This is a genomic window from Streptomyces sp. NPDC028289 (genome assembly GCF_055565975.1).
The window spans coordinates 296608-350991 of the sequence record NZ_JBVHTI010000008.1; the positions used below are offsets into that span (position 1 = coordinate 296608).

Sequence of the window (54384 nt, forward strand, 5' to 3'; positions counted from 1 at the left end):
TCAGCTTCCCGGGGGTTGGTCCGTCGGGGGGGGGGGGTGGGGGCGCGGGCGGCCCGTTCCCCCGCGCGGCCGCCCCCCCCCCCCCCCCGCGGCGGGGGGGGGGGGGGGGGCCACCCCCGCGACCAGCCACGATGGCGCCGCCCCCGGCCGACGGCCTGCCGGGGCACTACGGCGCTTCCCGCCCCCGGAACGCCTCCGCGTCCCAGGTGCCGTCCAGCCGGGCCGACAGCCAATTCGGCGCCGCCGCACGGAAGTCGGCGGGTGCGAGGGCTCCGGCGCCGGCGGGCAGCGCGCCCAGCAGGGGTGCCCCGGCCACCTCCGGCAGGTCCGCGACGTTGCACCGCGAGGCCAGATCGGGGGAGCTTGGCCAGCTGCCGATCACCACACCCAGCAACTCCAGCTCACTCCGACGTAGTTCACGGGCCGTCAGCTCCGTGGTGTTCAACGTGCCCAGCCCGGCCGACGCCACCACCAGCACCGGCGCGTTCAGCAGCCGGGCCGCGTCCGCCAGGGTGCCGCCCGCCGCGTCGAACCGGACGAGCAGGCCGCCCGCGCCCTCGACCAGCACCAGTTCGTGCTCGGTGGCCAGCTTGGCGGCGGCCTCGGCCACGTCCTGCGGCCGCACGGGGGGCATCCCCGCCCTGCGGGCCGCCGTGCCCGGCGCCAACGGCTCGGGGAACCTGGCCACTTCGGCCGCCGTCACGGCACCCGCGAGGCGCGCTACCTCGTCGGCGTCCCCGCGCTCGTCGGGTCGTACCCCCGTCTGCGCGGCCTTCAGGACCGCCACCGAGCGGCCGGCCGCGAGCGCGGCGGCGGCGACCGCGGCCGTGGTGACCGTCTTGCCGACCTCCGTGCCCGTCCCCGTGATCACCAGGATCGGCATGCTCATCCCTCCCGCGCGGCGGCGCACACCGCGCGCGCGATCCGTGCCACGTCCGCGTCGCCCGTGACGTACGGCGGCATCGTGTACACGAGGTCGCGGAACGGCCGCAGCCAGACGCCCTCGCGCACGGCGGCGGCCGTGGCGGCCTTCATGTCGACGTCGTGGTCGAGTTGGACGACCCCGACGGCTCCGAGGACCCGGACGTCCCGGACCCCGGGGAGCTCCCGGGCCGGTGCCAGGCCCTCCCGCAGCCCGGCCTCGATCCGCTTGACCTCCGCGAGCCAGTCCTGGGCGAGCAGCAGCCCCAGCGAGGCGCAGGCGACCGAGGCCGCGAGCGGGTTGCCCATGAACGTCGGCCCGTGCGCCAGCACCGGCACCTCGCCCCGCGAGATCCCCTCGGCCACCGCGGGCGTGCACAGCGTCGCCGCCATCGTCAGGTAACCGCCGGTCAGTGCCTTGCCGACGCACATCACGTCCGGGGTGACGGCCGCGTGGTCGGCGGCGAACAGCGCGCCGGTGCGCCCGAAGCCGGTCGCGATCTCGTCGAACACCAGCAGCACGTCGTGCGCGTCGCACGCCTCGCGCAGCACCCGCAGGTAGGCGGGGGAGTGGAACCGCATCCCGCCGGCGCCCTGCACCACCGGCTCCACGATCACCGCGGCCAGCTCGTGCGCGTGCCGCTCGATCGCGGACCGCAGGTGCTCGGCGTACGACTCGTCGTACTCCGCCGGCGGCGCGTCGGCGAACACCTGGCGGGGCAGCACCCCGGACCAGAGCTCGTGCATGCCGCCCTCGGGGTCGCAGACGGACATGGGCTGCCAGGTGTCGCCGTGGTAGCCGCCGCGCCAGGTCAGCAGGCGCTGCTTCGCGGGGCGGCCGAGGGAGCGCCAGTACTGCAGGCACATCTTCACCGCGACCTCGACCGACACCGACCCCGAGTCGGCGAGGAAGACGTGCTCCAGGCCGGCGGGCGAAATGTCGACCAGGAGCTTGGCCAGGCGGACGGCGGGCTCGTGGGTGAGCCCGCCGAACATCACATGGCTCATCCGGCCGAGCTGGTCGCGCGCCGCCTCGTTGAGCACCGGGTGGTTGTAGCCGTGGATCGCCGACCACCACGACGACATGCCGTCGACCAGCTCGCCCGAGCCGTCCGCGAGCCGCAGCCGGACCCCGCTCGCCGACTCCACGACGAGCGGTTCGGCCCGGCCGGGCATCGGACCGTACGGGTGCCAGACGTGCCGGCGGTCGAGCTCCAGCAGCTCGGGGACGCTCAGGCCGGGGTCAGGCATTGGGCGCGAGATCCGTTCCGGCCCCTCGGCGGCGGACGGCGACCAGGTCGGTGCGCGGTTCGTTGGCGGCGGGGACGGTCACAGCCTCGGCCGCATCCTCGTGGGAGCCGCAAACCGAGCCGCAACCGCCCTCCGGGTGGGACCCGCACCCGGCACCCTCGGCACCCTCGGCCCCGTGCGATCCGCAGCCACCGCCCCGGACCTCGGCCCGGTGCTGCGGCAGCGTCACCTCGTCCGAGCCCTCCACCACGAACCCGGCGTCCGCGATCATCTCCAGGTCGGCCTGGCCGGCCTGGCCCTCGGTGGTCAGGTAGTCGCCGAGGAAGATCGAGTTGGCCAGGTGCAGCGCCAGCGGCTGCATGGTGCGCAGATGGACCTCGCGGCCGCCCGCGATGCGCACCTCCACGTCGGGGCAGACGAACCGCACCATCGCCAGGATGCGCAGGCAGCGCTGCGGGGTGAGGTTCCACTCCTTGGCCAGCGGGGTGCCCTCGACCGGGATCAGGAAGTTGACCGGCACCGAGTCCGGGTCCAGCTCGCGCAGCGAGAAGACGACGTCGACCAGGTCCTTGTCACTCTCGCCCATACCGGCGATCAGACCGGAACAGGCCGACAGACCCGCCGCGTGCGCCTTGTTGACCGTGTCCACCCGGTCGGCGTACGTGTGCGTGGTCGTGATGTCCCCGTACGTCCCCTCGGACGTGTTGAGGTTGTGGTTGTAGGCGTCCGCGCCCGCCTCGCGCAGCCGCTCCGCCTGGCCGTCGGAGAGCAGACCGAGACAGGCGCACACCTCGACGCCCTCGTTCTGCTCCTTGATGGCCTTGATGGTGCCCGCGACCCGGTCGACGTCCCGGTCGGTCGGACCGCGCCCGCTCGCCACCAGACAGACCCGCTTGGCACCCCCGGCCAGACCCGCGGCGGCCGCCTTGGACGCCTCGTCGGGTTTCAGCCAGCTGTACTTCAGGATCCCGGTGGAGGAGCCCAGCCGCTGCGAGCAGTAGGAGCAGTCCTCCGGGCACAGGCCCGACTTGAGGTTGACCAGGTAGTTGAGTTTCACGCGCCGGCCGAACCAGTGGCGGCGCACCTTGCCGGCCGCGGCCACCACATCGAGCACGTCGTCGTCGGAGGTCGCCAGTACGGCGAGCGCTTCCTCGCGGGTCGGCAGCTCGCGCCGAAGCCCCTTGTCCACCAGCGTGTTCAGCAGGTCCATGAGAGCCGATCCTGTACTACGAGGCTGCTCCGGGCCAAGGAGAGTTTGCACAACCCTGTCAGTTCGACGTGTGGGTATTGCCACACAGTGGGCGCCTGATGATCCCGCTAGGGTCTGTCCACTGCCTACAAATTCACCGGAGGGGCCATGGCGTTCGGCTGGATCGACGAACAGGCGGAACAGCGCCGCCGCGCCGGACTCGTACGGACCCTGCGCCCCCGCCCCGCCGACTCGCCGCTGCTGGACCTCGCGAGCAACGACTACCTGGGCCTCGCCCACCACCCGGAGGTCGCCGAGGGCGCGGCCGCGGCGGCGCGGACCTGGGGCGGTGGCTCGACCGGCTCCCGGCTGGTGACCGGCACGACGGAGCTCCACACCGAACTGGAGCAGGAGCTGGCCGGATTCTGCGGGTTCGAGGCCGCCCTGGTCTTCTCCTCCGGCTATGCCGCGAACCTCGCCGCCGTCACCACGCTCGGCCCGCACGGCTCCCTGATCGTCTCCGACGCCCTCAACCACGCCTCCCTGATCGACGGCTGCCGGCTGGCCCGGGGCGCCACCCAGGTCGTCGGGCACGCCGACCCGGACGGCGTGCGCAAGGCCCTCGGGACGCACGAGGGCCCCGCCGTGGTCGTCTCCGACACGGTGTTCTCCGTGGACGGGGACGCGGCACCGCTGGCCGCACTGGCCGAGGCGTGCCGGGAGCACGGTGCCGGGCTGCTCGTCGACGACGCCCACGGGCTCGGGGTTCTCGGGGACGGCGGCCGGGGCGCGCCGGACGCGGCCGGGCTCTCCGGAGCCGAGGACGTGGTGGTCACGGCGACCCTGTCGAAGTCGCTGGGCAGTCAGGGCGGGGTCGTGCTGGGCCCGGCCCGGGTGATCGACCACCTCGTCAACGCGGCCCGGACCTTCATCTTCGACACCGGCCTGGCCCCCGCCGCGGCGGGGGCGGCCCTGGCGGCCCTGCGGCTGCTGCGCCGCGAGCCCGGACGTGCGGCCCGGGCCCGCGAGGTGGCCGCGGAACTGCACGCACGGTTGACCGCCGCGGGTCTGGAAGCGGTACGTCCGGACGCCGCGGTGGTCTCCGTGCGGGCCCCGTCCCCGGAGCAGGCCGTGCAGTGGGCGGCCGACTGCCGGACGGCAGGCCTGGCCGTGGGCTGTTTCCGTCCGCCGTCGGTGCCGGACGGCATCTCACGGCTCAGGCTGACCGCCCGTGCGGACCTCTCCGGGGCCGAGATCGAACGCGCTGTACATGTGATCGGCAAGACACGACCATGAGTCGGCGTGACACGGCCGGGCCTGGCTCGCGAGCGGATACGGAGTCGGGGATGGATGGGGTACGAGTCTGATCCGTTTCGTTCGTGTCTGATCAGACTCTTCTGGGGCTGATCAGCCGGCGAACGCCGAAGTGAAACCCGCCCAGCTCTCGGGGGAGAAGAGCAGCGCGGGTCCGGCCGGAACCTTGGAGTCGCGCACGGCGAGCAGTCCGGCCGAGGGGCCGGAGCGCGGCCGTGCCGTCTCCACGCAGTTGTTCGCTCCGGTGCTGTAGCTGCTGCGCAGCCACCGCAGTCCGTGCAGATCAGCACTTGAAGGTACGTTCCGAGGCAGTGCAGTCATGGTGCCTCCTTACGCGCCGTCAGCTATTGCGGCGATGTAATCCAACGAGTCCTCGGGGGAAAGGGCGTGGATCCGGAGCGTGTCGAAGGCCTCCGTGTAGGCCTGGAGGTCTTCTTTCCGCTCCAGGTAGAGGCTACTCGTCAACTGGTCGATAACAACCACGTCCAGATCAGAAGTGCTCGGAAATGAGAAGATTACGAAAGGTCCGGTGATGCCGATATGCGCCCCGGCCGCGAACGGCAGCACCTGGAGCCGTACCTGGGGCAACCGGGCTGCCTCCACCAGCCGGGTCAACTGCCGCGTCATCACGCCCGGGCCACCCACCTCGCGCCGTAGCACCGCTTCGTCCAGCACCGCGTTCAGCTCCAGCGGCGGATCGTTGTGCAGCACGTCCTGCCTGGCCAGACGCACCTCCACCAGGGTGTCCAGGGCCTCGTCGTCGGGCCCGTCCATGGCCGCCCGGGTCACCGCACGCGCGTACTCGGGGGTCTGCAGCAACCCCGGCACGACCAGGGTCTCCAGCGTGCGCATCGCGCCTGCCTGTGACTCCAGGCTGATGAAATCGCGGTAGGCGGGCGGCAGGACCCCCCGATAGGCGTGCCACCAGTGGTGCCGTCCCGCCGTGTCCTCCGACCCCGCCAACACCAGCAGCAACTTGCGCAGTTGCCCCTCGACCACGCCGTAGGCGTCCAGGAGTAACCGCACATCGGCCGGTTTCACACCGCTGGCGCCGGTCTCGATCCGGCTCACTTTCGACTGATGCCAGCCCACCAGACGGGCGGCCTCACCGCTCGTGAGGCCGGCGCCGGTGCGCAGAGTGCGCAGTTCGGCGCCCAGTTTGCGGCGGCGCACCGCGGGACCGTTCTGCATGGGCTACTCCTTACTCCTTCCGAGCCGCCCAAATACGGTCTGAGGTCGCAGAGTTCACCGCTTCGAGCGACAGATATATGCATATCTTGGTGGATCGCTCCCCGTGACCGGCCCGGTAATGGCAGTCTGGCGAAGAAGCACCAGTCCGGGACCGTACTCGAACCATCCGCTCCGTGTCGGACTCCGGTCCCGAGGAAAGGGACGACGTCGCCATGGCAGACCACCTGGAAGCATCCGTCACTCTGCCGAGCGATCCCGCCTCGGTCTACGCCGCCCGCTCCTATGTGCTGGACACGCTCGCGGAGTGGGGGCTGCCGCCGGAGACGGAGACCGCGGACACCGTCCGCCTCATCGTCTCCGAACTCGCCACCAACGCCGTGCAGCACACCTTCGGGCAGTCACCCACCTTCACGGTGGACCTCGTGCTCGACCGGGACGAGCAGCTGCGCATCGGCGTCACGGACAGTCATCCGCGCTTCCCCAAGAGACTCCCCGCCGCGGTCCAGCAGGACAACGGGCGGGGCATGGTCATCATCCGCTGGCTGACCGCCGAGTGCGGCGGCAAGCTCCGGGTACGCCCCACCGGGGAGGGCGGCAAGACCGTCTCCATCGAACTGCCCTGGACGGTCCCGGCCGGCACCGTCACCGCGGCCGGCCAGCAGGAGCCGTAGCCCTGAGCTCCTGCCGGCCCGCTCACGGTGGGGTCAGCTGACCCGGCCGTACCAGACGCTGCGCGTCCAGATCTTCTGGAGCTTCACCACGTCCCCGGTCTTCGGGGCGTGCCAGATCTTTCCCTTCCCGGCGTAGATGCCGACGTGGTACACGCTGGAACCCGAGTGGAAGAAGACCAGGTCCCCGGCCTTGCGGTTGCCGGCCGAGATGTGACGGGTCTTGTTGTACTGCTGGGCCGCCGTTCGCGGCAGGGTCTTGCCCGCCTTCTTGAACGAGTACAGCGTCAGCCCGGAGCAGTCGAACCTGTTCGGTCCGGTGGCACCCCACCTGTAGGGCGCGCCCTTCTTCGAGGCGGCGACCTGAAGTGCCTTCGTCGCCATCGTGGCGGCCGAGGCATCGGAAGCGACACCCGGGATCACGATCGAGCCGCCCACGGCGGCGATGGTCAGTGCCGAGGCCGTACCGGCCCGGGCCATCAGCGACGGAACACGATTGAGCGCAGTCATGCGCAACCCTTCGTCAGCCGCCTGTGAAGGATGACCTGTCGGATTCGGGCTGGCGAAGTTGCCCGGCCGTGTTGCCACGGCTTCACCCCAAGGGCTGCTCGGCCCGGTCATGGCGCGACCTTGCCGGCGACCCGTCGTGCTTGGGTCCTCCACTCCTGCCGATGCACTTCTGTCGACGGGTCAATCCGGGCGGCGGCAGGACTCGGCGTCCGCCCGGACCGCCCCGCCGCTGTGGCGGGGGCTTGTCGTCAGACAGGGATCTTCACTCACGCGTGTCCGAAAATCCCAACGGAATCGGGGATTTGTGGGGTTACTCACCACCCACCCGTTCGGGTGGACAGCCCTGTGTTCGATTCTCCGTCAACTGCCCTGCGTAGCCCCGGACCTGCGCGGAAGCCGCTCGCGGGCACCCACGCACAGGCAACTTGAGCGGTCCTCGCGGTCAGGTAAAACCACGCCACACTCCGCCGGACGGCGGTAACCCCTTTGGATCGTTTCGACTCCGGCCCACTCGCCGTGTCGACGCGTGGGGCCGGAGTCCGGCGGGTGTCACCGTACGCAGTCGGGCGGGAGTACGACGCGAGCGGTCCGGCGCTCGCCGTCGAGCACCCGCAACGCCCGTGCCAGCGTGTCCCCGTGAAGCTCCGCCTCGCCCCGCTGATGCATCAGGGCCAGCGCGTCACGCAGCTCGGACGCCGCGCGCACCAGCGCCTGCGCGGCGCGCAGCCCGCGGTAGGTGTCCTCGTTCTGCGCCGGATTGATCCGGCCCAGCAAATCCACCACGTCCAGGTAACGGTCGATCAGCTCGCCCTCGGCGCGGGTCAGCGCGGGCAGCGGAGGAAGCTCCGGCGGCAGCATCGGCGGCTCACCCCGCGTCCGGCAGGCCGAGCGAGGGACGGCGGGTGGGCATCACCCGGTCCACCAGCCCGTACGCCAGCGCTTGCGGTGCGTCCAGGACCAGGTCCCGCTCCAGATCCCGGTGCACCTGTTCCGCCGTGCGCCCGGTGTGCCGGACGAGCATCCGTTCGAGCATCGCCCGGACCCGGTCCAACTCCTCCGCCTGGATGGCCAGATCACTCGGCTGGCCCTGTACCGGTTCCGGCAGCGACGGCTGCTGGAGGACGATGCGCGCGCCGGGCAGCACGGACCGCTTGCCCGGCGTGCCGGCCGCCAGCAGTACGGCGGCCGACGCCCCGGCCTGCCCGAGGCAGACCGTCTCCACCTCGCAGGTCACGTACTGGACCGTGTCGTAGATCGCGGCCATCGCGCTGTAGGACCCGCCCGGGGAGTTGATGTACAGCGAGATGTCCCGCTCCGGAGCCGCGTACTCCAGGTACATGAGCTGCGCCATCACGTCGTTGGCCGAGACCTCGTCGACGGGCGTGCCGAGGAAGACGATCCGCTCCTCCAGCAGCTTCGAGTACGGATCCATGGTGCGATGCCCCGCGGTCGTGCGTTCCGTGAACTCGGGCAGGACATAGCGGGCGGACGGTCGGGTCATGGCGTACCCCTCCTCGTGACTGAGGCGGCCCGGAGCCGGGCTCTCTGTTGAAAATGTACAGGACGTACAGATCATCGAGTGAGGATTCCGCTGTGGCCGAACAAGATGTGATGTCCGGGGTGCCCCGTAAGCTGGGTTCATGGCCTACGAGATTCCGGTGACCCAAGCCAGGGCTGAGCTCGCCGAACTGATCAACAGGGTGGTGTACGGCGGTGAGCGCGTCGTCGTGACGCGCCACGGCAAGCCGCTGGTCGCCCTCGTCTCCGCCACCGACCTCGAACGCCTCGAAGAGCTTCCGGAACCCGCCGAGGAGCACGTGGACCACGTGGTCAGCTCCGTCTCCCCGGTCCGCGAGACCGCCGCCGTACGCCCGGAGCGGGGCCGCTTCGGCATCGCGGCGGAGCACAGGGGGGCCGCGGGCGCCTGAACGAGCGACGCCCCCGAAGGGGCGTTGGGGGAGGAACGGCGCGACCAGCCACGACGGGGCTGCGAACGAACGAGTGCGCATCGTGGCACTTTCAGCCGGGCGCCCGGCACGTGTGAGGACGCGTGTCGCGGAGCTGATCCAGCGGCCCCCGGGTCGCCGCCACGACCGTCGGGCCTCACCGGAGCGTTCGGGTGAGGGCCGTTCGGGTGTCGCGGGACGGCGGTCGGCTTTCGACGCGGTGAGATGCGCCCCCGCGCGCCCGCCGTGAGGCTCATGTGCCGGTCATGAAGTGATCAAGGTCCGGTTAACGTCGCCGAAACTCCGGCGAACTAGCCTGCCGATCCACGCCACCTGGGGTTTTCCTAGCCGGATTGGGTCCGTGAGCCCAATCCGTCGCGGTGGCCGCGGCAACCGGACCCCGCACGGTCCGGAGCGAGGACTGTGAGGTGGGACGTGCAACTGACCCCGCACGAGCAAGAGAGGCTGCTGATCCACGTGGCGGCCGACGTGGCCGAGAAGCGCCGGGCCCGCGGGCTCCGGCTGAACCACCCCGAGGCGGTCGCCCTCATCACGTCGCACATCCTCGAAGGCGCGCGGGACGGCCGTACCGTCGCCGAACTCATGGCCTCCGGGCGCAAGCTGCTCACCAGGGACGACGTCATGGAGGGCATCCCCGAGATGATCCACGACGTCCAGGTCGAGGCGACCTTCCCGGACGGCACCAAGCTCGTCACCGTCCACGACCCGATCGTCTGAGGAGGCAGGCTGCCGATGATTCCCGGAGAGGTGCTGTTCGCCGACGGTCCTGTCGTATTCAATGCGGGCCGTGAGGTCACCCGGATGACCGTCCTCAACGCCGCCGACCGGCCCGTCCAGGTCGGCTCCCACTACCACTTCGCCGAGGCCAATCCCGGTCTGGAGTTCGACCGGGACGCGGCGCGCGGCAAGCGGCTCAACGTCGCCGCCGGCACCGCCGTCCGCTTCGAGCCCGGCATCCCCGTCGACGTCGAACTCGTCCCGCTCACCGGCGCCCGGGTGGTCCCCGGGCTTCGCGGCGAGACCGGAGGTGCCCTCGATGCCTGAGATCTCCCGCGCCGCCTACGCCGACCTGTTCGGGCCGACCACCGGCGACCGGATCCGGCTCGCCGACACCGACCTGCTCGTCGAGATCGAGGAGGACCGCTCCGGCGGCCCCGGACTCGCCGGGGACGAGGCGGTCTTCGGCGGCGGCAAGGTCATCCGCGAGTCCATGGGCCAGTCGCGTGCTACGCGCGCAGACGGCACCCCCGACACGATCATCACCGGTGCCGTGATCATCGACCACTGGGGCATCGTCAAGGCCGACATCGGCATCCGCGACGGCCGGATCACCGGCATCGGCAAGGCCGGCAACCCCGACACCATGGACGGCGTCCACCCCGACCTGGTGATCGGCCCCGAGACCGAGGTCATCGCCGGGAACGGCCGCATCCTCACCGCGGGCGGCGTGGACGCCCACGTCCACTTCATCTGCCCGCAGATCGCCGACGAGGCGCTGGCGGCGGGCATCACGACGCTGGTGGGCGGTGGCACCGGCCCCGCCGAGGGCTCGAAGGCGACCACCGTCACCCCCGGGCCGTGGCACCTCGCCCGGATGCTGGAGGCGATGGAGCAGTACCCGCTCAACATCGGCTTCCTCGGCAAGGGCAACACCGTCTCGCACGAGGCGATGCTCTCCCAGATCCGGGGCGGGGCACTGGGACTGAAGCTGCACGAGGACTGGGGGTCGACCCCGGCCGTCATCGACGCGGCCCTGACCGTCGCCGACCGGACGGGCATCCAGGTGGCCATCCACACGGACACGCTCAACGAAGCGGGATTCGTGGCGGACACGCTCGCCGCGATCGGCGGCCGCGGGATCCACGCCTACCACACCGAGGGCGCGGGCGGCGGGCACGCCCCCGACATCATGACCGTCGTCTCCGAACCGCACGTGCTGCCCAGCTCGACCAACCCGACCCGCCCGTACACGGTGAACACCGCCGAGGAACACCTCGACATGCTGATGGTGTGCCACCACCTCAACCCGGCGGTGCCGGAGGACCTGGCCTTCGCCGAGTCGCGGATCCGGCCGTCGACGATCGGCGCGGAGGACATACTCCACGACCTCGGCGCGATCTCGATCATCTCGTCCGACGCGCAGGCCATGGGACGCGTGGGCGAGGTGATCCTGCGGACCTGGCAGACCGCGCACGTGATGAAGCGACGGCGGGGCGCGCTGCCGGGTGACGGACGGGCCGACAACCACCGGGTACGGCGGTACGTCGCCAAGTACACGATCAACCCGGCCCTCGCCCAGGGGCTGGCCCGCGAGATCGGCTCGGTCGAGAGCGGGAAGCTCGCCGACCTCGTGCTCTGGGAGCCCGCGTTCTTCGGGGTCAAGCCACAGCTCGTCCTCAAGGGCGGGCAGATCGCCTACGCGCAGATGGGCGACGCCAACGCGTCGATCCCGACGCCCCAGCCGATCCTGCCGCGCCCGATGTACGGGGCGATCGGACGGGCGCCGGCCGCCAACTCCTTCAACTTCGTCGCCCCGTTGGCGATCGAGGACGGCTTGCCGGAGCGGCTGCAGCTCGGGAAGCGGTTCGTCGCCATCGAGTCGACCCGTGGCGTGACCAAGGCGGACATGCGGGAGAACGACGCGCGTCCGCGGGTCCGGGTCGATCCCGACAGCTTCGCCGTGCACATCGACGGGGAGCTGGTCGAGGCGACACCGGCCGCCGAACTGCCCATGGCTCAGCGTTACTTCCTCTTCTGAGAGCTGGTGGGTGTGGTGTCACGGGCGGCGTTGCTGGTACTGGCCGACGGCCGCTTTCCCGCCGGAGGGCATGCGCACTCCGGCGGAGCGGAGGCGGCCGTCAAGGCCGGGCGGATCACCGGGGCCGCGAGCCTGGAGGAGTACTGCCGGGGGCGGCTGCACACGGCCGGGCTGGTGGCCGGGGCGTTCGCCGCGGCCGCGGTACTAGGCCTGGACGTAGGGGAGTTGGACGCGGCGGCCGACGCGCGGACGCCGTCGGCCGCGCTGCGGGGAGCAGCGCGCAGGCTCGGGCGGCAGCTGCTGCGGGCCGCGCGGGTGGCCTGGCCGGCTGCTGAACTCGACGCCCTGGCACGGGAGTTCCCTAAGGGGGCTCATCAGCCGGTGGTGCTGGGGGTGGTGGCCAGGGCGGCGGGGCTTTCGGCGGAGGACGCGGCGTACTGCGCGGTGTACGAGTGCGTGAGTGGGCCGGTCACGGCGGTGGTGCGGTTGCTGAGTCTGGATCCGTTCGAGGCGACGGGGGTGCTGGCGCGGTTGGCGGGGGAGATGGAGCTGGTGGTCGACCGGGGGGTGGAGGCGGCCCGGAGGGTGGTCGCGGGGGCGGGGGTCGAGGGGTTGCCTGCGGCTTCGGCGCCGTTGATGGAGATCGGGGCGGAGTGGCATGCGGGGTGGGCGGTGCGGTTGTTCGCGTCGTAGGGGGGTGCCGCCCCCGCCGCCCCTACCCGTCCCGTCCTTCCAGGGGGTGGGCCCCCTTCGACCGCCCGGTTTCGGGGGCTGCCGCCCCCGGACCCCCGCTTCGGCCTGAACGGCCTCGTCCTCAAACGCCGGACGGGCTGGTGGGGGTGCGGACCGGCTCTCGTCCTCAAGCCGGACGGGTTGAGAGGGGGTGTCGGGCGGCCTTCGTCGGACGCTCGGACGGGTTGAGGGGGGTGTCGGGCGCCCTTCGTCGGACGCTCGGACGGGCTGAGAGGGAGTGCCGGCCGGTCGTCGTCCTCAGGCGCCGGAGGGCTGGGAGTTGTCGAACAGGCCGATCGGAAGGCCAAGTGATTCTAAGGAGCCGTACATGCATCTCGACCACGACCACCACCACGGCCCGGCTGCCCTCAGCGCCGACGCCCATCGGCCCGACGGGGCGCGGCGGGCGCTTCGGATCGGACTCGGGGGGCCGGTGGGGTCCGGGAAGACCGCTACCGTTGCCGCTCTGTGCCGGGCGCTGCGGGACGAGTTGTCCCTGGCCGTCGTCACCAATGACATCTACACCCGGGAGGACGCCGAGTTCCTGCTCCGGGAGGCCGTGTTGCCGCCGGAGCGGATCGCCGCCGTCGAGACGGGGGCGTGTCCGCACACCGCGATCCGGGACGACATCTCGGCCAATCTCGAAGCCGTGGAGGACCTGGAGGACGCGGTCGGGCCGCTGGATCTCATCCTCGTCGAGTCGGGTGGGGACAATCTCACCGCCACCTTCTCCAAGGGGCTCGTGGACGCGCAGATCTTCGTGATCGACGTGGCGGGAGGGGACGACATCCCGCGGAAGGGCGGGCCGGGGGTGACCACGGCCGACCTGCTCGTCGTCAACAAGACGGACCTGGCGCCCTACGTCGGGTCGGATCTGGCGCGGATGGCCGCCGACGCCAAGGCGCAGCGCGCCGAACTGCCGGTCGTCTTCCAGTCGTTGCGCAGCGAGGCCGGTGTCGCGGAGGTGGCCGCGTGGGTGCGGGAGCGGCTCGTGGCGTGGGCCGTATGACGGCGACGGGGGTGCGCGCCGTCGCCCGGATCGTCGCACGGGACGACGGGCGGGGCGGTACCTCTCTTCCCGTGCTGGAGGGCGAGGGGCCGCTCGCACTGCGGCGTACCCGGGGGAGCGGGGCCGAGGCCCGGGTGATGGTCGTCGGGGCGATGAGCGGGCCGCTCGGCGGGGACCGGTTCGGGATCGAGGCCAGGGTCGAGGAAGGGGCCCGGCTGCGGGTCGGGTCGGCGGCCGCGACCATCGCCCTGCCGGGGCAGGGGAAGGAGGAGGCTCGGTACGACGTCCGGCTCGATGTCGCCGACGGGAGTGAACTGCGGTGGCTGCCCGAGCAGTTGATCTCCGCCAACGGGAGTGATCTGTGTGTGACGACTCGCGTCGAGGTCGGGGCGCGGGGCCGGCTCGTGCTGCGGGAGGAGCAGGTGCTCGGGCGGGTGGGGGAGGAGCCCGGGCGGCTCAGCAGCCGGCTCACCGTGCGGGTGGCCGGGAAGGCCGTGCTGGACCAGGAACTCGCCTGTGGGCCCGGGGCGCCCGGTGGCTGGGACGGGGCCGCCGTGCTGGCGGGACATCGCGCGGTCGGGCAACTCGTCGTCGTACGACCGGAGTTTGCGGTGCGGCCGATGGAGGCACGGATGCTGGGAGAAGGGGCCGCGCTCACGCCGCTCGCCGGGCCCGCGGTGTTGGTGAGTGCGGTGGCGGGCGACGCGCTGCGGCTGCGCAGGGTCCTGGACGAGGCGTTGGGCCGGCTGGACGAGTGATCCGCTCAGCGGGTCGAGCGGGATCCGAACGTCCGGTTATCGGATTGATAAAGACGGCTGTCGGGCCCTGTTCTCAGCAGCCTCACAGCCGGAAGTATCTCCCCTGACCATTCGTCACCAGGTAGGGGAGGGGCCCACTTGAAGGACAACTTCAGATCGAGGAGCCGGACGCTGGCGCTCGGTTCGGCCGGAGCACTCGTCACGGCCAGCCTGATCACCGGTGCCCTGGCGGCACCCGCCGCCGGCGCCGAGGCCCGGCACGGCGGCCAGGACCGCGCGCAGCAGGGCGCGGCGATCGCGGCCGAACGGGCCGCGAAGGCCGGGATCGACTGGGCCGACTGCCCGGCCGACTGGGCCCTGACCAAGCCCGTCCAGTGCGGCTGGGTCAGCGTGCCGCTCGACTACACCAAGCCCTACGGCAAGCAGATCAGGCTCGCCGTCGACCGAATAGGCAACACGGGGACGCCGGCGGAGCGCCAGGGCGCGCTCGTCTACAACCCCGGCGGCCCGGGCGGCTCGGGCATGCGCTTCCCGCTCCGGGTCACCAACAAGAACCCCCTGTGGGTCAACGCCTCGAAGGCGTACGACTTCGTGGGCTTCGACCCGCGCGGCGTCGGCCACTCCGCACCCATCTCCTGCGAGGACCCGCAGGAGTTCGTGAAGGCCCCCAAGGCCGACCCGGTGCCCGACACCGAGGCCGACAAGACCGCACAGCGCAAGCTCGCCAAGCAGTACGCGGACGGCTGCGCCGAGCGCACCGGCCGCGCGATGCTCCAGCAGATGACCACCGCGAACACCGCCCGTGACCTGGACGTCATCCGGGCCGCGCTCGGCGAGCAGAAGCTCAACTACCTCGGTGTCTCGTACGGCACCTACCTCGGCGCGGTGTACGGGACGCTGTTCCCGGGGCACGTGCGCCGGATGATCGTCGACAGTGTCGTCAACCCGTCGCGCAAGAACATCTGGTACCAGGCCAACCTGGACCAGGACGTCGCCTTCGAGGGCCGCTGGAAGGACTGGGAGGACTGGGTCGCCGCGCACGACGCCGCCTTCCACCTGGGGACCACGCGGGACGCCGTCCAGGCCAAGTGGCTCCAGCTGCGCGCCACCGCCAAGGCGAACCCGATCGGCGGGGTCGTCGGACCGGCCGAGCTGATCGGCTTCTTCCAGAGCGCGCCGTACTACGACTCCTCGTGGGTCCCGGTCGCCACGGTGTTCAGCAAGTACTTCGCCGGTGACACCCAGGCCCTGGTCGACGCGGCCGCCCCGGACCTGACCGACACCGCCGGCAACATCACCTCGGAGAACGGCAACGCCGTCTACACGGCCGTCGAGTGCACCGACGCCAAGTGGCCCACCGGCTGGCACAAGTGGGACCGCGACAACACCGAGCTCAACAAGCAGTACCCCTTCATGACCTGGGCCAACGCCTGGCTCAACCTGCCCTGTGCCACGTGGCCGGTCGAGCAGCAGACCCCGGTGGAGGTCAGGACCCACAAGGGTCTGCCGCCGGTGCTGATCGTGCAGTCCACGCGTGACGCCGCCACCCCGTACCCCGGGGCCGTCGAACTGCACAAGCGTTTCCAGGGCTCCCGCCTCATCACCGAGCAGGGCGCCGGCTCGCACGGCGTGACCGGCCTGGTCAACCCGTGCATCAACAACCGCGTCGACACCTACCTGCTCACCGGCACGCTGGACGGCGCCGACGTCACCTGCGGCCCGCACGCCACTCCGCAGCCGTAACCACCGTCTCCCGTACGACGACGAGGGGCGGCCGGAAGACTCCGGCCGCCCCTCACTTCTCCGTCCACCGCCTCAGCTCAGCGGCGCCCGCGGGAACCTGCGCTCCTTCGCGCCCTTCGCCGCCGTCTGTTCGGCCTTGACGACGGCCGCGTACTCGTCGACGTACTCCTGCTCGGACAGGGTCAGGATGGCGTACATGATCTCGTCGGTGATGGCGCGCAGGACGGCCTTCTCGTGCTCCATCCCGGCGTAGCGGGAGAACTCGAGGGGCTTGCCGAAGCGGATCACGACGGGGTGGACGTTCGGGATGACCTTGCCGGGCGGCTGCGCCTCGAAGGTGCCGATCATCGCGCAGGGGATCACCGGGACACCGGCCCGCAGCGCCATCACGGCGACCCCGACCTTGCCCTTGTACAGGCGGCCGTCGTGCGAGCGTGTGCCCTCCGGATAGATGCCGAGCAGCTCGCCCTTGCCCAGCACCCCGAGCCCCTCCCGGATCGCGGCCTGGCCCGCCTCCTTGCCGGAGCGGTCCACCGGGATCTGCCCGGCGCTGCGGAAGAAGAAGGCGGTCAGCCGGCCCCGCACCCCCGGCCCCGTGAAGTACTCGGCCTTGGCGAGGAAGGTGATGCGCCGTTTGAGGACGGCCGGCATCAGGAAGTGGTCGGAGAAGGAGAGATGGTTGCCGGCGATGATCGCCGGTCCCGACGACGGCACATGCTCCAGGCCCTCGATCCGCGGCCGGAACACCACTCTCAGCAGCGGCCCCAGCAGTACGTACTTGAGCAGGTAGTAGAACACGGCTCGCCCCTCACTTTGCCAGCTCCCCTGCGAGCTGGTGCCATCCCAGGTCATTACTGCTTGCCCAGCGTTCGGCTCACGTGCGCCTGCGCGCCCGTGCGGAGTGTGGGCCTGCTCAAGGAAGCTTCAATGTACCTGGGACGGATGCGGCTGAGATTTCCTGGATCTTCGGCCCAGTGTCGCAGCGATACGAGGGTGAGTCACTACGAGTGGACAGCAGCGCCGCCGCGCATCCCCCGCCGAGGTGGCCCTGCTGTCGTGCTGTCATTTACAGGTAGCAGGGGCTCTGGGGCTGCGACGCCAGATCTCAACCGGCGTACACCCGGCCCTGCTTCACCACGTGGTGCACCGGCTGGGAGCAGCCGATGGACGGGGTGACCGGCAGACTGACGGCGAGGGGCGCGGGTTCCGTGTCCCCCACCGTGCCCCGGTCGGATTCCTTCCGGGTACCGGTGTCGTGCGTGTAGACCTGCGACCGCACCGAGGCGGCGTACTCGTCCTCCGGTGACCGCAGCGCGGTGAGCGTGATCTCCTGCGTCATCCCCCCTCGGGCATTCTCGACGACAGCAACGCGCAGCGGTGGGAATGACTCCGCGGCGGCCGTTTCGGGCCGTGTCCGTGCCGGCGGGCACTCAGGGAATGCATAGGATGGCCCCGATGCGCCCCACCGAGCAGCCCGCCCCGCGACCGCCGTACCGGCAGTGGCGTGCCGTGCTCGTGCTGGGCCTGCTGGCCGGGCTGTTCGGCATGCACGCGCTGGCACCCGGCGGTCTCATGGGAATGCACGGCGGGCACGAGCGGGCCGTCTCCCACGCGACGGTCACGGCCACCGCGTACGACGGCTGCTCCGGCGACGACGGGCACTGCGGCGGCGACCACGCGCAGCACGCCGACGCGACCTGCGCCTCCGGCGCGGTGAGCGGCGGACCGGCGCTGCCCGCGCTGGTCCCGGACCCGGTCCCCGTCCGCCCGGCCGCCTGCCCGGCGGCCTTCCGCCCGGCCACGGCACCGGACGGCGCGCGAGCACCCCCCGACCTGGCCGAACTCCAGCTCCTGCGGATCTAGAGGCACCCCAGCAGGCCGTGCGCGTTCAGCGCAACGGTCGTGCTCCCGCGTGCCCGACTCACACCCAGTAGCAGGAGTTCCAGCATGACCAGCAGGCGTACCCGTGCCGTCCTCGTCGCGCTCACCGCGACCGCCGCCCTCGCCCTCACCGCGTGCGGCAGCGGCGACGACGGCGCCGACACCGCACACGCGTCCCACTCGGCGGCGGCCGGCGCCACCGCCTCCGCCACCGCCGGTGCCCACAACGCGCAGGACGTGTCCTTCGCCCAGAGCATGATCCCGCACCACCAGCAGGCCCTGGAGATGGCCGGGCTCGCCGTCGACCGTGCCTCCTCCGCTCAGGTGCGGGACCTCGCCGCCCGGATCGAGAAGGCCCAGGACCCGGAGATCAGGACCATGACCGGCTGGCTGAAGGCCTGGGGCGAGGACGTGCCCATGGCGGGCATGGACCACAGCGGCCACGCCGGCATGACTGGGATGATGTCCGACAAGGACATGACCATGCTGAAGCAGGCCAAGGGGACGGACTTCGACACGATGTTCCTGACCATGATGGTCCAGCACCACCAGGGCGCCGTGGAGATGGCCGGCACCGAGAAGGCCAAGGGCGACTACGGCCCGGCCACGACCATGGCCGACTCCATCGTCACCGCGCAGAACGCCGAGATCAAGGAGATGAACAAGCTCCTCGGCAAGGGCTGAGCAGAGACGGCGGCGGCCGCGCCCACCGGCGCGGCCGCCGTCCGCTCAGGCCGTCAGCACCTTCTCCAGCGCCCCCAGCGCCGACCGCAGTTCCTCCGCCGTGACGGTCAGCGGCGGGGCCAGCCGGATCGTGGAGCCGTGGGTGTCCTTGACCAGGACGCCCTCGCGCATCAGGCGCTCGCCGATCTCCCGCCCGGTGCCGAGCGCCGGGTCCACGTCGACGCCCGCCCACAGCCCGCGTGAGCGGAAGCCGACCACGCCGTTGCCGACGAGTTCCGTCAGGCCGTCCCGCAGGACCACGCCCAGCTCGGCGGCCCGGCGCTGGAAGTCGCCGCTCTCCAGCAGCTCGACCACCGCCGTGCCGACCGCTGCCGCGAGCGGGTTGCCGCCGAACGTCGAGCCGTGCTCGCCGGGATGCAGGACCCCGAGCACCTCCCGCCGGGCCACCACCGCCGACACCGGCACGATCCCGCCGCCCAGCGCCTTGCCGAGCAGCACCACGTCCGGCACCACGTCCTCGTGGTCGACGGCGAGGGTGCGGCCGGTGCGGCCGAGGCCGGACTGGATCTCGTCCGCGACGAAGAGGCAGTTCTTGCGCCGGGTCAGCTCGCGGACCCCGGTCAGATAGCCGTCGTCGGGGATGAGTACCCCGGCCTCGCCCTGGATGGGCTCGATCAGCACGGCCGCCGTGGTCTCGTCGACCGCGGCCTCCAGCGCGGCCAGGTCGTTGTACGGCACGATCCGGAAGCCCGGCGTGAACGGGCCGAAGCCCGCCCGGGCGGTCTCGTCCGTGGAGAAGCTGACGATCGTGGTCGTACGGCCGTGGAAGTTGTCCGCGGCGACGACGATCGTGGCCCGGTCGGCCGGGACGCCCTTCACGTCGTACGCCCACTTGCGGGCCACCTTGATGCCGGACTCGACCGCCTCGGCGCCCGTGTTCATCGGCAGCACCATGTCCAGGCCGGTCAACTCGGCGAGCCGTTCGGCGAATTCGGCGAGCCGGTCGTTGTGGAAGGCGCGCGAGGTGAGGGTGAGGCGGTCCAGCTGGCGGTGCGCGGCCTCGATCAGCGCCGGGTGGCGGTGGCCGAAGTTGAGGGCCGAGTAGCCGGCCAGCATGTCGAGGTAGCGGCGGCCCTCGACGTCCTCCACCCAGGCGCCCTCGGCGCGGGCGACGACCACGGGCAGCGGGTGGTAATTGTGCGCGAGGACCGGTCCCTCCGCCTCGATCAGCTCGGCGGAGGTGCGTGCGCGTGCGCGTGCGGGTGCGGTCATCAGGGGGATCTCCTGGTCCTCGGCGGCTGTCAACGGATTTCCTGGGTGCAGCACTTGATGCCGCCGCCTGCCTTGTGGAACTCCGACAGGTCGACGGGGACGGGCTCGTAGCCCTGGTCGGCGAGTCGGGCGGCGAGCGCCTCGGCCTGCGGCGCGATGAAGACGTGGCGGCCGTCGGAGACCGAGTTCAGGCCCCACGCCAGCGCGTCGTCGCGGGTCGCGAGCACCGCCTCCGGGAACAGCCGGCGGAGCACCTCGCGGCTGCCGGCGGAGAAGGCCTCGGGGTAGTAGACGATGTTCTCCTCGTCGAGGACGAACAGCGCGGTGTCCAGGTGGTAGAAGTACGGGTCCACCAGGGTCAGGCTGATCACCGGATGGCCGAAGAACTCCTGGGCCTCCCGGTGCGCCTCGCGGGTGGTGCGGAACCCGGTGCCGGCGAGCAGGTACCGGCCCGTCCAGACCAGGTCGCCCTCGCCCTCGACCACCGAGCCCGGGCGGTACACGTCGTAGCCCGCGGTCTTGAACCAGAGGTCGTAGTGGGAGGACTCGGGGCGCCGCTCGGGCGCGTGGAAGAGCGAACCGAAGACGCGGCCGCCGACGACGACCGCCGAGTTCGCGGCGAACACCATGTCGGGCAGGCCGGGGACCGGCTCCAGCCGGTCGATGCTGTGGCCGTGGGCGCGGTAGGCGCCGATCAGCGCGGTCCACTGCTCCTGGGCCAGGTCGACGTCGACCCTGGTGTCGGGGTTCATCCAGGGATTGATCGCGTACTGCACGGCGAAATGTCTGGGTTCGCAGACAAGGAAGCGCCTGAGGCGCGGCACACGGCTTTCGGACACAGAGGGGTTCCTCCGCTTTCCCGCGGTGTCGACTGGGGGTTGACACCAAGGTAGAAAGCGTCGGATACGGACGACAAGAAACAAATGTTGCGCGTCTGCGCAGGAACGCTGCGTCTCCGGTCATACGAACGCAGCATCGGTGCGTTTACTCCGGCACGGGGTGCGTGGCCCCGGCCTCCGGGCTCTCCGGCAGCAGATGGGACAGCACCATCACGCTGATCGTCTTCCGGATGAACGGCTCCACCCGGATCCGCTCCAGCACCTCCTCGAAGTGGTCCACGTCCCGGGCCCGCACATGCAGCAGCGCGTCCGCGCCGCCGGTCACCGTCATGGCCGCGGTGATCTCCGGATGGTTGCGGACCACCTCCGCGAGCCGCCGGGGCGGGGCCGCGCCCTCGCAGTACACCTCGACGTACGCCTCCGTGCGCCAGCCGAGGGCCGCGGGTGTGACGGTGGCCGTGAACCCGGTGATCACACCGGTCTCGCGCAGCCGGTCGACCCGCCGCTTCACGGCCGTCGCGGAGAGCCCGACGGCCGCGCCGATCTCGGCGAAACTGGTCCGCGCGTTCGCCATCAACGCGGTGGTGATCTTCCGGTCGAGATCGTCGAAAGGGGCGGTGCCGCTGTTCATGCCCGCACTGTAACCACGGGCGGAGACACTTCGGGAACACCACGTCATCCGGCGCCGACGTCCACGTCCGGCACATGTCCAGCGCCGCGTTCCGCCGCCTACACTCCGTTCATGCTGCGCGCCCTCGCCGTCGACGACGAACTCCCCTCGCTGGAGGAGCTGCTCTACTTACTCAACGCCGATCCGCGCATCGGCAGCGTCGAGGGGGCCGGGGACGCCACCGAGGCGCTGCGCCGCATCACCCGCGCCCTGGAGTCCGGCCCCGAGGGCCCCGAGGCCATCGACGTCGTCTTCCTCGACGTCCAGATGCCCGGCCTGGACGGCCTGGACCTGGCCCGGCTGCTCACCGGCTTCGCCCGGCCGCCGCTGGTCGTCTTCGTCACCGCCCACGAGGACTTCGCGGTAAGGGCCTTCGATCTCAAGGCGGTCGACTACGTCCTGAAGCCGGTACGCAAGGAACGCCTCGCGGAGGCGGTACGCCGGGCCGCCGAACTGCGCGGCGCCGCACCCCGGATACCCGTGCACGAACCCGACCCCGACCACATACCCGTCGAACTCGGCGGCGTGACACGGTTCGTGGCGGTGGACGACATCACGCACGTCGAGGCCCAGGGCGACTACGCCCGCCTGCACACCGAGCGCGGCAGCCACCTCGTCCGCATCCCGCTGTCCACCCTGGAGGACCGCTGGCGCTCCCGCGGCTTCGTCCGCATCCACCGCCGCCACCTCGTCGCCCTCCGCCACGTCGGCGAACTCCGCCTGGACGCGGGCACGGTGAGTGTCCTGGTCGGCGCCGAGGAGCTCCAGGTCAGCCGGCGGCACGCCCGCGAGCTGCGGGACCTGCTGATGAGGAGGGCCTGACGATGCCCGCCGACCCCACCGAGCGCCGGGTCACCGTCACCGGCCCGCCCCGCCGCAGCCGCCGTACCTCCGGCTACTACCGGCCGCGCACCGAGATCGACGAGCAGACCACCCTCGGCCACACCTACGTGCGCTCCCTCATGCGCAGCCAACTGCGCGTCGCGCTCGTCGTGTTCGCCGTCCTGGTGCTGCTCGTCGGCCCGCTGCCGCTGGTCTTCGCCGCCGCCCCCGAGGCCCGCCGCCTGGAGTGGCTGGTGCTCGGCTTCTGCCTCTACGCCCCGCTGATCCTGCTCGCCCGCTGGTACGTGCGCCGCGCCGAACGCAACGAGGAGGACTTCGTCCGCCTCGTCGAGGACCGGTAGGACCGATGAACTCCAGCCCCGCCGAGGCCAGATGAACTCCAGCTACGCCGTCCCGGCGGTCGCCCTCGTCGTCGTCGCGACCGTCCTCGTCGGCGCCTTCGGCCTGCGCATCTCCCGGACCACCTCCGACTTCTACGTCGCCTCACGCACCGTCGGCCCCCGCCTCAACGCGGCCGCGATCAGCGGCGAGTACCTCTCCGCCGCCTCCTTCCTGGGCATCGCGGGCCTGGTTCTGGTCCAGGGCCCCGACATGCTCTGGTACCCGGTCGGCTACACCGCCGGCTACCTCGTCCTCCTCCTCTTCGTCGCCGCACCGCTGCGCCGCTCCGGCGCCTACACCCTCCCCGACTTCGCCGAGGCCCGGCTCGCCTCGCAGACCGTACGGCGGCTGGCGGGGGCGTTCGTCGTCGGCGTCGGCTGGCTCTACCTGCTGCCCCAGCTCCAGGGCGCCGGACTGACGCTGGCGGTCCTCACCGGCGCCCCCGACGCCCTCGGCGGGCTCATCGTCGCCGTCGTCGTGGTGGCCACCGTGGCCGCCGGCGGCATGCGCAGCATCACCTTCGTCCAGGCCTTCCAGTACTGGCTCAAGCTCACCGCCCTGCTCGTCCCCGCCCTCTTCCTCGTCCTCGCCTGGCAGCGCGCCGGCGCCCCCGTGCACGCCTTCGACGAACCGGCCGCCTTCCGCACCCAGCGCGTCGTGGACGTCCAGGACAGCCTCTCCCTCCGGCTCGACCGCCCGCTCACGGTCACCGTCTCCGGTACGGTCGACGGCCGCCCGCTCCGGGACACGCGGGTCATCCTCCCCGAGGGCACCCACCGCATCACCGCCGGCACCCGCCTGACCTTCGCCAAGGGCACCCGCGTCCCCGCCACCGACCGGGGCACCAACGGCGGCATGTCCACCTCGCTCGCCGAGAGCCGCGAGGAACGCCCGCTGTACGCCACGTACGGTCTGATCCTCGCCACCTTCCTCGGCACCATGGGCCTGCCGCACGTCGTCGTCCGCTTCTACACCAGCCCGCACGGCGTCGCCGCCCGCCGCACCACGGTCGCCGTGCTGGCCCTGATCGGCCTCTTCTATCTGTTGCCGCCCGTCTACGGCGCCCTCGGCCGCCTCTACACCCCCGAACTCACCCTCACCGGCGAGACGGACGCCGCCGTCCTGCTGCTGCCCGACCGGGTCGTCGGCGGCCTCGGCGGCGACCTGCTCGGCGCGCTGGTGGCGGGCGGCGCCTTCGCCGCGTTCCTCTCCACCGCCTCCGGACTCACCATGGCCGTCGCCGGAGTCCTCACCCAGGACGTCCTCCCGTCCCGCGGCGTACGGCACTTCAGACTCGGGACCGTCCTCGCCATGGCCGTACCGCTCGCCGCCGGCGTGCTGGTCGGCGGCCTGCCGGTCGCCGACGCCGTCGGACTGGCCTTCGCCGTGTCCGCCTCCTCCTTCTGCCCGCTGCTGGTCCTCGGCATCTGGTGGCGCCGGCTCACCCCGCCCGGCGCGGCCGCCGGGATGCTGGCCGGGGGCGGCTCGGCGTTCGGCGCGGTGGCCGCGACGATGGCCGACTTCCCCGGCACCGGCAGCCTGCACGCCCTGCTGGCCTGGCCCGCGCTCTGGTCGGTCCCGCTGGGCTTCCTCACCATGATCCTGGTCTCCCTGGCGACCCCGGGCCGGGTACCGCCCGGCACGGCCGCGATCCTGGCCCGCTTCCACCTGCCGGAAGAGCTGCGCGCGGAGGTCAAGGCGTGACCGGGTTCCTGGCGGGCCTCCTCGTGGCGGTCCTCCCGCTCCTCGCCGCCGGCTTCTGGCTCGGCCGCCGCACCGCACGCCCCGAGAACCTCGGCGGCCTCGGCACCCCCGTCGAGCACGCCACCTTCGAGACCCTGCACACCGCCTCCCTCGCCGCGCCCCCGCTGCGCGCGGGCCTCACCGAGGAGACCGCCCGCCGCTCGGCCCGCCGGCTGCGCACCCTGCTCGGCACCGACGCGCTCTGCCTCACCGACCACGAGAACCTGCTGGTCTGGGACGGCGTCGGCGACCACCACCGCACCGAGATCATGGCGCGGCTCGCCGGGCCGCTGGAGTCGGGCCGCGGCGAGGCCTTCCGGCTGCACTGCGAGACCCCCGACTGCCCGGTCCGCTGGGCCGTGATCACCCCGCTCACTGTCGACGACCGCGTCCACGGCACCCTGGTCGCCTGCGCCCCCCGCGAGTCCGCCGTCCTGGTCCGGGCGGCCGGCGAGGTCGCCCGCTGGGTCAGCGTCCAGCTGGAGCTGGCCGACCTGGACCGCTCCCGGACCCGCCTCATCGAGGCCGAGATCCGCGCCCTGCGCGCCCAGATCTCCCCGCACTTCATCTTCAACTCGCTCGCGGTGATCGCCTCATTCGTCCGCACCGACCCCGAACGGGCCCGCGAGCTGCTGCTGGAGTTCGCCGACTTCACCCGCTACTCGTTCCGCAGGCACGGCGACTTCACCACCCTCGCCGACGAGCTCCACGCCATCGACCACTACCTGGCACTGGTCCGGGCCCGCTTCGGCGACCGCCTCACGGTCACGCTCCAGATCGCCCCCGAGGTGCTCCCGGTCACCCTGCCCTTCCTCTGCCTCCAGCCGCTGGTCGAGAACGCCGTCAAACACGGCCTCGAGGGCAAGACCGGCACCTGCCACATCCAGATCACCGCGCAGGACGAGGGCGCCGAGGCCCTGGTCGTCATCGAGGACGACGGCGCCGGCATGGACCCGGTCCTGCTGCGCAGCATCCTCGCGGGCGAGACCAGTCCCTCCGGGGGTATCGGTCTGTCCAACGTCGACGACCGGCTCCGCCAGGTGTACGGGGACGACCACGGGCTGGTCATCGAGACGGCGCCCGGTGCGGGGATGAAGATCACCGCGCGGTTGCCGAAGTACCAGCCCGGGGTGCACTAGCGCTCCGCGGGGCGCCGTTGTTCGGGTGCGGCGCCGTGGGGGCTGGTCGCGCAGTTCCTCCCCCAGCCTTCGGCCGGGGGTACCCCCAGCGCCCCTATGGGGCGCGCTTCCGCCGGCCGGAATCAATTGCTCTGGGTTACCACCATCGCCAGTGTCAGCAGGCCCAGTACCACCCACCCGAACCAGAGCCAGCCGTTGCTGCCGAGGGCCACCGTGTAGGCCGTCACCACGACCAGGCCGCCGACGGTGAGCACCCCCATCGCCTTGGTGGCACCGTTCGAGCCGTTCGCAGAACCGGGCATCGCGACACCCTCCTCATGGTCCGACTCCCTCCATGGTGCCCCGGTCAGCCCTTGCGTGCGTTCAGTGAGGCCAAATACGCGTTGTACGCCTCGAGCTCCTTGTCGCCGTCCCGGTCGGCGGCCCGGTCCGTGCGCCGGGCCTGGCGCTGCTCGGAGCCGTACCACTGGAACAGCAGGGCGATCAGCACCAGTACGGACGGGATCTCACTGAACGCCCAGGCGATCCCGCCGGCCGCGTTCTGGTCGGAGAGCGCGTCGATGCCGAGCGAGGCGGGCGGGTTCTTGAAGGTCTCGACCATCGGTTCCGACGCCATCATCAACGCGATGCCGAAGAACGCGTGGAACGGCATGCCCGCGAACAGTTCCAGCATGCGCATGAGATACCCCGGCCGGTGCGGGCCCGGGTCGACGCCGATGATCGGCCAGAAGAAGACGACACCGACGGCGAGGAAGTGCACCATCATCGCGATGTGCCCGGCCTTCGAGCCCATCAGGAAGTCGAACAGCGGGGTGAAGTAGAGCGCGTACAGGCTCGCGATGAACAGCGGGATCGTGAAGGCGGGGTGGGTGATGATCCGCATGTACCGGCTGTGCAGCAGCGCCAGCAGCAGCTCACGCGGCCCCTTCCGGCCCCGCCCGGCGACGGGCAGCGCGCGCAGCGCGAGCGTCATCGGGGCGCCCAGCAGGATCAGGATCGGCGACAGCATGCTGATGATCATGTGCTGCACCATGTGCACGCTGAACATGACCATCCCGTAGTCGTTCAGCTTGGTGCACATGACGAGCATGATCGTCAGCACACCGACGACGAACGACACGGTCCGCCCCACGGACCAGGCGTCCCCGCGCCGCCGCAGCCGCACCACGCCCCACCCGTACAGCGCCAGCCCCGCGAGAGTGGCGACGAGAAAGAAGGGATCCGCCGACCACTCCAGCCCGCGCCCCAGCGTGAACGGCGGCAGATCCATCGTCATGCCGTGCCCGCTGTGATCCATCCGGCGGCTCCTGATTCGTGGGGGGTTGTACGTTTACTGCCGACCCCAGATTAGAACCGCCCCCGACCGCACTTGCGACCGGGGGCTGGACAGCCGAGTCAGGGGCGCTGGGGGTACCCCCGGCCGAAGGCCGGGGGAGGAACTGCGCGAGCAACCACACACGACCCGCTCCCGGCGACGAAGCGGAACCTCCTACGGCGCTGCCCCTAAAGCACCGTCTCCGCCTCGTCGTACCGCCCGGAGGGAACCGTCTTCAACGTCTCCACCGCCTCCGCCAGCGGCACCATCACGATGTCCGTCCCCCGCAGCGCGGTCATGTGACCGAACTCCCCCCGGTGCACGGCCTCCACCGCATGCCACCCGAACCGCGTCGCCAGGACGCGGTCGTACGCCGTCGGCGTGCCACCCCGCTGCACGTGCCCGAGGATGACCGGCCGCGCCTCCTTGCCGAGCCGCTGCTCCAGCTCGACGGAGAGCTGCCGGGCGATCCCGGCGAACCGCTCGTGGCCGTAGATGTCCTTGCCGCCCTCGTCGAAGGCCATCGTCCCCGCCTTCGGCTTGGCGCCCTCCGCCGCGACGACGATCGCGAACCGCTTGCCCGCCTCGAACCGCTCGCCGACCCGGCGGGCCAACTCCTCGATGTCGAAGGGGCGTTCCGGTACGACGATGGCGTGGGCGCCGGCCGCCATGCCGGAGTGCAGGGCGATCCAGCCGGTGTGCCGGCCCATGACCTCCACCACCAGCACCCGCTGGTGGGACTCCGCGGTCGTCTTCAGCCGGTCGAGGGCCTCGGTGGCGACCCCCACGGCCGTGTCGAAACCGAAGGTCACGTCGGTGACAGCGATGTCGTTGTCGATGGTCTTCGGGACGCCGACGATCGGCAGACCGGCGTCCGACATCAGGCGGGCCGCTTTCAGCGTGCCCTCACCGCCGATCGGGATGATCGCGTCGAGGCCGAGCTCGGCGACATGGCCCCTGGCCCGCTCCACGCCGTCCCGCAGGTGCGAGGGCTGGACCCGGGAGGAGCCGAGGATGGTGCCGCCGCGGGCCAGGATGCCGGCCACGGCGTCGAGGTCGAGCTTGAGGTAGTCGCACTCCAGGAGGCCCTTCCAGCCGTCCCGGAAGCCGATGACCTCGTCGCCGTGGTCGGCGACGGCACGGTGCACGACGGACCGGATGACGGCGTTCAGGCCGGGGCAGTCGCCGCCGGACGTGAGGACACCAATGCGCATAGCCCGAAACAACCTTCTCCACGTGGGCCGGAGACCGGACCACGCTGTCCGGCTGTCATCGCCGTCACCCTACCCGCGCAAGGGGGTCGTTCCGCACCGGGCGTCCGCCTGCTGGACGTGCCCGCACATGTGAGCGGACACCCTGTCAGGCGGGCCCGGAACCGACCGTTGCGATGCAGCTCAGGCGGGCTGCTGGGCGGCCGCGATGCGCTCGTTGCGGAGCGCCTCGTACCAGCGGTCGTCGATCGGCGGCAGCGCGTTCACGTCGAGCGCCAGCTTCAGCAGCAGGTCCGCGATGAGCGGGTTGCGGGCCAGGACCGGCCCGTGCATGTACGTACCGAAGACCGTCTCGTTGTACGCGCCCTCCGTGCCGTCCCCGGTGCCGTTGCCCCGGCCCAGCTTGACCCGGGCGAAGGGGCGGGCGGTGGGGCCGAGCTGCGTGACGCCCTGGTGGTTCTCGAAGCCGGTCAGCGGGGGCAGGCCGAGCCGCGGGTCGATGTCGCCGAGGACGTCACCGACACACCGCTCGCCGGTCCCGCGCACGGTCGTCACGTCGAGCAGGCCGAGACCCGGCTCGCGCTGCCCGAGGTCGTTGATGAACTCGTGGCCGAGGATCTGGTACCCGGCGCACACGGAGAACACGATCGCGCCGTTCTCCACCGCCCGGTACAGGTGCCCGTCGCGGCGCAGCCGCTCGGCGGCGAGCCGCTGCGGGCGGTCCTCACCGCCGCCGATCAGGTAGATGTCCCCGGAGGTCGGGATCGGCTGGTCGCTGCGCACGTCGAGCCGGGCCACGTCGAGACCGCGCTGCCGGGCCCGGCGCTCCACGACGAGCGCGTTGCCCTGGTCGCCGTAGGTGCTGAGCAGGTCCGGGTAGATCCACACCAGCCGCAGTTGGTTGTCGCTCATGAACTGTTCGTCCTTCGTGGTCAGTTGCCGACGCGGCGGCGCAGGTCCTGGAACGCGGTGTAGTTCGCGATGACCTCGATCCGGCCCGGCGGGCACATCTGGACGGCCTGGTCGAGGGAGTCGCAGACCTGGAAGTGCTGGTTCGCGACCTCCAGCCGCACCGCGAGGTCCAGCTTGCGGTCGCCGAGCACGAAGATCGGGTGGCCGGTCAGGCGCGTGTAGTCCACGTCCCACAGCCAGGAGGTGTCGGTGCCGTCGGCGCCACGGGCGTTGACGGAGAGGATCACCGGGGCCGGCGGCGGGTCGATCAGCGAGAACGTCTCCAGCCAGCCGGCCGGGTTCTTGGCCAGCAGCAGACGCAGGTCGCGCCCCTGGAACTGCACGACGTCGTACCGTCCCGCGACGGCCTGCACCTGGTACATCCGCTCCAGGGCGACCTGCGGCGGCACCCCGAAGACGGCGGCGACGGCGGCCGACGAGGCGGCGTTCGCCTTGTTGGCACGCCCCGGCAGCTGCAGGTGGATCGGCCAGGCGGACCCGTGCGGGTCGAGCACGTGGTCCCCGGAGAGCACCCAGCTCGGCGTCGGCCGCCGGAACCCGCACTCACCGCAGAACCAGTCGTCGCCGGGCCGCTGCATCACGCCACCGCAGGACGGGCAGGACCAGGCGTCGTCCTTCCACATCTGCCCCGCGGCGACCCACACCACGTTGGGGGAGGAGGACGCGGCCCAGACCACCAGCGGGTCGTCGCAGTTCGCCACGATGACGGCCTTCGACCCGGCCAGACCCTCCCGCCAGTTCTCGGCGAGCATGCGGGTCTCGGCGGCGCGGTCGAGCTGGTCCCGGGAGAGGTTGAGCAGCGCGATGCACTTCGGGTCGGTGTCCCGGGCCACCCCGGCCAGGTACTTCTCGTCGACCTCGATCACGCCGAACTTGGAGTCCGAGCCGCCCGCCAGGGCGGAGGTGATCCCGGCCGGCATGTTGGCGCCGAGCGCGTTGGAGACGACCGGCCCCGCGGCCTTGAGGGCCTCGGCGATGAGCCTGGTGGTCGTCGTCTTGCCGTTCGTCGCCGAGACGAGGGTCACGTCCAGGTTCTGGGCGAGCCGGGCGAGAAGATCGGGGTCGAGTTTGAGCGCCACCCGGCCGCCGATCACGGATCCGCTGCCGCGACCCGCGGCACGGGACGCCGCCGCGACCGCCTTGCCCGCGGTCACGGCGATCTTGGCCCGCGGCGTGAGCGGGTCCGAGTTGCCTGCCATCAGTTCTCGATCCTCCTTGCGTACGCGCCGCGCCTCAGCCATCCGGCAACGTGGTGTGCACCTCAGCCTATCGAGATCCATTCGCACACCCGAATTCCGGCCCATGCCTGCGCGGCGAGCAGGGGCCCATCCGAACCGTACCCTTGCGGCCATGCGACACGGTTCCATTCCGGGCGCCCGCGGGCGGGTCCGGCCCCTCACCCTGCTCGGCGACCCCGTCCTGCACGCCCGCTGCGCCGAGGTCACCGACTTCGGCCCCGAACTCTCCCGGCTCGTGGAGGACTTGTTCGCGACGATGTACGCCGCGGAGGGCGTGGGACTGGCCGCGAACCAGGTGGGGGAGCCGCTGCGGGTGTTCGTCTTCGACTGCCCCGACGACGACGAGGTCCGCCACCTGGGCCACGTGGTGAACCCGCGCCTCGTGACGGCGGACGGCGTGACCCTCCGCGGGCCCGAGGGCTGCCTGTCCCTGCCGGGCCTGGAGGCGGGGACGGAACGCTACGACCATGCGGTGGTGGAGGGCTTCACGGCGACGGGGGAGCCGGTCACGATCCATGGAACCGGCTTCTTCGCCCGCTGTCTCCAGCACGAGACCGACCACCTGGAGGGCCGCGTCTACGCCGACCACGTCACGGGCTGGCGCAGGCGCAAGCTGATGCGCCAGGTGGCCAAGTCTTCTTGGCGCCGGTGAGCGCAACCCCCTAGGAGCGCGGGGCTGTGTCTGATTTGCGGCTACCGCCGCGCGGGCGCGACCAGCCCCCACCGGCCGTGCGACGACACGCGACCTTCAGAACCCAGGACCGCCGATCTTGTCCCCCGCCGCAGCGAGCCGCCCCCACAAAAGGTCCGCCAGACTCTTCACCAGTTCTGCACGAGAACAGGGCCGTTCCCCCAGCCACCAGTCCCCGGCTGCGTGCATCATCCCGACGATCCCGTGCCCCCACACCCGAGCCAACTGCTGACTGTTCGGCCCCAGATCCAGCCGGTCCTCGATGACCTGCGCCAGCTCCTCGCCCATCCGCCGCAACAGCGGAGCCGAGTGCTTCCCCACGTCGAACCCCTGGTCGGTCCCCGTGCTGCCCTCCGCGGGATGCATCAGGAACCGGTACACCTGGGGCCGCGCCTCGATCGCCGCGAGGTACGTGTCCAAGGTCGCCTCGACCCGCTCACGGCGCTCCGCGGGAGCGTCCAGCGCGGCCCGCAGCGAGTTCAGCAGGGCGTCCGTGTGCCGGGTGGCCAGCGCCGCGTACAGCCCGCTCTTGTCGCCGAAGTGGCGGTAGAGGATGGGTTTGGTGATGCCCGCCTCCGCCGCGATGGCGTTCATGGAAGCCTGTGGGCCGTCGCGCAGCACCACCCGGTCGGCGGCCTCCAACAGCTCGCGCCGTCGGCGGTCGGCGGACCGTTGCTGTTCGGTCCGCTGCGTGGTGTCCATGTGCTCTCCCCACCCCGTGCTCTTTTCGGTGATGCCTGCGCAAACTAACACCTGACAGCCATCTGCACTCGAACTGGCTGCCGAGGTGACCTTGGGAGTTGACTTTTCCTACCGACGAGTAACAGACTCGGGTTACCGCTAGTAACACATTATGCGCCGCCGCTGGAGGGGTCATGGCCGAGTTCACCATGGAACTCAACGACGAACAGAAGGAGGTCCGGGACTGGCTGCACGGCTTCGCCGCCGACGTCATCCGCCCCGCGGCCGCCGAATGGGACGAGCGTGAGGAGACTCCCTGGCCGGTCATCCAGGAAGCCGCGAAGGTCGGCATCTACTCCCTCGACTTCTACGCCCAGCAGTACTTCGACCCCACCGGCCTCGGCATCCCGATGGCCATGGAGGAGCTGTTCTGGGGCGACGCGGGCATCGCTCTGTCCATCGTGGGCACGGGCCTGGCCGCCGTCGGTGTCCTCGCCAACGGCACCGAGGAACAGATCGGCACCTGGATCCCCCAGATGTACGGCGACCCCAACGACGTCAAGGTCGCCGCGTTCTGCTCCTCCGAGCCCGACGCCGGCTCCGACGTGGCCTCCATGCGCACCCGGGCCGTCTACGACGAGGCCAAGGACGAGTGGGTGCTCAACGGCACGAAGACCTGGGCGACCAACGGCGGCATCGCCAACGTCCACGTCGTCGTCGCGGTCGTCGACCCGGAGCTCGGCTCCAAGGGCCACGCCTCCTTCATCGTCCCGCCGGGGACGCCCGGGCTGTCCCAGGGCCAGAAGTTCAAGAAGCACGGGATCCGCGCCTCGCACACCGCCGAGGTCGTGCTGGACAACGCCCGGGTGCCCGGGTCCTGCCTGCTCGGCGGCAAGGAGAAGCTGGACGAGCGGCTGGCCCGGGCCCGGGAGCGGGCCAGGTCCGGCGGCGAGCGGGTGAAGAACGCGGCGATGGCCACGTTCGAGGCCTCGCGGCCCGCCGTCGGCGCGATGGCCGTCGGTACGGCACGCGCCGCGTACGAGGTCGCCCTCGACTACGCCGTGACCCGTGAGCAGTTCGGGCGCCCGATCATCGACAACCAGGGCGTGGCGTTCCAGCTCGCGGACATGCGGACGTCCATCGACGCGGCCCGGCTGCTGGTGTGGCGGGCGTCCTGGATGGCGGTGAACGGGAAGCCGTTCACCGCGGCCGAGGGGTCGATGTCGAAGCTGTTCGCGAGCGAGACGGCGAAGAAGGTGACCGCCCAGGCGATCCAGATCCTGGGCGGGAACGGGTACACGCGGGAGTATCCGGTGGAGCGGATGCACCGGGACGCGGCGATCTACACGATCTTCGAGGGGACGAGTGAGATCCAGCGTCTGGTGATCGCCCGTACCTTGTCGGGGGTGCCGATCCGGTAGCGCCGTAGGGGGTGCGGTGCGTCGCGGACCGACGGCCGTCAGTGGCTGGTCGCGCAGTTCCTCCCCCAGCCTTCGGCCGGGGGTACCCCCAGCGCCCCCTGACAGGTGGGCACAGTCACCGGTGCTTCAAAGGTGTGAGTTGCTCGATGTCGTAGCGCTTGCGGAGTGCCTCGATCGCCTCGTGGTCCGGAGGGCCGCCGCTGCCCAGGATCTCCAGGAGCTCCTCGAAGTAGCGCTCGTGGTCGGGCGGCGGGGAGGACTGGAAGAACATCCGCGCCGGGGTGTCCGTCGGGTTGGCGAAGGCGTGCGGGCAGCCGGGGGGTACGGCGATCAGCGTGCCCGGGGTCGCCCTCACCACCCTCGTGCCCGAGCTCGACTCCCACTTCTGCCAGTGGTCGGGGGTGCGGATGCGCGGCTCGAAGGCGAGGACGTCCAGTTCGCCTTCGAGGACGTAGAACAGCTCCTCGCTGCGGGTGTGCACATGGGCGCCCACGTCGAAGCCCGGCGGGACCTCCACCTCGAAGGTGGAGGCCGCCCGCGAGTGCGTTCCCGTCACCTTGAAGGTGACACGCTGGGCCGGCGTATGGACGACGCGCCCGTGCCCCGGCGGCACGAGGAGTCCCTCGGTCGTGGTCATGGGCCACTCACCAGGTCACTGGAAGTGTCTCGGGTCCCCGGATCAACGCGCCCTTTCTGAAAGGGACCTGTTCCGGAGGCACGGCGAGCCGCAGCCCGGGCAGCCGGTCGAGCAGGGCGTCGACGAGGAGTTCCTCCTCCAGCCTGCCGAGCTGGCCGCCGGGACAGTAGTGCGGGCCGAACCCGAAGGACACATGCGGGTTGGGACTGCGGGTGAGGTCGATCGTCTCGGGGTCCGTGAAGACGGCCGGGTCGCGGTTGGCGGCCAGGTACGAGACGTAGACCGCGTCACCCGCGCGGATCCGGACGCCCTTGATCTCCACGTCCTGGGTGGCGATCCGGCACAGCCCGACCGCGCTGCGGTGCGGGATGTAGCGCAGCAGCTCGTCGATCGCCCGGGGGCGGATCTCCGGCTCGGTGCGCAGCCGGTCGAGGAGGTCGGGGCGGGTCAGCAGCAGGTAGAACAGCTGCCCGCTGTTGTTGGTGACCGCCTCGCCGCCGATCTGGAGGAGGACGGCCAGACCGACGGCCTCCTCCAAGGCGACCTCGCCGCGGCCCACCGCGGCGCCCAGCAGCGAGCACACGTCCTCGCCCGTGCTGTTCTCCCGCAGCCCGATCAGGTCGGCGAAGTAGGCGCCCATCTCGCGCTTGGCCTTCTCGCTGACCTCCTTGCCGTGGCGGGAGGACAGGATCAGCTGGGTCCAGATGTGCATGGTGTGCCGGTCGGCGGCCGGTACGCCCATCACTTCGCAGATCACCGCGATGGGGAACGGGCTGAGCACCGTCGCCGTGAGGTCGGCGGGCGGGCCGTCCTGGACCAGCTCGTCGACGATCTCGTCCAGCATCAGGCGGGCCTTCTCCCGGACCCGCTCCACGCCCTTGGAGGTGAGCGCGGGGGCCACCGAGCGGCGCAGCCGCGTGTGGTCGGGCGGGTCCAGGAAGCCGACCGCGCCGCGGTCCGGGATGAAGTGCGGGGCGAGCCGGGTGACCGGCTGCTCCAGCACCGCCTCACGGCTGAACCGGAGGTCGTTGGCCACCATCCGTACGTCGTCGTACCGGGTGACCAGCCACGCCCAGCCCTCGCCGTTGGGGAGCTGGATCCGGGTGACCGGACCCTCCCGCATCAGCTCGGCCAGGGTGGGGTCGAAGTCCACCCCCGTCAGGTCCGGCACCTCCCAGCGCCGGACCGGACAGACGGCCTCACCGGCGGCTCCGGCGGCGGCTTCGGTAGCCGCCTCCTCGGCCGCCTCGTCGGCGGAGTCGAGCGGTTCGGTGAGCGCCATCTCTACCGAGCCGCCTCTCCGTCCGAACGCCGCCAGCGACCCAGCGACATTTCCGCGGTGATGCCGGGACCGAACCCGGCCAGCAGGCCGCGCGCCTGGTGCTCGGCACCGCCCTCGTCGAACATCCGGCGCAGTGCGTCCAGGACGACGGCGCTGGCGATGTTGCCGTACTCGGTGAGCGTGGACCGGCTGAACCGGAAGGCGTGCGGGTCGACCTGGAGGAACTTGCTCAGGTCGTCCAGGATGCGCGGCCCGCCCGCGTGGACTATGTAGAAGTCCAGGTCGGACGCGTCCCAGCCGTGCAGCCCTGCCAGGTCCTGGAGAGCCGGCGCCAGCGGCTCCATGGTCGCCGGGACCCGCTTGTCCAGCAGGAAGTGGAACCCGGTGGCCCGCACGTCGTACATGATCCACTCCTCGGTCTTCGGGATCAGGTACGAGCCGTTGCGTTCGAGTTCGACGCCCGTGCCGCCCTTGCCGCGGACCACGGCGGCGGCGATGCCGTCACCGAAGAGGCCGTTGGAGAGCAGCGAGCCGACGCCGAGGTCGGTCGGCTGGTAGCACAGCGAGCAGAACTCGCAGGCCACGATGAGGGCGTTGGCGTCCGGGTACGCCGAGCAGAAGTCGTGCGCCCGGTTGATCGCCGCTCCGCCGGCCGCGCAGCCGAGCTGCGCGATGGGGATCTGGCGGGTGGTGGAGTCGAAGTCCATCTCGTTGATCAGCCACGCGGTGAGCGACGGCATCATGAAGCCCGTGCACGAGACGTAGATGATCACGTCGATGTCGCTGGTGAGCAGTTCGGCGTCGTCGAGCGCCCGCTGGATCACTGCGGGAACCCGGGCCTTGGCCTCGACCTCGTAGAGCTTGTTGCGCTCCTCGAAGCCGGGGTGCTTCAGGGTTTCCTCGATCGGCTGCACGATGTGCCGGGTGCGTACGCCCGTGTTCTCGATCAGTCTCAGCGCCAACGGCAGCTGCGGGTGGTTCTCGTGGTGGGAGCGCGCCAGTTCCAGCGTCTCCTCCATCGTGATCACGTACTCCGGGACCGACACTGAGGGTTTGCACAAAGTCGCCATGAACCGTGCCTGCTTTCAGCCTTCCGGCGGGTTTGGCCCGACCGGTCAGAGAGGTGGTTCACCTCAGGAGGTGGTCCCCTCACGATCACCCGTGAGGGCGACGATCTCGCGCCGGACTACTCCGAACCGGTGACCCCGTGTCAGGGTCGGATCAGCACAGAGGTATCCCGACGAGGAGGACGCGATGCCCGGCACGGCCGCGGAAGTGCTGAAAAAGACCAGGTCAGAGCTTGCCCCGGAGGCGAACGCCAATCCGTTGGTGCCCCTCGTCGCCAGCGGCCGGGCGAGTCGGGAGACACTCGCCGCGCTTGCCCTCGAACAACACCGGGTGATCCCCGCCGACCGACGCGCGTTCCTGCATCTGGCGCAGCGCGCCGTCGAGGAGCCGGCGGCCGCAGGGTTCTTCACCACGCTGGCCGAGGGCGAGGAACGGGCGGCAGAGCGGCTCGGCGCGTTCACCGAGGCGTGCGACGTGGATGACGAGCGCCGGCAAGCGTACGAGCCCCTACCGGGCTGCCAGGCGTACCCGGCGTACATCTCCTGGCTCGCCCTCAACGCCGACCCGACGGACGCGCTCCTGGCCGTCACGGCCAACTTCGCGACCTGGGGGACGTATTGCGCGACCATCGCGCACGCCCTGCGCGAGCACTACGGCTTCACCGACGAGGCCTGCGCCTTCTTCGACTTCTTCGCAGCACCGGCTCCGGCCCTGGACGAGCAGGCGGAGGCGGCGGTACAGGCGGGACTGGAGTCAGGGCGCCTGGACGAGAAGCGCGTGTACACCTACGGCCGCTTGCTCCAGGCATACGAGGAGATGTTCTGGACGTCGCTCAGGACACTCACCTAGGGGCGCGGGGAACTGCGCGAGCAACCCCCACCCACCCGCACCCGCCGAACCACCGTCACTCCCCACTGCTATGGGCGATACAAGCCACGTCGATCCGATCGGCGAGTTTCGCCAGCTCGATGGTCAGCGCAGCCACCGTGTCCTCGTCCAGCCCACCCTCGTCGGCCTCCACCAGACGCAGCCACCGTGCCCCCAACGTCCGCAACAACTTACTCACGTCGGCCGCGGCCACCTGCAAGGTCCCGCGGTCGTCGACGATCAGAGGCAGGGTCACTTCGCGGTTCACAGTCGGGATCGTAGTCGTGCAACCCTCACGCACCCTGCCAAACGGTGGTGATGTTGCAGAACTCCCGGATTCCGTGCCCGGACAGCTCACGGCCGTACCCGGACCGCTTCACCCCGCCGAACGGAAACGCCGGGTGCGACGCGGTCATGCCGTTGACGAACACGCCGCCGGCCTCCAGGTCCCGTACGAACCGGTCCACCTCGGCGTCGTCCCGCGTCCACACGTTCGAACTCAGCCCGAAGGGCGAATCGTTGGCGATGAGGATCGCCTCGTCCAGGTCTCCGGCCCGGTACAGCGTGGCCACCGGCCCGAACGCCTCCTCGCGGTGGATGCGCATGTCGCGGTGGATCCCGGCGAGGACGGTCGGCGGGTAGAACCAGCCGGGCCCGTCCGGCCGCTGCCCGCCGCACAGGACCTCCGCACCCGACCGCTTCGCGTCCTCGACCAGCTCCTCCAGGTCCTTGCGCCCCTGCTCGCTGGAGAGCGGCCCGACGTCCGTCTCATCGTCCATCGGGTCGCCCGTGCGCAGCGCCGTCATGCCCGCCACGAACTTCTCGGCGAAGGCGTCGTAGACGTCGGTGTGCACGATGAACCGCTTCGCGGCGATGCACGACTGCCCGTTGTTCTGCACCCGCGCCGTCACCGCGATCTTCGCCGCGCGGTCGATGTCCGCCGAGGGCATCACCACGTAGGGGTCGCTGCCGCCCAGCTCCAGGACCGTCTTCTTGATCATCTCGCCGGCGGTGGCGGCGACCGCGCGGCCCGCGGGCTCGCTGCCGGTGAGCGTCGCCGCCCGCACCCGCTCGTCGCGCAGGATGTCGTCGACCGCGCCGGAGCCGATCAGCAGGGTCTGGAAGCAGCCCTCGGTGAAGCCGGCCCGGTGGAACAGGTCCTCCAGGTACAGGGCCGTCTGCGGGACGTTGGACGCGTGCTTGAGCAGGCCCACGTTGCCCGCCATCAGCGCGGGCGCGGCGAAGCGGACCACCTGCCAGAGCGGGAAGTTCCACGGCATCACGGCGAGCACCGGCCCGATGGGGCGGTACCGCACCCGCACCCGGGAGGCGCCCGAGTCCTTCACGTCCGTCTCCGCCGGCTCCTCGTCGGCCAGCAGTTCCTCCGCGTGGTCGGCGTACCAGTGCATCGCCTTCGCGCACTTGGCGGCCTCCGCGCGGGCCTGCTTCAGCGGCTTGCCCATCTCGGTGGTCATGGTGCGCGCGATGTCGTCCCGGTCCGCGTCCAGCAGGTCGGCGGCGGCGTGCAGCAGCCGGGCGCGCTCGGCGAAGGTGCTCGTGCGGTACGTGCGGAACGTCGCCTCGGCGAGTTCGAGCCGGCGTTCGAGCTCGTCCTCGTCCATGGCCTCGAACGTTTCGAGCGTCTCGCCGTTCGCCGGGTTGACCGTCGCGATGGGCATGGCTGACCTCCCTGGGAGCGGGCTTGCTATGACCTTCCCGCGCGGCCCGGCCGACCGCAACGTATGGGCCCCTGTTCAGCCCGAGTGCTCCGCCAGCCGGTCGAGAAACGCGGCCTGCGCCTTGACGATCACCTCGCGGGCCCGGTCCGGGGTCAGCCAGGCCACCCGGTCCAGCTCCGGGAACTCCTGGATCCGGCCCGACCGCGGCGGCCACTCCATCACGAAGGTGCCGGGGGCGATGGCGGCCGGGTCCAGGTCCGCCTCGATCGCCCACGCCGTGACGATCTTGCCGTTGGTCTGCCGGACCTCGCCCAGCTCGATCGGCTCGCCGTCCGGCGGCGCCAGGCCCAGTTCCTCCCGGAACTCGCGGCGGGCCGCCTCCCAGGCGGGCTCGTCCGGCTCGTACTCGCCCTTGGGGACGGTCCAGGCGCCCGCGTCCTTCTTCGCGAAGAACGGCCCGCCCATATGGCCGAGCAACACCTCGAGGCCTGCGCCGGTATGCCGGAACAACAGCAGTCCGGCGCTTCGCTTCGGCTCCGTCAACGCCGTACCTCCGGATGGGCGGCCAGCAGGGTCTCCACCGTATCGGCCTCCTCCGGCCGCTTGTCCTCGCGGTAGCGGACGACCCGCGCGAAGCGCAGGGTGACGCCGGCCGGGTAGCGGGAGGACCGTTGCAGGCCGTCGTAGGCGATCTCGACGACGAGTTCCGGGCGTACGGTCACCACCCAGCCGGTGTCCGAGACCTCCAGCTCCTTGAGCCGGGCGGTCTGCCACTCCAGCATCGCGTCGGTCATGCCCTTGAACGTCTTGCCGAGCATGGCGAAGGTGCCGTCCGGGTTGCGGGCGCCGAGGTGCAGGTTGGAGAGCCTGCCGGTACGGCGGCCGTGGCCCCACTCGGCGGCCAGCACGACCAGGTCCAGGGTGTGGACGGGCTTCACCTTCAGCCAGGAGGCGCCCCGGCGGCCGGCGCTGTAGGGGCCGTCCAGGGCTTTGACGACCACGCCCTCGTGACCGCGGGCGAGGGCGGCCGCGAGGAACTCCTCGGCGGTCGTCGTGTCGTCCGGCCCGGACACCAGCGCCCGGCGCACCCGCATCGGCTCGGGGACCAGCCGGGCCAGTTCCGCGTGCCGTTCGGCGAAGGGCAGGTCGAGCAGGTCGTGGCCGTCGACAGAGAGCGCGTCGAAGAAGACCGGGGAGACCGGGACCTCCCGGGCCGCCTTCGCCACGTCCGTCCGGGAGCCGACCCGGCCCGCCGTCTCCTGGAAGGAGCGGGGCCGGCCGTCCGCGTCGAAGGAGATCACCTCGCCGTCCAGGACGAACCGGTCGCCGTTCAACCCGCGTGCGGCGGAGGTCACCTCGGGAAGGCGGTCGGTGATCTCGTCCAGGGTGCGGGTGAAGACCCGTACCGTGTCGCCGTCCCGGTGGACCTGGACCCGGATGCCGTCCAGCTTCTCCTCGACCGCCGAGCCGCCCAGCTTCGCCACCGCCTCGGCGACCGAGGAGGCGGTGTGCGCCAGCATGGGCAGCACCGGACGGCCGACGGTGAGCCGGAAACGCTCCAAGGCCGGAGTGCCGTCCGCCAGCAGCGCCGCGGCCACCGTCTGGAGGGACCCGGCGAGCATCACCGCCCGGCGGACGGCGCCGGGGTCCGCGCCGGTCGCCTGCGCGAGCCCCTCGACGGCGACCGCGTCCAGGGCGCCCTGCCGCACCTCCCCGGTGATCAGCCCCAGCAGGAAGCGCTGCTCGTCCGCCGTCGCCGCGCCCATCAACTCGCCCACGATCCGGGCCCGTTCGGCCTGCGAACCGGCCCCGGAGACCTTGCCGAGCTCGCTGAGCCGGGCGTCGACCTCGCGCACGGTGAGGGACGGTTCGGCGGCCGGCGGGACGGGCCGGCTCAGCACCTTCCAGCCGACGCCGAGGCGGCCCTGCGGGAGCCGGCCGGCCAGGTAGGGGATGACGACCGGAACGTCGTCGGGAGCCGTCTCCCGGAAGAGTCCGGCGAGCAGCGCGGTCTTGCGGGACCTGGCCGCGGTGGCGGCGACCTCCCGGGACACTTCGGCGAGCCGGGTCAGCAGCATGCAGCCATGGTGCAACGGGCGGGGCCGGACTACACCCGCACGGCGGCGTCCAGATCCGCGAAGAGCAGCTCGCCGTTGATCGCCGCACCGGCCCGGTAGCCGCGGCTCGCCGCGTTGACCACCTGCTCGGCGAAACCGCTCGCGTTGCCCGCCGCCCACAGCCCGGGCACGGTGGTCAGGCCCCGCTCGTCGATCACCGGGTAGGCGCCGAAGGGGGTCTCCGTCAGCTCGGCGCCCAGCCCGAGGAACAGGTCGTTCTGCGGGACCGGGCGCGGGGCGGCGAACAGCGCCTCCCGCGGGTGCACGCTGCTGTCGGCGAGCCGTACGCCCGTCAGCCGGTCGTCCTCGATCCGCAGACCCGCCACCGCACCGGGCACCACCCGCACCCCGGCCACGGCCAGCCGCCGCAGGTCGTCGTCGGTCAGCTCCGTCTCCTCGACCTGGTGCAGGAAGAGGGTCACGTCCTTGGACCACTGGGTGACCATCAGCGCCTGGTGCACGCTCATCGGGGTCGTGGCCAGCACCCCGAACGCCTGGTCGCGTACCTCCCAGCTGTGGCAGTACGGGCAGTGCAGCACATCCCGGCCGAACCGTTCGGCCACCCCGGGGACGGGCGGCAACTCGTCCTTCAGGCCGGTGGCGACGACCAACTGCCGGGCCCGGACCGTGCGGCCGCCCGCCAGTGCCACCGCGAAACCGTCCGCGCCGTCCTTCGTCGCGCCCACCGCCCGGTCCCGGACCAGCTCCACGCCGTACCGGGCGATCTCCTCCCGGCCCACCGCCAGGAACTCCGCGGGCGGCATGCCGTCCCGGGACAGGAAGCCCTGCATGTGCGCCGCCGGGGCGTTGCGCGGCTCGCCCGAGTCGACGACCAGGGTGCGGCGCCGGGCCCGGCCCAGGACCAGCGCGGCGGACAGGCCGGCCGCGCCGCCTCCGACGACGACCACTTCGTACGTATCGGTCATGGTGACCACCTCCGCGGCCGAGGCTGGACCGGCCGCTGCCGGATTGACAAACGTCTTTGCCGAAACTGCAATGCAGGCATGACTACGGACGACGTCCTCGCGGGCGTGGGACCCCGGCTGCGCCGGCTCCGCAAGGAGCGGGAGGTCACCCTCGCCGCCCTCTCCGAGACCACCGGCATCTCGGTCAGCACCCTCTCCCGGCTGGAATCGGGCCTGCGCAAGCCCAGCCTGGAGCTGCTGCTGCCGATCGCGCAGGCCCACCAGGTGCCCCTGGACGAACTGGTCGGTGCCCCGCCGGCCGGCGACCCCCGGGTGCGTGCGAAGCCGATGGAGCGCCACGGCCGGACCTTCCTGCCGCTCACCCGGCAGCCCGGCGGCCTGCAGGCCTTCAAGGTGGTCGAGCCGAAGCGGAGACTCGAACCCGAGCCGCGTACCCACGAGGGCTACGAATGGCTGTACGTGCTGTCCGGGAAGCTGCGGCTGGTGCTCGGTGAGCATGACGTCGTGCTGGGGCCGGGGGAGGCGGCCGAGTTCGACACCCGGGTGCCGCACTGGTTCGGGTCGACGGGGGAGGGGCCGGTGGAGTTCCTCAGCCTGTTCGGGCCGCAGGGGGAGCGGATGCACGTGCGGGCGCGGCCGAAGCGGACGTGACGAATCCGGCGTTCCGCCGGGAGGCTGTTCCCTCGGTGGCAAGCGACCGCTTAGTATGCGGTGGACCCCGGTCAGACGACGCAGTCGACGCAGTCCCGTGGAGGCACCGCATGCAGGCATGGCAAGTGCACGAGAACGGCGAGCCGAGCGAGGTGATGCGGCTCCAGGAGGTGGAGCGGCCCACGCCCGGCGACGGCCAGGTGCTGCTCAGGGTGCGTGCCGCCAACATCAACTTCCCGGACGTCCTGATGTGCCGGGGCCACTACCAGGTGCGCCCGCCGCTGCCGTTCACCCCCGGGGTGGAGATCTGCGGCGAGACCGAGGACGGGCGCCGGGTGATCGCCAACCCCGCGCTGCCGTACGGCGGCTTCGCCGAGTACGCGGTCGCGGACGCCGCCGCGCTGCTGCCCGCGCCGGACTCGCTGGACGACGCCGAGGCCGCCGCGCTGCACATCGGCTACCAGACGGGCTGGTTCGGCCTGCACCGCCGGGCGGCCCTCCAGGCCGGCGAGACCCTGCTGGTGCACGCCGCCGCCGGCGGGGTCGGCAGCGCGGCCGTCCAGCTCGGCAAGGCGGCCGGGGCGCGGGTGATCGGCGTGGTCGGCGGCGCCGACAAGGCCGCCGTGGCCCGCGAGCAGGGCTGTGACGTCGTCGTCGACCGGCGCGCCGAGGACGTCGTCGCCGCCGTCAAGGAGGCCACCGGCGGCCGGGGCGCCGACGTGATCTACGACCCGGTCGGCGGCGAGGCCTACACCCAGTCCACCAAGGTCGTCGCCTTCGAGGGCCGGATCGTGGTCGTCGGCTTCGCCAGCGGCACCATCCCCAGCCCGGCGCTCAACCACGCCCTGGTGAAGAACTACTCCATCCAGGGCCTGCACTGGGGCCTGTACGCCACCAAGAACCCCAAGCTGATCCTTCAGTGCCACCAGCAGCTCACCGAGCTGGCCGCCAAGGGCGCCATCAAGCCCCTGGTGAGCGAGCGGGTGCCGCTGTCCGAGGCCGCGGCGGCCGTGCAGCGGGTGGGCGACGGCGTCACCACCGGCCGGGTCACCGTCGTACCGAACGGAGCCGCAGCATGACCGACGCCGCCGAACTCCAGCGCCGCACCGCCGAGTTGCTGGCCGCGTATCCGGTGGAAGACACCGATCGGCTCGACTTCCTCAAGGCCCGCTTCGACGCGGGACTCGCCTGGGTGCACTATCCGGAGGGCCTCGGTGGCCTCGGCGCGCCCCGCTCCCTCCAGGCCGTCGTGGACGCCGGGCTGGAGGCCGCCGGCGCCCCCGACAACGACTCCCGCCGCAACGGCATCGGGCTCGGCATGGCCGCGCCGACCATCCTCAAGTACGGCACGGAGGAGCAGAAGCAGCGCTTCCTGCGGCCGCTGTGGATCGGCGAGGAGGTCTGGTGCCAGCTGTTCAGCGAGCCGGGTGCCGGCTCCGACCTGGCCGCGCTCGGCACCCGGGCCGTGCGTGAGGATGGGGGTCCCTCCCGCTCGAGCGAAGCCGAGAGTGGGGGAGAGTGGGTGGTCAACGGGCAGAAGGTGTGGACCTCCGGTGCGCACAACGCCCGCTGGGCCATCCTCATCGCCCGCACCGACCCGAATGTGCCCAAGCATGCGGGCATCACCTACTTCGTCTGCGACATGACCGACCCCGGCGTGGACGTGCGGCCGCTGCGGCAGGTGACCGGCGAGGCCGAGTTCAACGAGGTCTTCCTCACCGACGTCCGCATCCCCGACGCCCACCGCCTCGGTGAGATCGGCGACGGCTGGCGGGTCGCCCAGACCACGCTCAACAACGAGCGCGTCGCCATCGGCGGGATGCGGCTGCCCCGCGAGGGCGGCATGATCGGCCCGGTCGCGAAGACCTGGCGCGAACGCCCCGAACTGCGCACCCACGACCTGCACCAGCGGCTGCTGAAGCTCTGGGTCGAGTCCGAGGTCGCCCGCCTCACCGCGGAGCGCCTGCGCCAGCAGCTCGTCGCCGGACAGCCCGGCCCCGAGGGCGCCGGCATGAAGCTCGCCTTCGCCCGCCTCAACCAGGAGATCAGCGGCCTGGAGGTCGAACTCCGCGGCGAGGAAGGCCTGTTGTACGACGACTGGACCATGCGCCGGCCCGAACTCGTGGACTTCACCGGCCGGGACGCGGGCTACCGCTACCTCCGCGCCAAGGGCAACAGCATCGAGGGCGGGACCAGCGAGGTCCTGCTGAACATCGTCGCCGAGCGCGTCCTGGGCCTGCCGGCCGAACCGCGCACCGACAAGGACGTCGCCTGGAAGGACCTCGCCCGATGACGGATCTGCTGTACTCGGAGGAGGAAGAGGCGCTGCGGGCCGCGGTACGGGATCTGCTCGCCGACCACTGTGACGCGCCGGGCGTGATCGCCCGCACCGAGTCGGACGCCGCGCACGACGCGGCCGCCTGGAAGGCCCTCACCGAGGGCATGGGGCTCGCCGGGCTGCTGGTCCCCGAGGAGCTGGGCGGCCAGGGCGCCTCGCACCGCGAAGTCGCCGTCGTCCTGGAGGAGCTGGGGCGTGCGGTCGCGCCCGTGCCGTATCTGACCAGTGCCGTGGTGGCGACCGAGGCGCTGCTGGCCTGCGGCGACGGGCAGCTGCTCGGAAAGCTGGCGTCCGGGCGGACCGTCGGGGCGCTGGCCGTGGGGCTGCATGTCGCCCCGGGCGGCGGGTTCAAGGCCGTACACGTCGAAGGCGGGCGTCTGCACGGCGAGTTGACCGGGATCGCGGACGCGGTCGCGGCGGACGTGCTGCTGGTGCCCGGGGACGACGGCGGGCTGTACGCCGTCGAGGCGGGCGCCGTGACCGTCACCCCGCAGGTGTCCTTCGACCTGACCCGGCCGCTCGCCACGGTGACGCTGGACGGAGCGGCGGGGCGGCGCGTGGGCGACGCGGAGCCGGCGGTACGGCGTGCGCTGCGGGCCGGGGCCGGGCTGCTGGCCTCCGAGCAGTTCGGCGTCGCCGAGTGGGCGTTGACGGAGACCGTGCGGTACCTCAAGGAGCGCAAGCAGTTCAACCGGCCGGTGGGCGGGTTCCAGGCGATCAAGCACCGGCTGGCACAGCTGTGGCTGGAGGTGGTGAACCTTCGCGCGGCGGCGCGCGGTGCGGCCGACGCGCTGGCCTCCGGCGGTGATGCCGACGTGTTGGTGGCCGTTGCGCAGGCTTATGCGGGGCCGGTTGCCGTGCACGCCGCCGAGGAGGCGCTGCAGTTGCATGCGGGGATCGGGATGACCTGGGAACATCCGATCCATCTGTATCTGAAGCGGGCCAAGTCCGATTCGATCGCCTTCGGTACGGCGGGGGCGCATCGGGAGGCCTTGGGCGCACTGGTCGATCTTCAGGCGCCGTGATTTTCGGTCGTCGACTGCGGGTGCGTGGGGGCTGGTCGCGCAGTTCCTCCCCCAGCCTTCGGCCGGGGGCACCCCCAGCGCCCCTGACGGGGCGCTGCCGTGGCGGCTCGTATGAAGTGAACCGGGGGTGGCGGTTCAGCCAACTCCCTGCGCAGGTACACCGATTGGGGTCTGTTCGAACGCATACTCCCTTGGGTCACTCATGGCCCTACAAGGGAGGCAGAGCATGGCCCTCACCACCCGTCGCAGAGCCCTCACCACCCTCGGTGCCGCCCTCGCCGGCGCCGTCGTACTGCCCGGCACGCAGGCCTGGGCGGGCGACGGCCGCCGTGGCCGGCGGCCGCTGTGGCGTGCCCACGCCCACAACGACTACGAGCACACCCACCCCCTGTACGACGCCCTCGGCCACCGCTTCGGCAGCGTCGAGGCCGACATCTTCCTCGTCGGCGACCAGCTCCTCATCGGCCACACCGAGGACGACCTCGACCCGAGCCGCACCCTCGAATCCCTCTACCTCGACCCGCTGGCCGCGATCGTCAAGGCCAACCACGGCTCCGTGTACCGGGGGTGGCGCAGGCCGCTGCAGCTGCTCATCGACATCAAGACCGAGGGCTCCTCGACCTACCTGGAGCTCGACCGGCATCTGCGGCGCCACCCGCACCTGTTCACCACCTACGCCCACGGCCGGGTGATCCCCGGTGCGGTCACCAACGTCATCTCCGGCGACCGTGCCGCCCGCACGCCGACGGAGGCGCAGACCGTGCGCCGGGCCTTCTACGACGGCCGGCTCACCGACCTCGGCACCTCGGCGCCCGCCTCCTTCGTACCGCTGATCAGCGACAACTGGCAGCTCAACTTCACCTGGCTCGGTGCGGGCGCGTTCCCCGACGCCGAGCGGCAGAAGCTGCGCGACATCATCGGCCAGGCGCACGCGCACGGTCAGACGGTGCGCTTCTGGAACACCCCCGACGTGGCCGGCCCCGACCGCGACGCGCTGTGGGGCGAACTGCTCGCCGCCGGCATCGACTACTTCAACACCGATGACCTGGCAGGCCTGGAGGCCTTCCTGGACACCCACGCGTCGTCGTAACACCACTCGAACGGGGGCCGTGTCAACCGCACGGCCCCACCCTCCGCTACGCCACACTTGCGGCCGAACGCCCCGAAACGGGCGTGGCGGAGGAGGTTCGCGATGGCCGTTTCCATCTCTGTGGTGCTGCTGCTCCTGTTGCTGGCCGTGATCTTCATGCGCCAGGGCGCGCTGAAGATCTCGCACGCCCTGGTCTGCATGCTGTTCGGGTTCTTCCTGGCCAGCACCAGCATGGCGCCGACCATCACCAGCGGGCTCACCGCGACCGCCGATCTGGTCAGCAGTCTGAAACCCTGAGCGGCCGGCTCAGGGTCTCCAGAAGACCCCGATCCCGTTCGCCACGGCGCGCTCCGGGCTCTCGGTCGGGTGGTTGAGCACGCTCACCGTCTTCGCCCCCGCGGCGCGTGCCACCATCGTCGTGGAGCCGCCACCGTCCAGGCTGAACGCGTCGACCGCCCCCAACTGCCGCATCTCGTCGGCCACTTCGGCGATGGTCATGCCGCTGCGGTAGGCCACCGCGCCGTCCAGCGCGAGCAGCAGCAGCCTACGCCCGCCGCTCGCGTAGCCCACGGCCGTGCGCACGGCCGCGGTGGTGTCGTTCAGCCCGGCCAGCGGCTCGCCGCCGCGCAGCACCGGGTAGCCGCCGACGGCGAAGCGGTACGGGATCCTGGTGGCGGACGGCATCAGGAACTCGCGCACCGTGACCCGTTCGCCCTTGGTGAGGGCGCGCAGCCTGTCCGCGCCCGCCTCCCGGCCGAGCAGGACGGTCGTACCCGCGGCGATCGCACCGCTGCCCGGGGTGTCGGACATGGCGACGACCCTGCCGGCGCGGATCCGCACCTCGTAGGTGTCCGTGCTGCACCCGGCGGCCCGGTTGGTGTCCGAGCCGCAGGTGGCGCGCTTGCGGGAGGCCGAGCCCCAGGCGGCGGTGTAGACGCCGACGGACCCCTGCGCCAGGGCGTACTGGTTGAGCCCCCGCAGCGGGAGGGTGGCGTCCCGGGTGCGGGCCGTGCCGACGAGCGTCAGCCGGTCGAGCCGGGCCCGGCGGTCCACGCCGACGCCGAAGACGTCGGTGGTGTCGGTGCCGGGCGGCAGCGACGGACCGAAGCGCTGGGCCGTCGGCACCGCCGACTTGAGCACCCCGCCGTGCGCGATCGCCGGGCCGACGCTCGCGCCGGTCGCCTCGACGCCCGGGTGCTGGGTCTCGTTGATGTTGAAGAAGTCGCCGTTCACGCCCGCGACCGCCCCCGCCGCGTCCGCCATCGCGGACACCGGCGACCGTGCGGCCACCGCGCCCGGCGAGAGCAGGTCCACGCGGACGTGCGGGTCGGTCAGGTCGACGGTCAGCAGATGGGCGTGGACCGTGCCCTTGGCCGCCGGGAGGTCGAACTGCCGGTAGGTGATGCCGGACGCGATCCGGCCGGCGCCCGACGCGGCGCCGGCCGGTGCCGCCCCCGTGAGGGCCGCACCGGCCAGCACGCCGGACGTGGTGAGAATCGTGCACAGAGTTCGGGTCTTCGCCGCAAACCGTCTCCGACGATGCGTCACCGCACCCCCTGATGTCTCGTCAAGTTCTCCAGGACTCAGGGAAGTGCAGCAGACCGGGGTGACCGGCGGGGCGGCTAGCCGTCGACTACGCGAGAACGGGTGAGGAAACGCACCCCCTCGGGTGCCTCCAGGGAGAAACCGCTCCCCCGTCCGGGTACCACGTCCACGATCAGCCGGGTGTGGCTCCACACCTCGTACTGGCTGCGGGACATCCAGAAGGTGACCGGCTCCTCGACCCCGTCCACCGCCAGCTCGGCCAGCAGCACGTCCGAGCCGCCGGTACGGAACTCGCCGTCCGGATAGCACATGGGCGCGCTTCCGTCGCAGCAGCCGCCGGACTGGTGGAACATCAGCGGCCCGTGCTCGGCACGCAGCCGGCGCACCAGCTCGGCGGCGCGCGGGGTGAGTTCGACGCGCGCGGGCGCGGTCCTGTCGTCGTCCATGGGCACCGTCCTGGGCCGGGGGCGTCGGATCCCCTCAGTCTCACGCGGCGTCACAGGCGCGTCCAGCGTGCGTCGTCGACCGTTTGCTCACGGTCGCGGCAGCAGGCCCTCGACGGTCCGCTCCAGGAAGGGCAGGGCGCGCTGGCTCCACACGGCCAGGGTGATCGAGGCGGCCACCGCGGTCAGGGCTACCGGGCCCAGCGGGGTGCAGCCGAAGAAGCGGCTGACACCCGGGGTCTCGATCACCGTGAGCAGGACGGCGGCCGAGCCGAGGGAGGTGAGGCGGACCAGTGCGCTGTCCCGGCGGTCCAGCAGGGTCTGGATGAGCTGGGTGCCGACCACCGCGGTCAGCGCCATCGTGCTGGGGCGGGCCGTGCCGGGGGTACCGCGGCCGATGAGCCAGGCCATGAGCGCGCCCGCGCTGGTCGTCAGCGCGCGGTGCCGGATCTGCCGGAGGAGGGGCGCGCCGAGCACGGCCGACGGCGCCCCGGGGTTCGACCGCTCCGCCGTCTCCTTCGGGGTGACCGCCACCGCCATCGCCGGGAACAGGTCGGTGAAGAGGTTGACCAGCAGCATCTGACGGGTGGACAGCGGAGCGCTGCGGGACAGCAGGGTGCCGAGGATGCCGAAGCCGATCTCGCCCGCGTTGCCGCCGATGAGGACGGCGACGGCGTCCGCGACGCTGTGCCACAGCGAGCGGCCCTCCCGGACGGCGTCGATCAGCACCGTCAGGTCGTCGTCGGTGAGGACGAGGCCGGCGGCGTTGCGGGCGGCGGCGGAGCCGCGGGCGTTGATGCCCACCCCGATGTCGGCGGCGCGGATCGCCGCCGCGTCGTCGCCGACCATGCCGACCACCCGGCCGGCGTCCCGCAACGCCTCGACGACCTGCAGTTTCTGTTCCGGCGCCACCCGGGCCACGACACCTGCGTCGCGGAGCACCCGGGCCCTGCCCGTCCGGTCGGTGTCGGCCAGGTCGTCGCCGGTCACCACGACGGTGTCGTCGGGCCAGCCCAGCTCCGCTGCGATCGACCGTGCGGTCTGCGGGTGGTCGCCGGTGAGCATCACCGGCCGTACGCCCTCCTCGTACAGGCCGCGCACCAGCGCCTCGGAGGTGTCGCGCGGGGTGTCGGCGAAGCCGAGCAGCCCGAGGAACTCCACTTGCTCCAGGGGGGCTTCGAGGATGTCGGGGGCCGTCCGGGAGTCGTCGTCCGTGCGGCGTCGGGCGACGGCCAGGACGCGCAGGCCCTCGGCGGCCAGGGTCTGCGCCGTCTCCGAGGCGGGTTGGGCGGTGCCGGAGCACGCGGGCAGGACGGTCTCGGGCGCTCCCTTCACCACCAGCAGGGGCGGCTCGTCGCCGGACCGGCCGACGGCCGCGGCGTATCCGCGGGCGGCCTCGAAGGGGAGACTCTCCGACTGCTCCCACTCGGAGCCGGGTCCGGCCGCGTCGAGGACCGCCGCGTCGGTGGCGTGCTCCGGCGGGCCGTCACCGTCGACGACCCGGGGGGCAGGCCCGGGCCGCCGCCCGCAGGATGCCGGCCGCCGCCTCGTCGTCCGGGGCGTGGCTCCCCCCGTCGGCGTCGGCCACCTTCACCAGGCGCAGCGTGTTCTCGGTGAGGGTGCCGGTCTTGTCGAAGCAGACGGTGTCCATCCGGCCGAGCGCCTCCAGCGCACGGGGTGCCCGGACCAGGACCCCGCCCCGGCTCAGCCGCCGGGCGGCGGCGAGCTGGGCCACCGTGGCCACCAGCGGCAGCCCCTCGGGCACGGCGGCGACGCCGACGGCCACACCCCCGCTCACCGCCTCCCGGATCGGGGTCCCGCGCAGCAGGGCCAGGCCGGTGATCGCGGCGCCGCCGCCGAGCGTCAACGGCAGTGCCTGCGCGGTGAGTTCGTGCAACCGGGCCTGCACACCGGCGGCCGGTGGCGTCCGCGCGGCCAGGTGCACGGCGCGGGCCGCCTCGGTGCGCTCGCCGGTGTCCACCACGACCGCCCGTGCGTGACCGGCGGCCACCGTCGTGCCCTCGAAGACCATGGAGTGCCGGTCGGCCACCGGCACGTGCGGGGTCGCGGCGGTGTGCTTCTCGGTCGGCACCGACTCGCCGGTCAGCGCGGACTCGTCGACCTCCAGGCCGTCCTCGGAGAGCACGCGGGCATCGGCCGCTACCACGTCGTCGGTGTGCAGGTCGATCACGTCGCCGGGCGCCAGGCGTGCCGCGTCCACGGTGTGCGTGTCCGGTTTCTCGGTGGAATCGGCCACCCGGGCCTGCCGTTTCTGCTCGGCGAGCAGTCCGGACACGGCCTGTTCGGCCCGCAGCCGCTGGACCCCGCCGATCAGCGCGTTCAGGTCGAGCGCGCCGACCACCAGCAGGGCGTCCACCGCCGAGCCGACGATCGCGGAGGCGGCCGAGCCCACCGCCAGCACCGGGGTCAGCGGGTCGTCCAGCTCGCTCCGTACGGCCTGGGCGAGCCGCCGCGTCCACCGCACCGGCACGAGCAGCGGGTTCCGGGACGGTTCGGCGGACTGCCCCCGCTCACCGGGCGGTTCGGTCTCCCGCTCGTGCTCCAGCCGCTCCAGGGTTTCCCGCGGTCCGAGTTCGTGCCAGTGCACCCGCGCCCTGGGCCGCGGGGCCTCGGCCTTCGCCACCCGCAGGGCCGCCACGGTCCCGGACAGCAGCGCGGTCGCCGCGGCGCCGTCCACCGGTGCGTGCCGCAGGCCGGGCAGCGCGATCCGTCCGCCGCCGCGCGCGCTCCTCGACTCGCCGACGGCCACCAGCAGTCCGGAGAGCGCGGCACCCGACCGGGCCAGGGTCTGCGAGCGGCGGCCCACCCGGCGCGCGGCCGGTATCGCGGTCAGCAGCCGCCACACGTCGGGCAGCCCGTGCAGGGCGAGGGCGTCGGCGCTCCAGACGACCGCGCTGCCGTCGTCGGTGAGCGCGAGCGCGATGTCACCGGCGAGCAGCCCGGCGAGCACTCCGTTGTCCCTGCCCGACCACAGCCGGGCCACCGTGATCACCGCGCCCGCGTCCTCGGGCAGGGAGCACACGACGTCGTCCAACGGCCGCCGGACCTCCACCACCTGGTCGGCGAGGCCGGTGAAGTCCTCCAGCGCCGGGTCCTCCACCAGCACCACCCGCAGCCCGGCGCGCCGGGCCGCGTCCAGCACCGGCTCGGTCCAGGGGTCGGGCTCTCCCTCGGTGGTGCACACCGCGCTCGGATGCAGCACGATCGTGCCGGTCAGCTCCAGCGCCCGCAGCCGCTCCGGATCCCGGACCAGCAGCCCGGACCGGGCCGGTACGGCGCCGAGCACCGCCTCGAAGGCGGTCGGCCCGTACCGGGCTGCCTTGGGGGAGCCTGCGAGCACCGCCTCCGCCGCCTCGGTGACGTCGTGCTTGACCAGCAGGGTGGCGGCCGCGCCCAGCACACTGCCGGCGAAGGCGTGCGTGGCGTACTCCTGGGCCGGGGTGGTGCGCAGGGCCGGACGGGGATGGCCGCCGTCGCCGACGCTCGGCCGGTCCGGGGTGCACAGTTCGTCGTGGAAGAGCTCGAAGGCGGCCGCCCGCGCCATGGTGTCGGCGAGCTGGCAGCCCCGCAGACCCGCGTCGAGCAGCAGCGCGGCGGCGTCTGTCCGGCCCCGTGAGCCGCGGCGTTGGCACAGGTCAGCAGCAGGTCCATGGCGTCGGCGCCCAGGCGGGCGCGGATCATGCCGCGGACGCGGGGGTTCTCCCGGAGCACCGTCACCACCGCGGTCACCGCACGCGGGGACGGCGGCAGCCGCAGGGCGTACGCGGCGACGCCGACGCCGGTACCGACCAGGTCGGCCGCGAGCGTCGCGAGGGCGGCCCGGATGCCGTCCGGGTCGGCGGGATGCGTGACCTCCCCCGCGGCGTCGGGGTCCGCGACGAGACCGTGCCGGGCGGCGAGGTCGGCGGCGTGCCGTACGACGTCGTCGGTGACCGCCTCCTCGGCCGCGGCCACCACCAGGCGGCCGAGGCCCTCGTCCCAGTAGGCGAACAGGACGTCGGGGTGCTCCGTCAGCGCCTCGGCGACATGCCCGGCGATCCGCCGCAGGCCGCCCGCGGCCCGCGCCTGCCCGGGGTCGGCCGCCCGCAGCGCGAGGTGCGCCCGGGCGCCGGACCGCCACTGCCGCCGGTCGCCGAGCAGTGCGGTGCGTGCCGCCCGCGTCATACGGGCGGCCGTGTCCAGGCTCCTGACGCCGGCCCGGGCGGTGCCGGCCGCCGCTCCGGCGACCGCACCGACTCCCGGCGCGGCCACCCGGGCCAGCAGTCGGGGCGCCTCGGACAGGACCGCCGGCAACCCGAGCGCCATCGCACGTCACCCCCGGCCCGGTCAGCTGGTGGGCGGTGGGGGCTGATCGGCGAGCGGCGGCTCCTCGTCCCCGGGGGACGCTCCCGGGGCGGCGGGCGGTGCCGTCGTCGGGTCGGTGGGCGGCGCGGCCGGACCGGCGGACGGTGGGGTGCCGGGTGCGTCCGGGGCGGCGGGCGGTGGGGTGGCCGGTGGGGTGGTGGGAGCGTCCGGGCCGGCGGTCGGTGGGGTGGTGGGTGCATCCTGACCGGCGGTCGGTGGGGCCGGTGCTGACGGGCCCGTGGCCGGTGATGCGGCCCCGCTCGGCCGTGTCCAGGCGCCGCCCGGCAGCTCGTCCTCCAGCATCGGGCCAGGGGCGACGGTGGCCGGGCCGTGCCGCGGCGTGGTCGCCGCGTCGCCCATCGCCACGTAGGCGCCGTGGCCCGCACCGCCGGTCATGTCGCCGGCCGCCTCCGGGCGGGCGGTCTCACCGCCGCCGTCGTGGTGCGGGCGGGGCTGCGTGAGCCAGGCCACCGCCGCACCGGTCACGGCGACCGGCCACTCGACCAGTCCGGCCACCCCGAGCACTCCCGCTCCGGCGTACACGGCCATCCGGCGGCCCCGGGGCGAGACGGCCCCGATCCTGTCCAGGGTTTCCTCGGCGGCCTTCGTCACCATTCCGGCGCCGGGCACCTTGCGCACGGCCGAGGCAGCGTTCCGCAGGGGCGCGGTGAGGGCCGAGGACGACTTCTGCTCAGCCATGACTACTCCTCGTCGATGCCAGAACCACGTTCTCTGCCTTGCTGAGTGCCCATGAACGAGAAGGCCATCCGGGATCTATCGGATAAATCGGAAGGCCTCCGGCCGAGGCCGTCGTGCGGTTCCCCGAGTCCGCCCATTGACCGGAAGGCGTCCGCATCCATAGCCTCCATCTCCGTATGTAGATGGTTTTCGGCAGTAAGGACGCTCTCCCATGAGTCAGCCCGTCGTCACCCGCTTCTCCGTGTATCCGGTGGCAGGCCGGGACTCGATGCTGCTCAACCTCTCCGGCGCGCACGCCCCGTACTTCACCCGCAACGTCGTGGTCGTCGAGGACTCCGAGGGCCGTACCGGGCTCGGTGAGGTGCCCGGTGGGGAGGCGATCACCCGGACCCTGCGGGACGCCGCGTCCCTGGTCGTCGGCTCCCGGCTGGGGGACCACAAGCGGGTGCTGCGGGCCGTGGGGGAGGAGTTCGCAGGGCGGGACGCCGGCGGTCGCGGCGCGCAGACCTTCGACCTGCGCACCACCGTGCACGCCGTCACCGCCGTGGAGTCCGCGCTCCTCGACCTGCTCGGCCAGCACCTGGAGGTACCCGTCGCCGCCCTGCTCGGCGACGGCAAGCAGCGTGACTCGGTACGCGTCCTCGGCTACCTCTTCTACGT

The 54384-nt window shown here is 72.1% G+C and carries 56 protein-coding genes, 1 pseudogene and 1 riboswitch (1 of these 58 only partly in view); of the genes and pseudogenes, 26 read left to right on the forward strand and 31 right to left on the reverse strand.

Annotated features, from left to right (window positions below):
* Positions 1 to 166: 166 nt before the first annotated feature.
* Genes bioD through bioB form a run of 3 tightly spaced genes read right to left on the reverse strand, consistent with a single transcriptional unit; the run spans position 167 to position 3382 of the window.
* On the reverse strand, positions 167 to 883 hold the full coding sequence (gene bioD / locus ACZ4UV_RS37900; protein WP_467844795.1) for a dethiobiotin synthase: 717 nt from the start codon (positions 881 to 883) through the stop codon (positions 167 to 169).
* A 2-nt stretch (positions 884 to 885) separates the two neighbouring features.
* Positions 886 to 2172, reverse strand: a complete 1287-nt coding sequence (locus ACZ4UV_RS37905; protein WP_451022487.1) for an adenosylmethionine--8-amino-7-oxononanoate transaminase — start codon at positions 2170 to 2172, stop codon at positions 886 to 888.
* Positions 2165 to 3382 (reverse strand): biotin synthase BioB, encoded by a 1218-nt coding sequence (bioB, locus tag ACZ4UV_RS37910; RefSeq protein ID WP_451022488.1) that lies wholly within the window; start codon positions 3380 to 3382, stop codon positions 2165 to 2167. Before bioB ends, ACZ4UV_RS37905 begins: the two co-directional genes overlap by 8 nt.
* Before the next feature lie 147 nt (positions 3383 to 3529).
* Between bioB and ACZ4UV_RS37915 the strand changes: the two genes are divergently transcribed.
* Positions 3530 to 4657: an 8-amino-7-oxononanoate synthase gene (locus ACZ4UV_RS37915; protein ID WP_390047167.1), complete on the forward strand. Its 1128-nt coding sequence runs from the start codon at positions 3530 to 3532 to the stop codon at positions 4655 to 4657.
* Positions 4658 to 4768: 111 nt separating this feature from the next.
* Here the strand turns inward: ACZ4UV_RS37915 and ACZ4UV_RS37920 are convergent, their stop codons facing one another.
* Entirely contained in the window at positions 4769 to 4996 is a 228-nt protein-coding gene (locus tag ACZ4UV_RS37920; protein ID WP_351502114.1) for a DUF397 domain-containing protein, read from the reverse strand.
* A gap of 9 nt (positions 4997 to 5005) precedes the next feature.
* Complete coding sequence (locus tag ACZ4UV_RS37925) at positions 5006 to 5866, reverse strand: helix-turn-helix domain-containing protein (RefSeq protein ID WP_467844348.1); 861 nt, start codon at positions 5864 to 5866, stop codon at positions 5006 to 5008.
* 212 nt (positions 5867 to 6078) lie between these two features.
* Between ACZ4UV_RS37925 and ACZ4UV_RS37930 the strand changes: the two genes are divergently transcribed.
* Complete coding sequence (locus ACZ4UV_RS37930; RefSeq protein WP_451022490.1) at positions 6079 to 6537, forward strand: ATP-binding protein; 459 nt, start codon at positions 6079 to 6081, stop codon at positions 6535 to 6537.
* A gap of 33 nt (positions 6538 to 6570) precedes the next feature.
* On the opposite strand, the gene ACZ4UV_RS37935 is transcribed toward ACZ4UV_RS37930, so the two are convergent.
* The 3 genes from ACZ4UV_RS37935 to ACZ4UV_RS37945 all read right to left on the reverse strand — a co-directional run bounded on the left by ACZ4UV_RS37935 (position 6571) and on the right by ACZ4UV_RS37945 (position 8545).
* Entirely contained in the window at positions 6571 to 7044 is a 474-nt protein-coding gene (locus ACZ4UV_RS37935) for a C40 family peptidase (RefSeq protein WP_351502118.1), read from the reverse strand.
* A gap of 3 nt (positions 7045 to 7047) precedes the next feature.
* Positions 7048 to 7229, reverse strand: a riboswitch (cyclic di-AMP (ydaO/yuaA leader).
* Positions 7230 to 7593: 364 nt separating this feature from the next.
* A complete protein-coding gene (locus tag ACZ4UV_RS37940) occupies positions 7594 to 7902 on the reverse strand; it encodes a hypothetical protein (protein ID WP_467844352.1) in 309 nt (102 codons plus the stop codon).
* Between the two features lie 7 nt (positions 7903 to 7909).
* Positions 7910 to 8545 carry an ATP-dependent Clp protease proteolytic subunit gene (locus tag ACZ4UV_RS37945; protein WP_390047162.1) on the reverse strand — a complete coding sequence of 212 codons (636 nt, stop codon included), beginning with the start codon at positions 8543 to 8545 and terminating at the stop codon, positions 7910 to 7912.
* Between the two features lie 139 nt (positions 8546 to 8684).
* On the opposite strand from ACZ4UV_RS37945, the gene ACZ4UV_RS37950 reads away from it, so the two are divergent.
* The 8 genes from ACZ4UV_RS37950 to ACZ4UV_RS37985 all read left to right on the forward strand — a co-directional run bounded on the left by ACZ4UV_RS37950 (position 8685) and on the right by ACZ4UV_RS37985 (position 16011).
* Positions 8685 to 8972, forward strand: a complete 288-nt coding sequence (locus ACZ4UV_RS37950) for a type II toxin-antitoxin system Phd/YefM family antitoxin (RefSeq protein WP_390047160.1) — start codon at positions 8685 to 8687, stop codon at positions 8970 to 8972.
* 453 nt (positions 8973 to 9425) lie between these two features.
* The gene (locus tag ACZ4UV_RS37955) at positions 9426 to 9728 is read left to right on the forward strand and encodes an urease subunit gamma (RefSeq protein WP_037782101.1); all 303 of its coding nucleotides are present in this window, start codon (positions 9426 to 9428) and stop codon (positions 9726 to 9728) included.
* 15 nt (positions 9729 to 9743) lie between these two features.
* Positions 9744 to 10055, forward strand: coding sequence for an urease subunit beta (locus tag ACZ4UV_RS37960; protein ID WP_351502126.1), 312 nt, complete (start codon positions 9744 to 9746; stop codon positions 10053 to 10055).
* Positions 10048 to 11769 (forward strand): urease subunit alpha, encoded by a 1722-nt coding sequence (locus ACZ4UV_RS37965; protein WP_451022841.1) that lies wholly within the window; start codon positions 10048 to 10050, stop codon positions 11767 to 11769. Before ACZ4UV_RS37960 ends, ACZ4UV_RS37965 begins: the two co-directional genes overlap by 8 nt.
* A 15-nt stretch (positions 11770 to 11784) precedes the next feature.
* Positions 11785 to 12462, forward strand: a complete 678-nt coding sequence (locus ACZ4UV_RS37970; protein WP_451022842.1) for an urease accessory protein UreF — start codon at positions 11785 to 11787, stop codon at positions 12460 to 12462.
* A 367-nt stretch (positions 12463 to 12829) separates the two neighbouring features.
* Positions 12830 to 13510: an urease accessory protein UreG gene (ureG, locus tag ACZ4UV_RS37975; protein WP_390041134.1), complete on the forward strand. Its 681-nt coding sequence runs from the start codon at positions 12830 to 12832 to the stop codon at positions 13508 to 13510.
* A complete protein-coding gene (locus ACZ4UV_RS37980) occupies positions 13507 to 14268 on the forward strand; it encodes an urease accessory protein UreD (protein ID WP_451022714.1) in 762 nt (253 codons plus the stop codon). The genes ureG and ACZ4UV_RS37980 overlap by 4 nt, the downstream gene beginning before the upstream one ends.
* A 138-nt stretch (positions 14269 to 14406) precedes the next feature.
* The gene (locus ACZ4UV_RS37985; RefSeq protein WP_451022715.1) at positions 14407 to 16011 is read left to right on the forward strand and encodes an alpha/beta hydrolase; all 1605 of its coding nucleotides are present in this window, start codon (positions 14407 to 14409) and stop codon (positions 16009 to 16011) included.
* 72 nt (positions 16012 to 16083) lie between these two features.
* On the opposite strand, the gene ACZ4UV_RS37990 is transcribed toward ACZ4UV_RS37985, so the two are convergent.
* Positions 16084 to 16809 carry a lysophospholipid acyltransferase family protein gene (locus ACZ4UV_RS37990; protein WP_451022716.1) on the reverse strand — a complete coding sequence of 242 codons (726 nt, stop codon included), beginning with the start codon at positions 16807 to 16809 and terminating at the stop codon, positions 16084 to 16086.
* Between the two features lie 307 nt (positions 16810 to 17116).
* On the reverse strand, positions 17117 to 17350 hold the full coding sequence (locus tag ACZ4UV_RS37995; protein WP_467844360.1) for a hypothetical protein: 234 nt from the start codon (positions 17348 to 17350) through the stop codon (positions 17117 to 17119).
* 116 nt (positions 17351 to 17466) lie between these two features.
* Here ACZ4UV_RS37995 and ACZ4UV_RS38000 point away from each other — a divergent pair, with 116 nt between their 5' ends.
* A complete protein-coding gene (locus ACZ4UV_RS38000) occupies positions 17467 to 17874 on the forward strand; it encodes a DUF6153 family protein (RefSeq protein ID WP_451022718.1) in 408 nt (135 codons plus the stop codon).
* Positions 17875 to 17958: 84 nt separating this feature from the next.
* Positions 17959 to 18576 carry a DUF305 domain-containing protein gene (locus tag ACZ4UV_RS38005; protein ID WP_467844363.1) on the forward strand — a complete coding sequence of 206 codons (618 nt, stop codon included), beginning with the start codon at positions 17959 to 17961 and terminating at the stop codon, positions 18574 to 18576.
* A 45-nt stretch (positions 18577 to 18621) separates the two neighbouring features.
* Here the strand turns inward: ACZ4UV_RS38005 and rocD are convergent, their stop codons facing one another.
* From rocD to ACZ4UV_RS38020, 3 genes are all read right to left on the reverse strand, one after another.
* Entirely contained in the window at positions 18622 to 19848 is a 1227-nt protein-coding gene (gene rocD, locus ACZ4UV_RS38010; RefSeq protein WP_467844799.1) for an ornithine--oxo-acid transaminase, read from the reverse strand.
* A gap of 29 nt (positions 19849 to 19877) precedes the next feature.
* Complete coding sequence (ddaH, locus tag ACZ4UV_RS38015; protein WP_451022530.1) at positions 19878 to 20687, reverse strand: dimethylargininase; 810 nt, start codon at positions 20685 to 20687, stop codon at positions 19878 to 19880.
* Positions 20688 to 20832: 145 nt separating this feature from the next.
* Positions 20833 to 21318: an Lrp/AsnC family transcriptional regulator gene (locus tag ACZ4UV_RS38020; RefSeq protein WP_093505900.1), complete on the reverse strand. Its 486-nt coding sequence runs from the start codon at positions 21316 to 21318 to the stop codon at positions 20833 to 20835.
* A gap of 111 nt (positions 21319 to 21429) precedes the next feature.
* On the opposite strand from ACZ4UV_RS38020, the gene ACZ4UV_RS38025 reads away from it, so the two are divergent.
* From ACZ4UV_RS38025 to ACZ4UV_RS38040, 4 genes are read left to right on the forward strand one after another with little or no spacing between them, the layout of a single operon-like run.
* On the forward strand, positions 21430 to 22179 hold the full coding sequence (locus ACZ4UV_RS38025; protein WP_351499365.1) for a LytR/AlgR family response regulator transcription factor: 750 nt from the start codon (positions 21430 to 21432) through the stop codon (positions 22177 to 22179).
* A gap of 2 nt (positions 22180 to 22181) precedes the next feature.
* Complete coding sequence (locus tag ACZ4UV_RS38030) at positions 22182 to 22541, forward strand: hypothetical protein (protein ID WP_390041150.1); 360 nt, start codon at positions 22182 to 22184, stop codon at positions 22539 to 22541.
* A gap of 31 nt (positions 22542 to 22572) precedes the next feature.
* Positions 22573 to 24285, forward strand: coding sequence for a sodium/solute symporter (locus tag ACZ4UV_RS38035; protein WP_451022531.1), 1713 nt, complete (start codon positions 22573 to 22575; stop codon positions 24283 to 24285).
* Positions 24282 to 25463: a sensor histidine kinase gene (locus ACZ4UV_RS38040; protein WP_390041154.1), complete on the forward strand. Its 1182-nt coding sequence runs from the start codon at positions 24282 to 24284 to the stop codon at positions 25461 to 25463. Before ACZ4UV_RS38035 ends, ACZ4UV_RS38040 begins: the two co-directional genes overlap by 4 nt.
* A gap of 122 nt (positions 25464 to 25585) precedes the next feature.
* Here ACZ4UV_RS38040 and ACZ4UV_RS38045 read toward each other — a convergent pair whose 3' ends face one another.
* The 5 genes from ACZ4UV_RS38045 to ACZ4UV_RS38065 form a co-directional block, all read right to left on the reverse strand.
* The gene (locus tag ACZ4UV_RS38045; protein ID WP_293996352.1) at positions 25586 to 25765 is read right to left on the reverse strand and encodes a hypothetical protein; all 180 of its coding nucleotides are present in this window, start codon (positions 25763 to 25765) and stop codon (positions 25586 to 25588) included.
* 44 nt (positions 25766 to 25809) lie between these two features.
* Positions 25810 to 26760 (reverse strand): cytochrome c oxidase assembly protein, encoded by a 951-nt coding sequence (locus ACZ4UV_RS38050; protein WP_390041156.1) that lies wholly within the window; start codon positions 26758 to 26760, stop codon positions 25810 to 25812.
* Between the two features lie 206 nt (positions 26761 to 26966).
* Positions 26967 to 27992 (reverse strand): 6-phosphofructokinase, encoded by a 1026-nt coding sequence (locus ACZ4UV_RS38055; RefSeq protein ID WP_390041158.1) that lies wholly within the window; start codon positions 27990 to 27992, stop codon positions 26967 to 26969.
* 180 nt (positions 27993 to 28172) lie between these two features.
* On the reverse strand, positions 28173 to 28901 hold the full coding sequence (locus ACZ4UV_RS38060) for a type 1 glutamine amidotransferase (RefSeq protein ID WP_351499378.1): 729 nt from the start codon (positions 28899 to 28901) through the stop codon (positions 28173 to 28175).
* A 20-nt stretch (positions 28902 to 28921) separates the two neighbouring features.
* On the reverse strand, positions 28922 to 30160 hold the full coding sequence (locus ACZ4UV_RS38065) for a MurT ligase domain-containing protein (protein WP_351499380.1): 1239 nt from the start codon (positions 30158 to 30160) through the stop codon (positions 28922 to 28924).
* 151 nt (positions 30161 to 30311) lie between these two features.
* Here ACZ4UV_RS38065 and def point away from each other — a divergent pair, with 151 nt between their 5' ends.
* Positions 30312 to 30851: a peptide deformylase gene (def, locus tag ACZ4UV_RS38070; RefSeq protein ID WP_351499382.1), complete on the forward strand. Its 540-nt coding sequence runs from the start codon at positions 30312 to 30314 to the stop codon at positions 30849 to 30851.
* A gap of 96 nt (positions 30852 to 30947) precedes the next feature.
* On the opposite strand, the gene ACZ4UV_RS38075 is transcribed toward def, so the two are convergent.
* On the reverse strand, positions 30948 to 31592 hold the full coding sequence (locus ACZ4UV_RS38075) for a TetR/AcrR family transcriptional regulator (RefSeq protein WP_351499384.1): 645 nt from the start codon (positions 31590 to 31592) through the stop codon (positions 30948 to 30950).
* A 173-nt stretch (positions 31593 to 31765) separates the two neighbouring features.
* Here ACZ4UV_RS38075 and ACZ4UV_RS38080 point away from each other — a divergent pair, with 173 nt between their 5' ends.
* Positions 31766 to 32992, forward strand: coding sequence for an acyl-CoA dehydrogenase family protein (locus ACZ4UV_RS38080; RefSeq protein ID WP_451022043.1), 1227 nt, complete (start codon positions 31766 to 31768; stop codon positions 32990 to 32992).
* Between the two features lie 115 nt (positions 32993 to 33107).
* Here ACZ4UV_RS38080 and ACZ4UV_RS38085 read toward each other — a convergent pair whose 3' ends face one another.
* Genes ACZ4UV_RS38085 through ACZ4UV_RS38095 form a run of 3 tightly spaced genes read right to left on the reverse strand, consistent with a single transcriptional unit; the run spans position 33108 to position 35981 of the window.
* Complete coding sequence (locus ACZ4UV_RS38085) at positions 33108 to 33629, reverse strand: cupin domain-containing protein (RefSeq protein ID WP_351499388.1); 522 nt, start codon at positions 33627 to 33629, stop codon at positions 33108 to 33110.
* Between the two features lie 7 nt (positions 33630 to 33636).
* Positions 33637 to 34911 carry a cytochrome P450 gene (locus ACZ4UV_RS38090; protein ID WP_451022044.1) on the reverse strand — a complete coding sequence of 425 codons (1275 nt, stop codon included), beginning with the start codon at positions 34909 to 34911 and terminating at the stop codon, positions 33637 to 33639.
* A gap of 2 nt (positions 34912 to 34913) precedes the next feature.
* Positions 34914 to 35981, reverse strand: coding sequence for a type III polyketide synthase (locus tag ACZ4UV_RS38095; RefSeq protein WP_351499393.1), 1068 nt, complete (start codon positions 35979 to 35981; stop codon positions 34914 to 34916).
* A gap of 184 nt (positions 35982 to 36165) precedes the next feature.
* Here ACZ4UV_RS38095 and ACZ4UV_RS38100 point away from each other — a divergent pair, with 184 nt between their 5' ends.
* The gene (locus ACZ4UV_RS38100) at positions 36166 to 36828 is read left to right on the forward strand and encodes a thiaminase II/PqqC family protein (RefSeq protein WP_451022360.1); all 663 of its coding nucleotides are present in this window, start codon (positions 36166 to 36168) and stop codon (positions 36826 to 36828) included.
* A gap of 55 nt (positions 36829 to 36883) precedes the next feature.
* On the opposite strand, the gene ACZ4UV_RS38105 is transcribed toward ACZ4UV_RS38100, so the two are convergent.
* The 5 genes from ACZ4UV_RS38105 to ACZ4UV_RS38125 all read right to left on the reverse strand — a co-directional run bounded on the left by ACZ4UV_RS38105 (position 36884) and on the right by ACZ4UV_RS38125 (position 41568).
* Positions 36884 to 37114, reverse strand: a complete 231-nt coding sequence (locus ACZ4UV_RS38105) for a DUF6213 family protein (protein ID WP_089105419.1) — start codon at positions 37112 to 37114, stop codon at positions 36884 to 36886.
* Between the two features lie 25 nt (positions 37115 to 37139).
* Positions 37140 to 38525: an NADP-dependent succinic semialdehyde dehydrogenase gene (locus ACZ4UV_RS38110; protein WP_467844377.1), complete on the reverse strand. Its 1386-nt coding sequence runs from the start codon at positions 38523 to 38525 to the stop codon at positions 37140 to 37142.
* Positions 38526 to 38600: 75 nt separating this feature from the next.
* Positions 38601 to 39068 carry an NUDIX hydrolase gene (locus ACZ4UV_RS38115; protein WP_390041174.1) on the reverse strand — a complete coding sequence of 156 codons (468 nt, stop codon included), beginning with the start codon at positions 39066 to 39068 and terminating at the stop codon, positions 38601 to 38603.
* Entirely contained in the window at positions 39065 to 40603 is a 1539-nt protein-coding gene (locus ACZ4UV_RS38120) for an ATP-dependent DNA ligase (protein ID WP_451022361.1), read from the reverse strand. Before ACZ4UV_RS38120 ends, ACZ4UV_RS38115 begins: the two co-directional genes overlap by 4 nt.
* Positions 40604 to 40632: 29 nt before the next feature.
* Positions 40633 to 41568: an NAD(P)/FAD-dependent oxidoreductase gene (locus ACZ4UV_RS38125; RefSeq protein ID WP_467844380.1), complete on the reverse strand. Its 936-nt coding sequence runs from the start codon at positions 41566 to 41568 to the stop codon at positions 40633 to 40635.
* Between the two features lie 78 nt (positions 41569 to 41646).
* Here ACZ4UV_RS38125 and ACZ4UV_RS38130 point away from each other — a divergent pair, with 78 nt between their 5' ends.
* The 6 genes from ACZ4UV_RS38130 to ACZ4UV_RS38155 all read left to right on the forward strand — a co-directional run bounded on the left by ACZ4UV_RS38130 (position 41647) and on the right by ACZ4UV_RS38155 (position 46969).
* The gene (locus ACZ4UV_RS38130) at positions 41647 to 42219 is read left to right on the forward strand and encodes a helix-turn-helix domain-containing protein (protein ID WP_451022363.1); all 573 of its coding nucleotides are present in this window, start codon (positions 41647 to 41649) and stop codon (positions 42217 to 42219) included.
* 110 nt (positions 42220 to 42329) lie between these two features.
* The gene (locus ACZ4UV_RS38135) at positions 42330 to 43298 is read left to right on the forward strand and encodes an NADPH:quinone oxidoreductase family protein (protein ID WP_390041182.1); all 969 of its coding nucleotides are present in this window, start codon (positions 42330 to 42332) and stop codon (positions 43296 to 43298) included.
* Entirely contained in the window at positions 43295 to 44512 is a 1218-nt protein-coding gene (locus ACZ4UV_RS38140) for an acyl-CoA dehydrogenase family protein (protein ID WP_467844385.1), read from the forward strand. Before ACZ4UV_RS38135 ends, ACZ4UV_RS38140 begins: the two co-directional genes overlap by 4 nt.
* Positions 44509 to 45582 (forward strand): acyl-CoA dehydrogenase family protein, encoded by a 1074-nt coding sequence (locus ACZ4UV_RS38145; protein WP_451020003.1) that lies wholly within the window; start codon positions 44509 to 44511, stop codon positions 45580 to 45582. Before ACZ4UV_RS38140 ends, ACZ4UV_RS38145 begins: the two co-directional genes overlap by 4 nt.
* Positions 45583 to 45808: 226 nt before the next feature.
* Positions 45809 to 46672: a phosphatidylinositol-specific phospholipase C/glycerophosphodiester phosphodiesterase family protein gene (locus ACZ4UV_RS38150; protein ID WP_467844388.1), complete on the forward strand. Its 864-nt coding sequence runs from the start codon at positions 45809 to 45811 to the stop codon at positions 46670 to 46672.
* A gap of 102 nt (positions 46673 to 46774) precedes the next feature.
* Positions 46775 to 46969, forward strand: a complete 195-nt coding sequence (locus ACZ4UV_RS38155) for a hypothetical protein (protein ID WP_089105410.1) — start codon at positions 46775 to 46777, stop codon at positions 46967 to 46969.
* 9 nt (positions 46970 to 46978) lie between these two features.
* On the opposite strand, the gene ACZ4UV_RS38160 is transcribed toward ACZ4UV_RS38155, so the two are convergent.
* The 4 genes and pseudogenes from ACZ4UV_RS38160 to ACZ4UV_RS38175 all read right to left on the reverse strand — a co-directional run bounded on the left by ACZ4UV_RS38160 (position 46979) and on the right by ACZ4UV_RS38175 (position 53724).
* On the reverse strand, positions 46979 to 48151 hold the full coding sequence (locus ACZ4UV_RS38160) for a phosphodiester glycosidase family protein (RefSeq protein ID WP_451020005.1): 1173 nt from the start codon (positions 48149 to 48151) through the stop codon (positions 46979 to 46981).
* A 143-nt stretch (positions 48152 to 48294) separates the two neighbouring features.
* Positions 48295 to 48663 (reverse strand): DUF779 domain-containing protein, encoded by a 369-nt coding sequence (locus ACZ4UV_RS38165; protein ID WP_390041193.1) that lies wholly within the window; start codon positions 48661 to 48663, stop codon positions 48295 to 48297.
* Between the two features lie 87 nt (positions 48664 to 48750).
* Positions 48751 to 52986 (reverse strand): annotated as a pseudogene (locus ACZ4UV_RS38170) (HAD-IC family P-type ATPase).
* 21 nt (positions 52987 to 53007) lie between these two features.
* Positions 53008 to 53724: a hypothetical protein gene (locus ACZ4UV_RS38175; protein WP_467844394.1), complete on the reverse strand. Its 717-nt coding sequence runs from the start codon at positions 53722 to 53724 to the stop codon at positions 53008 to 53010.
* Positions 53725 to 53935: 211 nt separating this feature from the next.
* On the opposite strand from ACZ4UV_RS38175, the gene ACZ4UV_RS38180 reads away from it, so the two are divergent.
* Positions 53936 to 54384, forward strand: partial view of an enolase C-terminal domain-like protein gene (locus ACZ4UV_RS38180; RefSeq protein WP_451020007.1) — the 5' portion only. 883 nt of this gene lie beyond the right edge of the window; only the first 449 of its 1332 coding nucleotides appear in the window; the start codon lies at positions 53936 to 53938; its stop codon lies beyond the right edge, outside the window.

Bases quoted from the DNA above. Each gene is read 5' to 3' on its own strand.
- ACZ4UV_RS38030 (WP_390041150.1), top strand. From the start codon at position 22,182: ATGCCCGCCGACCCCACCGAGCGCCGGGTCACCGTCACCGGCCCGCCC.
- ACZ4UV_RS37935 (WP_351502118.1), bottom strand. From the start codon at position 7,044: ATGACTGCGCTCAATCGTGTTCCGTCGCTGATGGCCCGGGCCGGTACG.
- ACZ4UV_RS38035 (WP_451022531.1), top strand. From the start codon at position 22,573: ATGAACTCCAGCTACGCCGTCCCGGCGGTCGCCCTCGTCGTCGTCGCG.
- ACZ4UV_RS38025 (WP_351499365.1), top strand. From the start codon at position 21,430: ATGCTGCGCGCCCTCGCCGTCGACGACGAACTCCCCTCGCTGGAGGAG.
- ACZ4UV_RS38090 (WP_451022044.1), bottom strand. From the start codon at position 34,911: ATGGCGCTCACCGAACCGCTCGACTCCGCCGACGAGGCGGCCGAGGAG.
- ACZ4UV_RS38100 (WP_451022360.1), top strand. From the start codon at position 36,166: ATGCCCGGCACGGCCGCGGAAGTGCTGAAAAAGACCAGGTCAGAGCTT.
- ACZ4UV_RS38150 (WP_467844388.1), top strand. From the start codon at position 45,809: ATGGCCCTCACCACCCGTCGCAGAGCCCTCACCACCCTCGGTGCCGCC.
- ACZ4UV_RS38080 (WP_451022043.1), top strand. From the start codon at position 31,766: ATGGCCGAGTTCACCATGGAACTCAACGACGAACAGAAGGAGGTCCGG.
- ACZ4UV_RS38045 (WP_293996352.1), bottom strand. From the start codon at position 25,765: ATGCCCGGTTCTGCGAACGGCTCGAACGGTGCCACCAAGGCGATGGGG.
- bioD (WP_467844795.1), bottom strand. From the start codon at position 883: ATGCCGATCCTGGTGATCACGGGGACGGGCACGGAGGTCGGCAAGACG.
- ACZ4UV_RS37945 (WP_390047162.1), bottom strand. From the start codon at position 8,545: ATGACCCGACCGTCCGCCCGCTATGTCCTGCCCGAGTTCACGGAACGC.
- ACZ4UV_RS38120 (WP_451022361.1), bottom strand. From the start codon at position 40,603: ATGCTGCTGACCCGGCTCGCCGAAGTGTCCCGGGAGGTCGCCGCCACC.
- ACZ4UV_RS38155 (WP_089105410.1), top strand. From the start codon at position 46,775: ATGGCCGTTTCCATCTCTGTGGTGCTGCTGCTCCTGTTGCTGGCCGTG.
- ACZ4UV_RS38095 (WP_351499393.1), bottom strand. From the start codon at position 35,981: ATGGCGACTTTGTGCAAACCCTCAGTGTCGGTCCCGGAGTACGTGATC.
- ACZ4UV_RS38165 (WP_390041193.1), bottom strand. From the start codon at position 48,663: ATGGACGACGACAGGACCGCGCCCGCGCGCGTCGAACTCACCCCGCGC.
- ACZ4UV_RS38130 (WP_451022363.1), top strand. From the start codon at position 41,647: ATGACTACGGACGACGTCCTCGCGGGCGTGGGACCCCGGCTGCGCCGG.
- ACZ4UV_RS37960 (WP_351502126.1), top strand. From the start codon at position 9,744: ATGATTCCCGGAGAGGTGCTGTTCGCCGACGGTCCTGTCGTATTCAAT.
- ACZ4UV_RS38055 (WP_390041158.1), bottom strand. From the start codon at position 27,992: ATGCGCATTGGTGTCCTCACGTCCGGCGGCGACTGCCCCGGCCTGAAC.
- ACZ4UV_RS38075 (WP_351499384.1), bottom strand. From the start codon at position 31,592: ATGGACACCACGCAGCGGACCGAACAGCAACGGTCCGCCGACCGCCGA.
- def (WP_351499382.1), top strand. From the start codon at position 30,312: ATGCGACACGGTTCCATTCCGGGCGCCCGCGGGCGGGTCCGGCCCCTC.
- ACZ4UV_RS37965 (WP_451022841.1), top strand. From the start codon at position 10,048: ATGCCTGAGATCTCCCGCGCCGCCTACGCCGACCTGTTCGGGCCGACC.
- ACZ4UV_RS37995 (WP_467844360.1), bottom strand. From the start codon at position 17,350: ATGACGCAGGAGATCACGCTCACCGCGCTGCGGTCACCGGAGGACGAG.
- ACZ4UV_RS38125 (WP_467844380.1), bottom strand. From the start codon at position 41,568: ATGACCGATACGTACGAAGTGGTCGTCGTCGGAGGCGGCGCGGCCGGC.
- ACZ4UV_RS37925 (WP_467844348.1), bottom strand. From the start codon at position 5,866: ATGCAGAACGGTCCCGCGGTGCGCCGCCGCAAACTGGGCGCCGAACTG.
- ACZ4UV_RS37920 (WP_351502114.1), bottom strand. From the start codon at position 4,996: ATGACTGCACTGCCTCGGAACGTACCTTCAAGTGCTGATCTGCACGGA.
- ACZ4UV_RS38065 (WP_351499380.1), bottom strand. From the start codon at position 30,160: ATGGCAGGCAACTCGGACCCGCTCACGCCGCGGGCCAAGATCGCCGTG.
- ACZ4UV_RS38050 (WP_390041156.1), bottom strand. From the start codon at position 26,760: ATGGATCACAGCGGGCACGGCATGACGATGGATCTGCCGCCGTTCACG.
- ACZ4UV_RS38135 (WP_390041182.1), top strand. From the start codon at position 42,330: ATGCAGGCATGGCAAGTGCACGAGAACGGCGAGCCGAGCGAGGTGATG.
- ACZ4UV_RS37915 (WP_390047167.1), top strand. From the start codon at position 3,530: ATGGCGTTCGGCTGGATCGACGAACAGGCGGAACAGCGCCGCCGCGCC.
- ureG (WP_390041134.1), top strand. From the start codon at position 12,830: ATGCATCTCGACCACGACCACCACCACGGCCCGGCTGCCCTCAGCGCC.
- ACZ4UV_RS37950 (WP_390047160.1), top strand. From the start codon at position 8,685: ATGGCCTACGAGATTCCGGTGACCCAAGCCAGGGCTGAGCTCGCCGAA.
- ACZ4UV_RS38140 (WP_467844385.1), top strand. From the start codon at position 43,295: ATGACCGACGCCGCCGAACTCCAGCGCCGCACCGCCGAGTTGCTGGCC.
- ACZ4UV_RS38085 (WP_351499388.1), bottom strand. From the start codon at position 33,629: ATGACCACGACCGAGGGACTCCTCGTGCCGCCGGGGCACGGGCGCGTC.
- ACZ4UV_RS38175 (WP_467844394.1), bottom strand. From the start codon at position 53,724: ATGGCTGAGCAGAAGTCGTCCTCGGCCCTCACCGCGCCCCTGCGGAAC.
- ACZ4UV_RS38000 (WP_451022718.1), top strand. From the start codon at position 17,467: ATGCGCCCCACCGAGCAGCCCGCCCCGCGACCGCCGTACCGGCAGTGG.
- ACZ4UV_RS37980 (WP_451022714.1), top strand. From the start codon at position 13,507: ATGACGGCGACGGGGGTGCGCGCCGTCGCCCGGATCGTCGCACGGGAC.
- ACZ4UV_RS38005 (WP_467844363.1), top strand. From the start codon at position 17,959: ATGACCAGCAGGCGTACCCGTGCCGTCCTCGTCGCGCTCACCGCGACC.
- ACZ4UV_RS38145 (WP_451020003.1), top strand. From the start codon at position 44,509: ATGACGGATCTGCTGTACTCGGAGGAGGAAGAGGCGCTGCGGGCCGCG.
- ACZ4UV_RS38110 (WP_467844377.1), bottom strand. From the start codon at position 38,525: ATGCCCATCGCGACGGTCAACCCGGCGAACGGCGAGACGCTCGAAACG.
- bioB (WP_451022488.1), bottom strand. From the start codon at position 3,382: ATGGACCTGCTGAACACGCTGGTGGACAAGGGGCTTCGGCGCGAGCTG.
- ACZ4UV_RS38020 (WP_093505900.1), bottom strand. From the start codon at position 21,318: ATGAACAGCGGCACCGCCCCTTTCGACGATCTCGACCGGAAGATCACC.
- ACZ4UV_RS37930 (WP_451022490.1), top strand. From the start codon at position 6,079: ATGGCAGACCACCTGGAAGCATCCGTCACTCTGCCGAGCGATCCCGCC.
- ACZ4UV_RS37940 (WP_467844352.1), bottom strand. From the start codon at position 7,902: ATGCTGCCGCCGGAGCTTCCTCCGCTGCCCGCGCTGACCCGCGCCGAG.
- ACZ4UV_RS38060 (WP_351499378.1), bottom strand. From the start codon at position 28,901: ATGAGCGACAACCAACTGCGGCTGGTGTGGATCTACCCGGACCTGCTC.
- ACZ4UV_RS37905 (WP_451022487.1), bottom strand. From the start codon at position 2,172: ATGCCTGACCCCGGCCTGAGCGTCCCCGAGCTGCTGGAGCTCGACCGC.
- rocD (WP_467844799.1), bottom strand. From the start codon at position 19,848: ATGACCGCACCCGCACGCGCACGCGCACGCACCTCCGCCGAGCTGATC.